General features: G+C 69.4%; 46 protein-coding genes and 1 pseudogene (1 of these 47 only partly in view). 25 read left to right on the plus strand and 22 right to left on the minus strand.

The window, feature by feature from the left end; all coding sequences use genetic code 11:
* Positions 1–144 precede the first annotated feature (144 nt).
* From ACZ6KY_RS17180 to ACZ6KY_RS17200, 5 genes are all read right to left on the minus strand, one after another.
* Complete coding sequence (locus ACZ6KY_RS17180; RefSeq protein ID WP_469311099.1) at positions 145–2,580, minus strand: beta-glucosidase; 2,436 nt, start codon at positions 2,578–2,580, stop codon at positions 145–147.
* A 501-nt stretch (positions 2,581–3,081) separates the two neighbouring features.
* A complete protein-coding gene (locus ACZ6KY_RS17185; RefSeq protein ID WP_469311100.1) occupies positions 3,082–5,679 on the minus strand; it encodes a family 78 glycoside hydrolase catalytic domain in 2,598 nt (865 codons plus the stop codon).
* Between the two features lie 44 nt (positions 5,680–5,723).
* Positions 5,724–6,638 (minus strand): carbohydrate ABC transporter permease, encoded by a 915-nt coding sequence (locus tag ACZ6KY_RS17190; RefSeq protein WP_469311101.1) that lies wholly within the window; start codon positions 6,636–6,638, stop codon positions 5,724–5,726.
* 5 nt (positions 6,639–6,643) lie between these two features.
* Positions 6,644–7,528, minus strand: coding sequence for a carbohydrate ABC transporter permease (locus ACZ6KY_RS17195; RefSeq protein ID WP_266755484.1), 885 nt, complete (start codon positions 7,526–7,528; stop codon positions 6,644–6,646).
* 101 nt (positions 7,529–7,629) lie between these two features.
* Positions 7,630–8,946 carry an ABC transporter substrate-binding protein gene (locus ACZ6KY_RS17200; protein WP_328455765.1) on the minus strand — a complete coding sequence of 439 codons (1,317 nt, stop codon included), beginning with the start codon at positions 8,944–8,946 and terminating at the stop codon, positions 7,630–7,632.
* A 289-nt stretch (positions 8,947–9,235) separates the two neighbouring features.
* Here ACZ6KY_RS17200 and ACZ6KY_RS17205 point away from each other — a divergent pair, with 289 nt between their 5' ends.
* Together ACZ6KY_RS17205 and ACZ6KY_RS17210 are read left to right on the plus strand one after the other, a co-directional pair.
* A complete protein-coding gene (locus tag ACZ6KY_RS17205; protein ID WP_469311102.1) occupies positions 9,236–10,249 on the plus strand; it encodes a LacI family DNA-binding transcriptional regulator in 1,014 nt (337 codons plus the stop codon).
* A gap of 15 nt (positions 10,250–10,264) precedes the next feature.
* Positions 10,265–11,356 carry a LacI family DNA-binding transcriptional regulator gene (locus tag ACZ6KY_RS17210; RefSeq protein WP_469311103.1) on the plus strand — a complete coding sequence of 364 codons (1,092 nt, stop codon included), beginning with the start codon at positions 10,265–10,267 and terminating at the stop codon, positions 11,354–11,356.
* A gap of 10 nt (positions 11,357–11,366) precedes the next feature.
* Here ACZ6KY_RS17210 and ACZ6KY_RS17215 read toward each other — a convergent pair whose 3' ends face one another.
* On the minus strand, positions 11,367–12,593 hold the full coding sequence (locus ACZ6KY_RS17215) for an MFS transporter (RefSeq protein ID WP_443048658.1): 1,227 nt from the start codon (positions 12,591–12,593) through the stop codon (positions 11,367–11,369).
* A 258-nt stretch (positions 12,594–12,851) separates the two neighbouring features.
* Entirely contained in the window at positions 12,852–13,763 is a 912-nt protein-coding gene (locus tag ACZ6KY_RS17220) for a LysR family transcriptional regulator (RefSeq protein WP_469311104.1), read from the minus strand.
* Positions 13,764–13,889: 126 nt separating this feature from the next.
* Between ACZ6KY_RS17220 and ACZ6KY_RS17225 the strand changes: the two genes are divergently transcribed.
* The 10 genes from ACZ6KY_RS17225 to ACZ6KY_RS17270 all read left to right on the plus strand — a co-directional run bounded on the left by ACZ6KY_RS17225 (position 13,890) and on the right by ACZ6KY_RS17270 (position 22,538).
* A complete protein-coding gene (locus tag ACZ6KY_RS17225) occupies positions 13,890–14,891 on the plus strand; it encodes a fumarylacetoacetate hydrolase family protein (RefSeq protein ID WP_469311105.1) in 1,002 nt (333 codons plus the stop codon).
* Positions 14,888–15,853, plus strand: a complete 966-nt coding sequence (locus ACZ6KY_RS17230; RefSeq protein ID WP_326789530.1) for a cyclase family protein — start codon at positions 14,888–14,890, stop codon at positions 15,851–15,853. The genes ACZ6KY_RS17225 and ACZ6KY_RS17230 overlap by 4 nt, the downstream gene beginning before the upstream one ends.
* Before the next feature lie 23 nt (positions 15,854–15,876).
* A complete protein-coding gene (locus tag ACZ6KY_RS17235) occupies positions 15,877–17,007 on the plus strand; it encodes an FAD-dependent oxidoreductase (RefSeq protein WP_328455752.1) in 1,131 nt (376 codons plus the stop codon).
* Positions 17,004–18,008, plus strand: coding sequence for an amidohydrolase family protein (locus ACZ6KY_RS17240; protein WP_328455750.1), 1,005 nt, complete (start codon positions 17,004–17,006; stop codon positions 18,006–18,008). The genes ACZ6KY_RS17235 and ACZ6KY_RS17240 overlap by 4 nt, the downstream gene beginning before the upstream one ends.
* 12 nt (positions 18,009–18,020) lie before the next feature.
* Positions 18,021–18,959, plus strand: coding sequence for a VOC family protein (locus ACZ6KY_RS17245; protein WP_328664952.1), 939 nt, complete (start codon positions 18,021–18,023; stop codon positions 18,957–18,959).
* 91 nt (positions 18,960–19,050) lie between these two features.
* Positions 19,051–20,022: a fumarylacetoacetate hydrolase family protein gene (locus ACZ6KY_RS17250; RefSeq protein WP_469311106.1), complete on the plus strand. Its 972-nt coding sequence runs from the start codon at positions 19,051–19,053 to the stop codon at positions 20,020–20,022.
* On the plus strand, positions 20,019–20,774 hold the full coding sequence (locus ACZ6KY_RS17255) for an SDR family NAD(P)-dependent oxidoreductase (RefSeq protein WP_469311107.1): 756 nt from the start codon (positions 20,019–20,021) through the stop codon (positions 20,772–20,774). Before ACZ6KY_RS17250 ends, ACZ6KY_RS17255 begins: the two co-directional genes overlap by 4 nt.
* A complete protein-coding gene (locus tag ACZ6KY_RS17260) occupies positions 20,771–21,118 on the plus strand; it encodes an SDR family NAD(P)-dependent oxidoreductase (protein WP_469311108.1) in 348 nt (115 codons plus the stop codon). The genes ACZ6KY_RS17255 and ACZ6KY_RS17260 overlap by 4 nt, the downstream gene beginning before the upstream one ends.
* A gap of 14 nt (positions 21,119–21,132) precedes the next feature.
* On the plus strand, positions 21,133–21,888 hold the full coding sequence (locus tag ACZ6KY_RS17265) for a CoA transferase subunit A (protein ID WP_469311109.1): 756 nt from the start codon (positions 21,133–21,135) through the stop codon (positions 21,886–21,888).
* A complete protein-coding gene (locus tag ACZ6KY_RS17270) occupies positions 21,888–22,538 on the plus strand; it encodes a CoA transferase subunit B (protein WP_326789523.1) in 651 nt (216 codons plus the stop codon). The genes ACZ6KY_RS17265 and ACZ6KY_RS17270 overlap by 1 nt, the downstream gene beginning before the upstream one ends.
* A gap of 181 nt (positions 22,539–22,719) precedes the next feature.
* Here the strand turns inward: ACZ6KY_RS17270 and ACZ6KY_RS17275 are convergent, their stop codons facing one another.
* The gene (locus ACZ6KY_RS17275) at positions 22,720–23,304 is read right to left on the minus strand and encodes a TetR/AcrR family transcriptional regulator (protein WP_266755509.1); all 585 of its coding nucleotides are present in this window, start codon (positions 23,302–23,304) and stop codon (positions 22,720–22,722) included.
* Between the two features lie 78 nt (positions 23,305–23,382).
* Between ACZ6KY_RS17275 and ACZ6KY_RS17280 the strand changes: the two genes are divergently transcribed.
* The 3 genes from ACZ6KY_RS17280 to ACZ6KY_RS17290 all read left to right on the plus strand — a co-directional run bounded on the left by ACZ6KY_RS17280 (position 23,383) and on the right by ACZ6KY_RS17290 (position 25,548).
* The gene (locus ACZ6KY_RS17280) at positions 23,383–23,820 is read left to right on the plus strand and encodes a tautomerase family protein (protein ID WP_469311110.1); all 438 of its coding nucleotides are present in this window, start codon (positions 23,383–23,385) and stop codon (positions 23,818–23,820) included.
* A complete protein-coding gene (locus ACZ6KY_RS17285) occupies positions 23,813–24,841 on the plus strand; it encodes a zinc-dependent alcohol dehydrogenase (protein ID WP_469311111.1) in 1,029 nt (342 codons plus the stop codon). Before ACZ6KY_RS17280 ends, ACZ6KY_RS17285 begins: the two co-directional genes overlap by 8 nt.
* A gap of 203 nt (positions 24,842–25,044) precedes the next feature.
* A complete protein-coding gene (locus tag ACZ6KY_RS17290; protein WP_469311112.1) occupies positions 25,045–25,548 on the plus strand; it encodes a hypothetical protein in 504 nt (167 codons plus the stop codon).
* 303 nt (positions 25,549–25,851) lie between these two features.
* On the opposite strand, the gene ACZ6KY_RS17295 is transcribed toward ACZ6KY_RS17290, so the two are convergent.
* Together ACZ6KY_RS17295 and ACZ6KY_RS17300 are read right to left on the minus strand one after the other, a co-directional pair.
* Positions 25,852–27,042 (minus strand): acyl-CoA dehydrogenase family protein, encoded by a 1,191-nt coding sequence (locus ACZ6KY_RS17295; RefSeq protein ID WP_469311113.1) that lies wholly within the window; start codon positions 27,040–27,042, stop codon positions 25,852–25,854.
* A 399-nt stretch (positions 27,043–27,441) separates the two neighbouring features.
* Positions 27,442–27,663: a CbtB domain-containing protein gene (locus ACZ6KY_RS17300; RefSeq protein ID WP_469311114.1), complete on the minus strand. Its 222-nt coding sequence runs from the start codon at positions 27,661–27,663 to the stop codon at positions 27,442–27,444.
* A gap of 381 nt (positions 27,664–28,044) precedes the next feature.
* Between ACZ6KY_RS17300 and ACZ6KY_RS17305 the strand changes: the two genes are divergently transcribed.
* Entirely contained in the window at positions 28,045–28,629 is a 585-nt protein-coding gene (locus tag ACZ6KY_RS17305) for a histidine phosphatase family protein (RefSeq protein WP_469311115.1), read from the plus strand.
* 152 nt (positions 28,630–28,781) lie between these two features.
* Here ACZ6KY_RS17305 and ACZ6KY_RS17310 read toward each other — a convergent pair whose 3' ends face one another.
* Together ACZ6KY_RS17310 and ACZ6KY_RS17315 are read right to left on the minus strand one after the other, a co-directional pair.
* Positions 28,782–29,156, minus strand: a complete 375-nt coding sequence (locus tag ACZ6KY_RS17310) for a four-helix bundle copper-binding protein (RefSeq protein ID WP_469311116.1) — start codon at positions 29,154–29,156, stop codon at positions 28,782–28,784.
* A 51-nt stretch (positions 29,157–29,207) separates the two neighbouring features.
* On the minus strand, positions 29,208–29,600 hold the full coding sequence (locus ACZ6KY_RS17315; protein ID WP_469311117.1) for a nuclear transport factor 2 family protein: 393 nt from the start codon (positions 29,598–29,600) through the stop codon (positions 29,208–29,210).
* A gap of 82 nt (positions 29,601–29,682) precedes the next feature.
* On the opposite strand from ACZ6KY_RS17315, the gene ACZ6KY_RS17320 reads away from it, so the two are divergent.
* The 3 genes from ACZ6KY_RS17320 (at position 29,683) to ACZ6KY_RS17330 (ending at position 32,471) form a co-directional block, all read left to right on the plus strand.
* Positions 29,683–30,246, plus strand: coding sequence for a PadR family transcriptional regulator (locus ACZ6KY_RS17320; RefSeq protein ID WP_469311118.1), 564 nt, complete (start codon positions 29,683–29,685; stop codon positions 30,244–30,246).
* A 225-nt stretch (positions 30,247–30,471) separates the two neighbouring features.
* Positions 30,472–31,167, plus strand: coding sequence for a type 1 glutamine amidotransferase domain-containing protein (locus tag ACZ6KY_RS17325; protein WP_469311119.1), 696 nt, complete (start codon positions 30,472–30,474; stop codon positions 31,165–31,167).
* Between the two features lie 143 nt (positions 31,168–31,310).
* Positions 31,311–32,471 (plus strand): Gfo/Idh/MocA family protein, encoded by a 1,161-nt coding sequence (locus tag ACZ6KY_RS17330; protein ID WP_469311120.1) that lies wholly within the window; start codon positions 31,311–31,313, stop codon positions 32,469–32,471.
* A gap of 57 nt (positions 32,472–32,528) precedes the next feature.
* Here the strand turns inward: ACZ6KY_RS17330 and ACZ6KY_RS17335 are convergent, their stop codons facing one another.
* The gene (locus ACZ6KY_RS17335) at positions 32,529–33,413 is read right to left on the minus strand and encodes a Cgl0159 family (beta/alpha)8-fold protein (protein ID WP_469311121.1); all 885 of its coding nucleotides are present in this window, start codon (positions 33,411–33,413) and stop codon (positions 32,529–32,531) included.
* Between the two features lie 409 nt (positions 33,414–33,822).
* Between ACZ6KY_RS17335 and ACZ6KY_RS17340 the strand changes: the two genes are divergently transcribed.
* From ACZ6KY_RS17340 to ACZ6KY_RS17365, 6 genes and pseudogenes are all read left to right on the plus strand, one after another.
* The gene (locus ACZ6KY_RS17340) at positions 33,823–34,842 is read left to right on the plus strand and encodes a sugar ABC transporter substrate-binding protein (protein WP_469311122.1); all 1,020 of its coding nucleotides are present in this window, start codon (positions 33,823–33,825) and stop codon (positions 34,840–34,842) included.
* On the plus strand, positions 34,842–35,918 hold the full coding sequence (locus ACZ6KY_RS17345; protein ID WP_469311123.1) for an ABC transporter permease: 1,077 nt from the start codon (positions 34,842–34,844) through the stop codon (positions 35,916–35,918). The genes ACZ6KY_RS17340 and ACZ6KY_RS17345 overlap by 1 nt, the downstream gene beginning before the upstream one ends.
* 8 nt (positions 35,919–35,926) lie before the next feature.
* Positions 35,927–36,841, plus strand: coding sequence for an ATP-binding cassette domain-containing protein (locus ACZ6KY_RS17350; protein WP_469311124.1), 915 nt, complete (start codon positions 35,927–35,929; stop codon positions 36,839–36,841).
* Positions 36,842–36,891: 50 nt separating this feature from the next.
* Positions 36,892–37,577: pseudogene (locus tag ACZ6KY_RS17355) on the plus strand (Gfo/Idh/MocA family protein); the annotation flags it as partial.
* 540 nt (positions 37,578–38,117) lie between these two features.
* A complete protein-coding gene (locus tag ACZ6KY_RS17360) occupies positions 38,118–38,690 on the plus strand; it encodes a TetR/AcrR family transcriptional regulator (protein ID WP_469311125.1) in 573 nt (190 codons plus the stop codon).
* A 566-nt stretch (positions 38,691–39,256) separates the two neighbouring features.
* The gene (locus ACZ6KY_RS17365) at positions 39,257–40,438 is read left to right on the plus strand and encodes an acyl-CoA dehydrogenase family protein (RefSeq protein ID WP_469311126.1); all 1,182 of its coding nucleotides are present in this window, start codon (positions 39,257–39,259) and stop codon (positions 40,436–40,438) included.
* A 304-nt stretch (positions 40,439–40,742) separates the two neighbouring features.
* Here the strand turns inward: ACZ6KY_RS17365 and ACZ6KY_RS17370 are convergent, their stop codons facing one another.
* The 9 genes from ACZ6KY_RS17370 to ACZ6KY_RS17410 form a co-directional block, all read right to left on the minus strand.
* Complete coding sequence (locus tag ACZ6KY_RS17370; protein WP_469311127.1) at positions 40,743–42,074, minus strand: ATP-grasp domain-containing protein; 1,332 nt, start codon at positions 42,072–42,074, stop codon at positions 40,743–40,745.
* The gene (locus ACZ6KY_RS17375) at positions 42,071–43,249 is read right to left on the minus strand and encodes a hypothetical protein (RefSeq protein ID WP_469311128.1); all 1,179 of its coding nucleotides are present in this window, start codon (positions 43,247–43,249) and stop codon (positions 42,071–42,073) included. Before ACZ6KY_RS17375 ends, ACZ6KY_RS17370 begins: the two co-directional genes overlap by 4 nt.
* A 45-nt stretch (positions 43,250–43,294) precedes the next feature.
* On the minus strand, positions 43,295–45,553 hold the full coding sequence (locus ACZ6KY_RS17380) for a pyridoxal-phosphate dependent enzyme (protein WP_469311129.1): 2,259 nt from the start codon (positions 45,551–45,553) through the stop codon (positions 43,295–43,297).
* 24 nt (positions 45,554–45,577) lie between these two features.
* The gene (locus ACZ6KY_RS17385; RefSeq protein ID WP_469311130.1) at positions 45,578–46,498 is read right to left on the minus strand and encodes a GHMP family kinase ATP-binding protein; all 921 of its coding nucleotides are present in this window, start codon (positions 46,496–46,498) and stop codon (positions 45,578–45,580) included.
* A complete protein-coding gene (locus ACZ6KY_RS17390; RefSeq protein WP_469311131.1) occupies positions 46,495–48,042 on the minus strand; it encodes a lyase family protein in 1,548 nt (515 codons plus the stop codon). The genes ACZ6KY_RS17385 and ACZ6KY_RS17390 overlap by 4 nt, the downstream gene beginning before the upstream one ends.
* Positions 48,043–48,153: 111 nt before the next feature.
* Complete coding sequence (locus ACZ6KY_RS17395; RefSeq protein WP_469311132.1) at positions 48,154–54,651, minus strand: amino acid adenylation domain-containing protein; 6,498 nt, start codon at positions 54,649–54,651, stop codon at positions 48,154–48,156.
* 107 nt (positions 54,652–54,758) lie between these two features.
* The gene (locus tag ACZ6KY_RS17400; protein ID WP_469311133.1) at positions 54,759–55,541 is read right to left on the minus strand and encodes an AzlC family ABC transporter permease; all 783 of its coding nucleotides are present in this window, start codon (positions 55,539–55,541) and stop codon (positions 54,759–54,761) included.
* A 37-nt stretch (positions 55,542–55,578) separates the two neighbouring features.
* Positions 55,579–55,893, minus strand: a complete 315-nt coding sequence (locus ACZ6KY_RS17405) for an AzlD domain-containing protein (RefSeq protein ID WP_469311134.1) — start codon at positions 55,891–55,893, stop codon at positions 55,579–55,581.
* A gap of 25 nt (positions 55,894–55,918) precedes the next feature.
* Positions 55,919–57,671, minus strand: partial view of an amino acid adenylation domain-containing protein gene (locus ACZ6KY_RS17410; RefSeq protein WP_469311135.1) — the 3' portion only. It continues 1,343 nt past the right edge of the window; 1,753 of the gene's 3,096 nt are visible here — the last part of the coding sequence; its start codon lies beyond the right edge, outside the window; its stop codon occupies positions 55,919–55,921.

Below are 57,671 nucleotides of genomic sequence, written 5' to 3' on the forward strand. Positions count from 1 at the left end.
CTTTTTCTTTTTCCTGGTGTTTGGGGGTTTTTTTTTTGTTTTTGTGTTTTTTTCACGCCTTTTTTTTTTTGGGGGGGGGGGGGGGGGGGCCCGCCCGGGGGGGGGGGGGGGGCCCCCCCCCCCCCCCCCCGGCTGGGATTGCGGTCAGCTGATGGGAACGGCTCGCTGCGCGGTCAGGTCACGGGAACTGTGCGCCGTGGCAAAGGTGTACCTGCCGGGGACAAGTGCCCAGGCGCCTGCCTTCCAGATGGTGAGGTTGTCCATGGGAATGGTGACCGTGAGCCGCTGGGAGCCCGCGGGGGCCAGGGTGAGTTTGCGGAACGCGACGAGCCGCTGCGGCTCGGCGGCGGCGGCGCTCGGCAGGGTGGCGTAGAACTGCACGAGTTCCGTGCCCTTGCGTGAGCTGGTGTTGGTGACGGTCACGCCCACCGTCACTGTCTTGGCGCTCTTGTCGTATGCGGCTTCGAGAGAGCCGTGGGCGAAGGTGGCGTACGACAGGCCGTGGCCGAAGGGGAAGCGCGGCTGCTGCCCCTTGCTGTCGTAGTAGCGGTAGCCGATGGAGATGCCCTCGTCGTAGGAGACGGCTCCGTTGCTGCCGGGGTAGGTCGCGGGTGTGGTGCCCGGCCCCTGGGTGGCGTCGGCGGGGAAGGTGACGGGCAGGCGGCCGGAAGGGTCGCTGTCTCCGAAGAGGACAGCGGCCAGCGCCGTGCCCATGCCGCGACCCCCGTACCAGGCTTGGAGCACGGCCTCGACGTCGCCGAGCCAGGGCATCGTTACGGGACCGTCGGTGTTGAGGACGACGGTGGTGCGTGGGTTGACCGCTGCCACGGCGGCGATGAGCTGTTCCTGATCACCAGGCAGACCGAGTGCCAGGTGATCCATGTCCTCGCCGGCGACCCGGTTGACGAAGACGATGGCGGCGTCCGCGGCACGCGCCGCGTCGACAGCGGCGGGGATCAGGGATTCGGGCTGCCATCCGAGGGTGAGCCCGCAGGTTCCGGGGTCGGTGGTCGCGTTGGTGTAGGTCACCTCGATGGTGACGGCCTTTCCGGCGGTCAGCGCGGTGGCGCCCTGGAGGGGGTAGTCGTAGGGGCCGAGGAAGAATCGGCGACTGTGCCGGGTGCCGGTGGCGACCGTGGTGCCGTTGACCTTCAAGGTGGCGGTTCCGGCGGCGAGCAGGGAGAACCGGTGCAGGCCCGTGGTCGTCGGCACCAGGGTGCCGGTCCATTTCGCCGACCACACGTCGGGCAGGTTGTCCACGGGAGCAGCGGTGAAGTCGACGGTGGCGTCGGTGCGAGTGGTGAGCGGGGTGCCGGAGGCCTCTGCGCCTGAGTAGTAGGTGGCGGACAGGCCTGGGGTCCCGGCGCCGCTGCGCAGCACGGTGGAGGGAACCGCAGTCAGGGGAAGATCTCCCTTGGTGCCCTGTGCGTGCGTGACCGTGACGCCGCTGCCGGCGCGGGCGCGGATGGCGTTCAGGGGCGTCGTCCATGTACCCGGGTCGACGTAGGTGGAGCCGCCCACGCCGGTGAGGACGTCGGTGCCGGCCGGGCCGATGACGGCCAGGGATTTCAGGGTGGCCGGCAGAGGGAGTGCTGCGGAGCGGTTGGCCAGAAGCACCAGGGAGGCGACGGCGGTCTCATGGGCGAGGTCCTGGTGGGCCTGGGTGCTGACGTCGGCCGCCGGAGTGGGTACAGGATGGTCGAAGAGACCGTTCGCGTACATCGTGACGAGGATGCGTCGGGCTGCGTCGTCGAGCCGGGTGCTCGGTATCGCACCGCCCGTGAGTGCTCCGGCGGGGATCTTGACTGCGTAGGGTCCGAGCCCGGCGAGGTCCATGCCGGCTCGCGCGGCGGCGACCTGGTCGTCACCCGCCCAGAAGTCCGGCACGGTGTAGCCCTGCAGTCCGATGGTCTTCTTCACGTCGTCGAAGAAGGCGGGGCTCTGTGTCGCGAAGGTCCCGTTGATCTTGGGGTAGGCCATCATGACCGAAGTGGTCGGGACGGCTGTGACAACGCGGCGGAACGGCGCTTCGTACAGTTCGTGCAGCGCACGGTCGGAGACCTTGGTGTCTGTGGAGAAGCGGTTGGTCTCCTGCGTGTAGGCGGCAAAGTGCTTGACCGTGGCTGCGACGTTCTGGCTCTGTATGCCGGTGGTGAGAGCCGCGCCCAACTGGCCGGCGAGCAACGGGTCCTCGCCCATGCCTTCGGACTGTCGGCCGGAATGCCAGGTCCGGGTGAGATCGACGGTGGGGCCGAGGAGGTTGTTGTAACCCTTGGCACGGCCCTCCGCGCCGATCGCGCGGCCTATACGTGCCGCCAGGTTCTCGTCGAACGTCGCCGCCTGCGCGACCGGAACCGGGAATGCGGTCACGCCTTGCTCGCCGCGCAGACCGGCCGAGGCGTCCACCATGGTCAGAGCCGGTATACCCAGGTGAGCGACGGTCGCGAAGTCGCACCGGACGAGCGCTTCCTTCTCAGCCGCTGTCATACGGCCGAGCATCGCGTCCGCCTGATCCTGCGGTGCCTCGGACCGTGCGGCGGCTGCCGCTTCGGTCATCAGGGGAGCCATGCTCAGGCTCATTGCGGTGAGGGTGGCGGCAGACAGAAATGATCTTCTTTTCACGGCGGCTCTCCGAAAGGGGGGCGGATCTACGCTTATGGAAAAAGGGGCCGGCCGAGGGGTCAGGTTCACGGCCGGCCCCGACTCGGGGAGGGAAACGGATCCCTGCGGTGTTCCCGGACTCACCTGCTTGCCTACCGAGTCCCGCGGCAGCAGAAGCAGTGAGGGAATGGAGATTTCCATGCGGCGTACGCTTGTTGAACGGAAAAACTAGAGGACCCACCCAGCAGGGTCAACCCTTTCGGCAGCCATGCAACAAAAGGCCGTTGACCAGCCAGTTTGATACTCACATTGAAAAGTGTGCGTGAAATTTCAATTGAAACCAGCAGGCAGCGTGACTGACTATAAACCGTATCGATAGGCGTCATCGACAGGACGAATGGCAAAGCCGCAGAGGATGCCGAAAACAAACAGTCCGGCGCCGTGATCAGCGCCGGACTGTTTGGAATCGGTGAATGTTTCTCAGGCTGATTTCTCCAGGAGTTCCCAGGAGTCGAGCTCATGCTCCCCCGGCTCCACATGGACCGGCGGACACCCTGGGAGCCGCACGACGCCGGAGCAGCCGTCGGGCACGACGACATGGATGCGCATCCGGCCGTCGGCGGTTGTCTCCCACGACGACTCGGCTGCGCCGTAGGGCGTTTCGTGGCGTGTCCGTGCCCAGGTGATGCCGCCGCCGGGCCGGGGCTGGAAGACAAGCTGCCGATAGCCGGGCATGGACTCGGCCATGCCTCCGACGACGCGGTGCAGCCAGTCGGCGACGGCTCCGAGAGCGTAGTGGTTGAAGGAGGTCATACCGCCGGGATTGAGGGTGCCGTCGGGGCGAAGGCTGTCCCACCGCTCCCAGATGGTGGTTGCCCCTTGCGTGACCGGATAGAGCCAGGAAGGACATTCGGTCTGGGTCAGCAGGCGGTAGGCGACGTCCAGGTGGCCGGTGTCGGTGAGGGCGTCACAGATCACCGGAGTCCCGACGAATCCTGTGGCGATACGGGCTTCGTCGGCGAGGACCAATTCGGCCAACCGGTCGCCGGCTGCGCGTCGTTGCGGCTCGGTGAGGAGGTCGAAGGCGATACCGAGTGCGTAGGCGGTGGGGCTGTCGCTGGTCATGCGGCCGACGGGCAGTACGTACCGGCGGCGGAAGGCGGCCGCCACCTCTGCGGCCAGTGCGGCGTACTGCGCGGCGTCCTGTTCCATGCCCAGTTCGGCCGCGGCCAGGGACAGGTGACGGGCGGAATACGCGAAGTAGCCCGTGGCCACCAGGTAGCGGTCGGTGCAGCCGGCAGCCGGGTCATCCGGCGGGGCGGCGGGGTCGAGCCAGTCACCCAGCTGGAATCCGGTGTCCCAGAGGCGATCGGGGCCGGCGAGCCGTTCGACGAGGTCCACCCACGCCTTGGCCATGGCGTAGTTGCGGCGCAGGATCTGCAGGTCGCCGAAGCGCCGGTACAGGGTCCAGGGGGTGAGCGTGGCGACGTCTCCCCAGGCGGCACCGGGCTGGATCGGCGTCCACATCGGTTTGCCGGGGATGACGGGCACGTACCAGGGGATGGTGCCGTCGGGAAGCTGCTCGAGCCCGACATCGGTGAGCCAGGAGTCCAGCATGCCGGCGCAGTCGTAGAGGAAGCTCGCGGTCGGGGCGAAGACCTGAAGGTCGCCCGTCCAGCCGAGGCGTTCGTCGCGCTGGGGACAGTCGGTGGGGATGTCGACGAAGTTGCCGCGCATGCTCCATACGACATTTTCGTGGAGCCGGTTGATCAGCGGGTCGCTGCACTCGAACCAGCCCGTACGTCGCATGTCTGTGTGATAGACACGGGCCGTCACCGACTCCTGCGTCAACTCCCCTGGCCAGCCGCTGATTTCGGCGTAGCGGAAGCCGTGCAGGGTGAACCGGGGCTCCCACGTGTACGGACCACGTCCGGACAGAATCAGGGTGTCGGTGGAGTACGCCTCGCGCAGGGGTTGGGTGGCCAGTTCTCCGTCCTGGAGCACTTCGGCGTGTCGGACGGTGATGGTGGTGCCGACGGGGCCGTCTGCGGTGAGGCGGAGCCGGCCGACGAGGTTCTGGCCGAAGTCGAGGAGGTGACGGCCGTCGGCCGTTCGCGTGATGGCGACAGGGGCCATCTCCTGGGTGCAGCGCACGGGCGGGCCCTGGGGGGCGACGAGTGTGCGCGGGTTCCGGTTGCCGAGCCGAACGGGGGTCCATTCTGTGTGCTGCTCAGGCGTGCGGGTCGCCCAATAGGGGTCGTCGAGTCGGGCGTCGAAGTGCTCGCCTTCGTAGAGGCCACTACTGGCGATGGGCCCCGTGGCCGCCGTCCAGGTGGCGTCCGTGGCGATGACCGCGGTGGTGCCGTCGTCGTAGGTCACTTCCAGCTGGGCGATGAGGGCTTGGTCGGTGCCGTAGATGTTGCGGGTGCCGCCGTCGAATCCGTACTTGCCGCGGTACCAGCCGTCGCCGAGCCAGGCACCGATGACGTTGGTGCCTGTGGCAAGGTGGGCGGTGACGTCATGGGTGCGGTAGCGCAGGCGGTGGGGGTAGACCGTCCAGCCCGGGGCGAGAATCTCGCTGCCCACGCGGAGTCCGTTGATCTCCACCTCGTACAGGCCGTGAGCGGTGACGTAGAGGCGGGCTCGGGTGATCGGGCGATCCAGGTCGAAGTCTTTGCGTACCCGGGCCGGTTGGCGTTCGGCGGCCGGATCCTCGGTCCATCCGCCGCCGACCGGTATCGCACTCCAGTCCGCCGGGTCGAGCAGCCCGGCTTCCACCACGCTGGGCTCGCTCCATGCGGAAGGAGCCGCGGCTCCGGCTGTCCAGACCCGGACTCGGACGGTCACGCTCTCGCGTGAGGCCAGCGGTTCACCGGGCCAGGGCACCAGTAGCTGGTCGCTTCCTTCGATCCGGCCGGTGCTGTGCTCACGGCCGGAACGTTCGAGCCGGACCTCGTAGGCCTGCTGGCTGCCGGTGCCGGGGGGAAGCTTCCAGGTCAGCCGTGGGGTGGCCGTACCGATACCGAGGCCGTCCGGGAGGTGTTCGAAGGAGACCGGGACGGGTTGGGGGGTCGACAAGGGGAACCTTTCTTCACGTGCGGGAGCGGTTGGGCTTCGGAGGTTCAGCCCTTGAGCGCTCCGGAAGTGAGGCCCTTCATGACCTTCTGGTTGAGGAAGAGGTAGATCAGGAGGGTGCCGAAGACGTTGAGGCAGACGGCGGCGAACAGGGGGCCGTACTGGGTGGCGCCGAAGTCGCCGGTGAAGTTGAGCAGGCCGACCTGGACGGTGCGCAGGTCCTGGCTGTTGGTGAAGGTGAGGGCGATCAGCAGGTCGTTCCAGATGAAGAAGAACTCGACCAGGCCGACCGTCAGGAGCGCGTTGCGGACCATCGGGACACTGATGGTCCAGAAGGAGCGCAGGATCCCGGCGCCGTCGATCGTGGCGGCCTCGAAGAGTTCACGGGGGACGGACTTGTAGTAGGTGGCCATCATGAAGACGGTCAGCGGCAGGCCTGTGCCGGTATAGGTGAGGATCAGCGGCCACAGCGTGCCGGACAGACCGGTCTGGAAGTACACCGTGAACAGGGGAAGCAGGATCATCTGCGGCGGCACCATCATGCCGGCCAGAAAGACCAGCAAGGTCAGGTTGCGGCCCTTCCACACCATGACCTGGAGCGCGAAACCGGCTGCCGCTCCCAGCAGCAGGATCAGGGCAAGCGCCGGGACGACGGCGAGCAGGCTGTTGCGGACGTACAAGCCGATGTGGCCGGTGGTCCACGCTTCGGTGTAGTTGCCCCACTCCCACGTGGTGGGCAGGCTCCAGGTCGAGTGGCTGAGGTAGTCGCTGTTGGACTTCAGTGAGGTCAGGAACATCCAGACGAGCGGGTAGATCTCGACGACCAGCAGCAGGGTGACGACGATCTTCACCCACACCTTGCTGACCCGGACGCGCCGCCGGGAACGGGACCGTCCGGAAGCAGCGGACGATCCGCGGCTCGCCTGATGGGCGGTGGCCTTCACAGGGGTGTCGATGGCCATGGTTGTCAGCCTTCCGTGAGGTCGCGCCGTGAGACGCGGAAGACGACCAGGCTCACCAGCAGGCACACCACGGTGAGCAGCACGGCGATGGTGCTGCCGTAGCCGTAGTCGCCGTAGGTGAACGACGTCTGGAACATGTACAGGGTCAGTGGTGTGGTGTCGTTGCCCGGGCCGCCGTTGGTGAGCGCGACGATGGAGTCGAAGGCCTTCAGCGTGCCGTTGATACTGAAGATCAGAGAGGACATGAGCACGGGCAGGGACAGCGGCAGCACGATGTGGCGCACCAGTCGCAGGCCTGTCGCTCCGTCGAGGCGCGCGGACTCCAGGACTTCCTCAGGGATGTCGACGAGACCGGCGAAGAGCAGGACGGCGTAGAAGCCCATGGAGCGCCAGATGTCCATGACGACGAGGACCCAGAAGGCGCTCGAAGAGCTGCCGAAGAAGTCGATGGAGTCGATGCCCACCGCGTTCAGCAGTGAGTTGACTGGGCCGGTCTGCGGGGCGACCTGGAAGAACTTCTGGAAGAGCAGGCCGACGGCGACCGTGGGCAGTACTACGGGGAAGAACACGAGGGTTCGCACGAGCGCGGAGGCGCGCTTGAGGAAGAAGACGTAGAGCAGGGCCAGGAGGTAGCCCGCGACCACCTGGCCGGCGGTGACGACGACGGCGTACTTGAGGGTGAACCACAGGGCGTGGCGGACGGCCGGATCATCGAGAAGGCGGGAGAAGTTGGCGACGCCGTTGCCGGTGAAGCCGTCGATGGAGTTGCCCTTGGTGAAGGAGTAGCCGAGCGACCACACCATCGGGACGAGCATGATCAGGGAATAGACGACGAGTGCGGGACCGAGCAGGATCGCGATGGCCCTGCGGTCACCGAGTACGCGGTGCATGAGTGGTATCCACTTCGATGACGATGAGGAGTTGTGCCGAGCAGGCGCCGGGGCGGCGCGGGGAAGGCGCGTGCGGCGTCAGGCACGCCGCCCCGGTCGGCTCACTGAGCGGACAGCGCGTCCTGGACGGTCTGCATGAACTGCTCGGGGCTCACGCTTCCGCTGACCAGGCCCGCGGCGTTGGTCTGGCTGATCGTGGTGGCCTTGGTGCCGAACAGGGCCTCGAACCACAGGACGTTCTGCTTGGAGGCACTGATGGTGTCGCGCACCTGGGTAGTGACCTCGTTGGCGTCGGTGACCGGGGTGTTGACCTTGAAACCGGAGATCGAGCCGTGGTCCTTGAGCGCCTTGCTGCCGTAGTTCTTGGCGATGCAGGAGACCCAGGCGCCGGTGTTCTTGTCGAAGGACTTGGCGCCCAGGGTGATGCCGAGGCCGACGTTGGACGGGTACTGGTCGATGGAGCCCTTGCCGCCGGAGACGGCCGGGAAGGGCATGAAGCCGACGTTGTCCGCGCCGATCTTGTCCTGCTTGGCGTCCGAGATGTTCGCCAGTGCCCAGCTGCCCATGTAGAGCATGGCGGCCTTGCCGGTGAGGAACTGGTTCATGGCGGTGTCGTAGTCGATGGAGCCGACGCCCTTGCCGAAGTAGCCCTTCTTGCCGAGGGCGGCGATCTCGGTGGCGGCCTTGACGTACTGCGGGTCGGTCAGCTTCGCCTTGCCGTCGGCGACGTCCTTGAGCGCGTCCGGGCCGAGGCTGCGGTAGAGGTAGCCGCTGAGGAGACGGGTGAGCGGCCAGCCCTGCTGACCGGAGGCGGAGAAGGGCTGGATGCCCTTGGCCTGGAGCTTGGCCGCTGAAGCGACCAGCTCGTCCCAAGTGCCGGGGACCTTCAGGCCGTTGGCCTCGAAGATCTTCTTGTTGTAGAAGACGCCCTCGATGTTGTACTCGTACGGCAGGACCTCCAGCTTGCCGCCGTACAGTGCCTTGATCGTCGACACGGCGGCCGGCTCCAGCTGGTCGTCGACTCCCAGCTCCTTCAGCTTGGCTTCCAGGTCGGCGATCTTCCCCGACTTGGCGAGCTTCTGGGTGAGCGCGGGGGCGTTGCCCGCGGCGAACTGCACCGGCAGGGCGCCCTGCCCGGCGAGCAGTTGCAGCTTCTGGTCGAGGCTCGCCTGGGGAACGGTCTCCACCTTCAGGGGCAGCGCGTCGTTCGCGGACTTGCACGAGCCCTCGGAGAGGCTGGTCAGGGCCGTCTTGACGGTGGTGTTCTCGGTGACGCTGAGGTAGCTGAAGTTCTTCGGCGCCGCCGCGGTACCGCTCCCGCTGCCGCCGCAGGCGGTGGCGAGCAGGGCCATTGAGGCCGCGCCGGCCGTGAACAGACCCAGACGTGTGCGCCGAGCGCGGAACGTGCGAAGGGACACGGGTGACTCCCAGGGGTTGGAGAAGAAGCGAGATGTGAGGCGGAAGGACGGCGCCGAGAGCGACAGGCGGCCGCGCCACGCTGGAGTTCGTAAAACGTTCTCCATGTCGAGTGGGCAACACCCTGCACCCGTCGCCCTACTCCGTCAAGACACGGAGCTGTAACACCAGGGATTTCAACCAGAGACTTGACGCTGGGCGTGTGACATCCTGTAAACCGTTACACCAACGACCACGAGAACCGGAGTGCGGGCGATGGACGGCGCTGCAGAACCCAGGCAGAACAAGCGCGTGACGATCACCGATGTCGCCCGGCACGCAGGCGTGTCCATTGCGGCCGTGTCCAAGGTGCTCAACAACGCCTACGGGGTGAGCCCTGCCATGCACGAGAAGGTGCAGGCCGCGATCACCGCACTCGACTACCGCCCGCACGCCGCCGCCCGTGGCATGCGCGGGCGGACCTACACCATCGGCGTCCTGCTGGACAACGTCCGCAACGCCTTCTTCGCCGACATCCTGGACGGCATCCGGGACGAGCTGCGCAGCTCCGATTACACCGTGCTGATCGGAGCGGCCGGGTTCGACGCGCAGGACCAGGCCCGCACCATCCGTTCCATGGTGGACCGCCAGATGGACGGCCTGGTCCTCATCGCGCCGAGCACGCCCCGCCCGGAGGTCCTCGCCACCGCTGCGTCGACGCCCACGGTCGTGATCGGCCACGACGACGCCGCGGACAGCCATGATTCGGTCGTCGACGCCGACGATGTCGGCGCCGGCCTGGTGGTGGACCACCTGGTCTCCCTCGGCCACCGCGACATCGCCCTTGTCTCGGCGCCTGGAGCCAGGACGGGCCGGTGGAAGAGAACACCCGAGATCGTGCTCGCCTCCGGCTACATGGAGGCCATGCAACGGCACGGCCTCGCTGACCACGCCCAGGTGCACCATGGCGCGTACTCCGACGATGGTGGTTTCAAAGCCGGTATGACCTTGTTGACCGCGGAACGCGCACCCACGGCCATCATGACCGGCGCTGATGTCGCGGCCCTGGGCATCTACCGCGCCGCCCACGAACTCGGCCTGCGCATCCCCGACGATCTCTCCCTCGTCGGCTACAACAACACGGCCCTCGCGGCCCTGGCCCCGGTCCAGCTGACCAGCGTCGACCAGGCCGGACACACCATGGGCTCGACAGCCGCGCGCCTTCTCATCGAGAGAGTCGAAGGCCGCCGCGACCGGGCGATCCGCACCACCATGACTCCGCGCCTGGTCGTGCGGAAGAGCACGGCAACGCCAGGAGGCCGGTAGACCGTGGAACGGACGATGCCCACCGTGCCCGTGGTCCGGCGCGAGCCACCGCGCCACCACACAGCAGCCGCCCGGGAAGCCAGAGCCCGGCGCAGAGTGGGCATCAAGGACGTGGCGCGGGAAGCCAGCGTCTCGCTCGGCACGGTGTCCAACGTCCTCAACCGCCCCGACATCGTCGCCGCGCCGACCCGGCAGCGGGTCCTGGACGTCATCGACGCCCTGGGATACGTACGTTCGGACGGCGCGCGCCAGTTGCGCGGCTTCGCTTCCCGGCTCGTGGCCGTCTTGGTCCTCGACCTGGCCAATCCCTTCTTCACCGCGCTGGCCGCCGGCGTGGAACAGGCCGCGCTCGAGGCCGACCTCGGGGTCATGGTGTGCACGGCCGGCCGAGGACCGGCCGACGAGGCCCGCCACCTTTCGCTGATCACCTCGCACCAGGTCCGCGGCGCCGTCCTGGCCTCCGGAGACGGCACGGGGCGCAGGGTGGCGGGCTTCCGCCGCAACGGGGTGCCGTTCGTCATCGCGGACCAGAACGCCCCTCAGCCGGGGGCCTGTTCGGTCGGCATCGACGACGTCGCGGGAGGACAGGCCGCCGTGCGCCACCTGATCCAGCAGGGACACCGGTCGATCGGCTACGTCAGCGGACCCGACTGTCTCCAGCAGGTTCGGGACCGGCGCCGGGGAGCGGCCATCGCGGTCAACCTGGCCGGACTTCCGGCGGAGTCGCTTCGGGACCTGCCGTGCCCGGCGCTCACCGTGGGCGCCGGCAGGGACGCCGGGCACAGGATCCTCGGCCTCAGAAAGCGCCCCACCGCCGTCTTCTGCGCCAACGACCTGCTTGCACTCGGCGTGATGCAGGCGCTGTACGAGGCCGGCCTGCGAGTGCCGGAAGACATCGGAGTGGTGGGATACGACGACATCGAATTCGCCGCGTCCGCCGTCGTTCCGCTCACTTCGGTACGACGCCCCGCTCTCACATTGGGCCGCGAGGCAGGCCGACTGCTCCTCGAAGACACGGCCGAAGCCGCCACGCACGAACACACCCACGTGGTGCTGCAGCCGGAACTGGTCGTGCGCCGGTCGACCATGCGGACGCCGGCGCGGTGACCCAAGTGAGTCAGATGCTTTCGGGAACATGCTGGGGCAGCGTCTTCGGTGATCGGCGGGTCAGGGGAAGCAGCGCGGCCGAGACCAGCATCGTGAGCAGGCCGAGCAGCACGACGGCCGAGGCCAGCGTGCCCAGCATGCCCTTGGCGGCCAGCAGGGCGAGCGGGCAGGCGAATTCACCCAGGAAGAAGGCCGCCGTCCACAGCCCGGTGCCACGCCCGCGGTCGGCGAAATCGAGCCGGGACAGCGCCAGCGTCAGCAGGGAGGGAAGAAGCAGCCCCGTACCGACGCAGTTGACGACGGCGCCGACGATGACAAGGGCGACGTGGTCCGTCGCCCCCATCAGCAGAAAGCCCACGGCGCACAGGAGGAAGAGGGCCGGCATTCGGCGGCGTGGCCGATCGGTGAGCCTGGTGAAGAGTACAGAGCCCAGGACGGTGGCCGCGCTGGCCAGCGCCGTGACCGCACCCACCACTCCGGTGGACCGCACGCCCAGGTCGTCCATGAGATACGCCATCTCCACGGGCACGGTGTAGAAGACCATCGCGCCGAAGACGGTCAGCAGACAGATCCCCGCCATGCGCCGCAGCGGGAAGGGGTGTTGGCCGGCTGTTGCCGGCTCAGCCGTCGGATTCGGAGTGGGCAGCACCCTGGCCATGGCCGGAGCGAGCAGCAGGCCGACGGCGTACAGCCAGAAGGGCGCCCTCCAGCCGATCGAGCCGAGGGCCCCGCCAAGGACGAAGAAGAGTGTGGCGGACGCCGATGCGCACATGGTCTGCAGGGCGAGGTACCGGTCACGGGTCCGTCCGCTGTAGTAGTCGCCGATCAGCGTGGTGCAGCACGTCATGATGGCCGCTTCGGCGACGCCCACCAGGACACGGCTGAGCAGGATGCCCACGAGCGAGCCCAGCCACAGTGGGGCGGTGCCGAACAGCGCGTACAGCACGGTGGCTACGACCAGCAGGCGCTTGCGGCCGAGCCGGTCGACGAGAACACCGGCGAACGGGGCGAGCACGGCCAGGGAGAGGGCCGGGACGGTGAGCACGAGCGGGACGAGAGCGGCGCTGCCCGGGACGTGCTGGAATTCGTCCTGCATGCGTGGCAGGACCGGAGCGATGAGGACAGCTCCCAGGATCGGCAGGCAGCTGCCGGCCATCAGCAGCACGGCGGGCAGCCTGCCCCAGACGGCCGGGTCCCCCGTATGTTCGTGGGCGGGCAGGGCGGCGGAAGCGGGCATGGCGGCACTCCGTGGGACGTGAGGAAGGGAGGAGCGCCGTGTAGCGGACCGGGCCGAATCGGCTGTGCAGGCGGCCCCCGCAGTCGGCTCACGGGCGCGGTGGTGTCCCACGACTATGCGTTCCGGGTCTCGGCCTGCCCACCCCTCACGTCATCCAAGTTGCCGATGCCTTCGATCCATCGTGTGGATAGTGATGTCGTTGGCTGCGTCGGGCTTCAGCGACTTCCCGCCCCGTGGCCGCTACAGCCGGCTCGCCGCTCAGCCCCGGGGGCCTAGACGGGCTCCGACGCGCGCGGCGGTCTCACGCAGCCAGATGTGTGCCGCGTCATGCGTGTGCACCGGGTGCCACCACAGTGCCTCTCTCAGCGGTACGGCTTCGTAGGGCGGCTCCACCACCTTGACGGCGGCGATGGGTTCCATCAACTGGGCCATACGCGCCTGAACCAGCGCGATGCGCCGGGTGCCTGCGACCAGCAGCGGCAGCGACTGGAAGCTGTCGACGGAGACTTCGACCCGCGGTTCGATCCCCAGCATGCCGAGCTGGCGTACCGCCGGGGCGTCGTACGTTCGCTGGTACGTCACCCAGGGAAGCCGGGCAAGGTCCTGGCGGGTGAGCCGGTCGTCGACGCTCGGGTGGTCCCGCGCGACGAGAAAGACCCAGCGGTCGTCATAGAGGTCGGTGGCGGGGAAGTCGCTGATGACGCCGTGCGGCATGAACAGACCGTCGCTGGCGCTCAGCAGGGTGGCGGTGTCGTCCACCACGGTCGTCGGGGTCTGGGAGAAGCGCAGCCGGATCCCGGGAGCCTCCTCATGGATCACGCGAGCCAGCTCGGTGCCGAAGATCGCCACGGCGTAGTCGGACGCCACCAGCTTGAATTCCCGGTTCTCCTTGACCGGGTCGAAGTAGGCCTGGCTGGCGAAGAGGCGTTCCAGCACGTCATAGGCGGTCGAGGTCCGGTCCAGAAGGACCTGCCCCAGCGCGGTCAGCTCGTAGTGGCCGCCGACGCGGGCGAGCAGGTCGTCGTCGAAGTGCCGGCGCAGCCGGGAGAGGGCAGCGCTCATCGCCGGCTGGCTGAGGCCGACACGCTGCCCGGCACGGGTGACGTTGCGCTCCTCCAGCAGGGCGCGCAGAGCGACGACGAGGTTGAGATCCAAGCGGGCCAGGTTCATGAAAGTCCCTCTACAAAGCGATGCCGACCCGGAGTAATCCATGACATGGATGCAGGTCATCCACAGAATCGATTTCCCTGATCGGTGGTGCGGGGTCCAGATTAGTCCCACCGCAATCAGGAGGACATGTCCGTGAAACCTGAATCCGCGTCCGCACTCTTCGCCGGACCTTTCGCCCTCGCGACTCTCTCGGCCCCCGACGGGCCCCGCTTCCCCGCTCTCGTCATGCCGGACGGCAACGCTCTCGACCTTCGGGCCGCACTGGGTGACGAACAGCTGACCGTGCTGAGCCTGCTGGATCGCTGGGACAAGGCCCTGCCACAGCTGCGTGCCCTGGCCGCCGACACCGGCGTCAGCCGCACGCCGATCACGGACTATCACGTCCATGCCCCGGTCGAACCGCGCCAGGTCTTCCAGTCGGGTGCGAACTACCGGCAGCACGTGATCGACCTGCACGTCGCCCACCGTGCCCCCGGCGATGACCGGTCCGAGGCCGAACGGCGAGCGGAAGCGGCCGAGATCATGGACCGGCGAGCTACCGAGGACCTGCCGTATGTGTTCATCGGCCTGCCCAGTGCGATCACGGGTCCCTACGACGACGTCGTGCTGCCCGCCTGGGCCGAGAAGCCGGACTGGGAACTGGAACTGGCGGTCGTGATCGGCCGCCCCGCGTACCAGGTGTCCGTCGCGGAGGCATCCGCGCACATCGCGGGCTACACGATCGCCAACGATCTGACCGACCGGTCGACCGTCTTCCGCAGGGACATGCCGCAGATCGGCACCGACTGGCTGCGCAGCAAGAACGCGCCCGGCTTCACGCCGCTCGGCCCGTGGATCGTGCCCGCCGAGTCCATCGCCGACCCTGACGACCTGCGGGTGACGCTGAAGCTCAACGGCGAAACCATGCAGGACGAGTCCACCAAGGACATGATCTTCAAGGTCGCGCGGATGGTGTCGTACGCCTCGCAGACGGCGCATCTCCTCCCGGGTGATCTTGTGCTCACGGGCAGCCCGGCCGGCAACGGCATGCACCGGGGCCGCCTCCTGCGTGACGGTGATGTGATGGAGGGCTCGGTCACCGGGCTCGGCGTCCAGAGCACCCGGTGTGTGGCGGAGGCGAAGGCATGACGGCCGTCGATCCCCGTGATCCGGAAGGCGCGATCGCGCTGGCGGCCAAGACGTACTCCAACTGGGGCCGCTGGGGCGAGGACGACCGGCTCGGCACACTGAACTTCCTGGACGAGGGGAAGCGCCGCGAAGGTGCCGGTCTCGTCCGGCGCGGGGCCAGCTTCTCCCTGTCGCAGTCCTTCGACATGAACGGCCCGCAGAAGGGCTGGCGGCGGCGCACCAACCCGGTGCACACCATGCTGGACACCGGCACCGACGCCGCGCTCGGCCACCAGGGCTTCCCGCACGGCATCGGCGGCGCCGACGACGTGATCGCCATGCCGCTCCAGTGCTCCACGCAATGGGACGGGCTCGGGCACATCTTCGATCACGGCAAGGCATGGAACGGTCGTGCGGCCGAGAAGGTCGTCACCTCCGACGGTGACCTGGTCACCGGCATCGAGCACATGGCTCCCCATGTCGCCGGACGCGGCGTGCTCCTGGACGTGGGACGGGTCGTGGGCACCGCCGGCGAGCTGCCCGACGGATTCGCCATCACCGAGGAGCACCTGGCCGCCACCGCGGAAGCTCACGGCGTGAGCGTGGGACGCGGTGACATCGTGCTGATACGCACCGGTCAACTGACCCGCGTACGCCGAGACGGGTGGGGCGACTACGCCGGCGGACCCGCGCCGGGGCTTTCCTTCACCACGGCCGGCTGGCTCCACGGCACCGAGATCGCGGCGATCGCCACGGACACCTGGGGCTTCGAGGTCCGTCCCAACGAGTTCGAGAACGCCTTCCAGCCCCTGCACCAGGTCGCGATACCCAATATCGGCCTCCTCATCGGTGAGATGTGGGACCTGGAAGCCCTGGCCGAGGACTGCGCGGCAGACGGGGTGTACGAGTTCCTGCTCGCCGCCGCGCCCCTGCGCATCACCGGCGCTGTCGGTTCCCCCGTCAACCCGATCGCGATCAAGTGACGCGCTCAGCAAGGGAGTCCTCCATGAGCACAGCCCGCACGGTCCTGGTGATCGGTGGTGGCGCTGCCGGAAACGCCATGACCATTCTGCTGCGCCGGGCCGGTCTGACCGTTGACCTGATCGAGGCGAGGGACGACTGGAACGCCACCGCCGGTTCAGGCATCACCCTGCAGGGCAACGCCTTGCGTGTGCTGCGCGAACTGGGCGTGTGGGAGGAGGTCAGCGCGTCCGGTTTCGGTTTCGGATCCGTCGGCATCACCGCTCCCGACGGAACGGTCCTGCATGTCGCACGCGACATTCGAACCGGCGGCGACGACCTGCCCGCCACCGTCGGCATGCAGCGCCCCCGGCTGCAGCGCATCCTGATCGACGCCGTCCGTGCCAGCGGCGCATCGGTGCGCCTCGGCACCCGGGTCGAGCAGTTGGAGCAGGACGGCACAGGGGTGAACGCGCGCTTCACCGACGGCAGCGAGGGCCGCTACGACCTGGTGATCGCCGCCGACGGACTGGGTTCCACCACCCGCGCGGCCATCGGGATCACCGCCAAGCCGGAACCCACCGGCATGGCCATCTGGCGCGTCGCCGTCCCCCGGCCGGCCGGCGTCACCCGCACGGATCTCGCCTACGGCGGTCCGGCCTACATCGCCGGTTACTGTCCGACGAGCGACACCACGATCTACGCCTACGTGGTCGAGGCCAATCGCGACCGGGCGTCGATCCCGCCGGAGTCCTACGCCGACGAGATGCGCGGCCTCGCCGCCGCCTACGGGGGATTCTGGCCGGAGATCACCGAGCACATCACCGATCCGGCGAAGGTCAACTACACCTGGTTCGACCGGATGCTGGTCGAGGGCTCCTGGCACCGGGGCCGTGTGGTCCTGGTCGGTGACGCCGCCCACTGCTGTCCGCCCACTCTCGCGCAGGGCGCCGCCCTGTCCCTGGAAGACGCGTGGGTGCTCTCGCGTCTGCTGACCAGCGCCGAGGTCTGGGACGACGCGCTCTTCCAGGCGTACTACGACCGGCGTATCACCCGCGTCCGTCCGGTGGTCGAGGCGTCCGTGCAGATCGGACAGTGGCAGCTCGACGGCGTACGCGACGCGGACGTACCCGGTCTGATGGGCCGCACGATGACGATGCTCCGGGAGCTGCCATGACCTCACCGACCGTCGACGTCCACGCTCACGTGCTGCTGCCCGAAGTCGAGTCCCTCGTCGACGGCCTGCCCGGACTGGCGATGGCGAGAGCGCTGGATGCCCGGCGCAACGGCCCCGCGGCCCTCGCGGTCAGCGGCCCCATGGTGCGCGAGCGCATTCCGCAGCTCACCGACCCGGCCGCACGGCTGGCCGCGATGGACGCACAGGGCGTGGACGTCCAACTCGTCAGCCCCTCACCCTCGCACTACCACTACTGGACGGACGAGGAGACAGCCGAGAAGCTGTACCGGCTGGCCAACGAGGCAACAGCCAGGCACTGTTCAGCCGCTCCGCACAGGCTGCGCGGCCTCGGGTTGGTACCGCTCCAGCACCCGGACCACACAGTGGGGGCGCTCGATCACGCGCTGGAGCAGGGTCTGGCCGGGGTGGAGATCTCGAGCCACGCTCCGGGCCTGGAACTGTCCGACCCGGCCTACGAGCCGTTCTGGTCGCGAGCGGAGGAGACCGGCGCCGTCATCTTCCTGCACCCCTTCGGATGCACGCTGGACGAGCGCCTGGACCAGTGGTACCTGTCCAACACCGTGGGCCAGCCCACGGAGAACGCCGTGGCACTGTCGCACCTGATCTTCTCGGGAGTGCTCGACCGTCACCCGGGGCTGAAGGTGATCGCCGCCCACGGCGGTGGCTATCTGCCGACTCACATCGGCCGCTCCGACCACGCCTGGTCCGCCCGCACCGACGCGGCTGCCGGCTGCGCTCATCCGCCCAGCAGCTATCTGAAGCGCCTGTACTTCGACTCGCTCGTCCACGACCCGTCCGTCCTGCGGGAGCTGATCCGGGTCGCCGGGCCCGACCGTGTCCTGCTCGGCTCCGACTTCCCCTTCGACATGGGCACGAAGGACCCCGTGGGCGCTCTGCGCGCCGCACGTGTCTCCGAGGCCGACTTCGAGGCCATCCGGGGCGGTACCGCCTCCGCCCTGCTCAACCTGACCCTGTCCTGAGGAGGAACCCTCATGAGCGCACGACTGCTCACCCATCTGCGGCACGTCGACCTGGCCGTGCCCGACTACGACAAGCAGCTCGACTTCTACGCGGGTGTCTGGGGTCTGACCAAGGTCGCCGAGGACTCCGGGATCTCCTTCCTCGCCGCCGAGGGCTCCCCCGAGCAGTACGTCATCAGGCTGCGCAAGGCCGAGGAGAAGCGCCTCGACCTCGTCTCCTATGGTGCCGCTTCGCCGGCTGACGTGGACACTCTCGCCGAACAACTCCTCTCCGGTGGCGTGCGGTTGATCACGCACCCGGGCAAGGTGGACACACCCGGCGGGGGTTACGGCTTCCGCTTCTTCGACGTGGACGGCCGGACCATCGAGGTCTCTGCCGACGTGGCGGTACGGCAGCACCGCAAGATCGAGGAGAAGGAGTCGATCCCGGTCAAGCTGTCCCACGTCGTGCTCAACTCCCCGGATCTGGACCGGACGAAGGAGTGGTACGAGCAGCACCTCGGCTTCCGGCTCTCCGACACCCTGAGCTCGCCGCACATGGGCGAGGTCATGCACTTCATGCGGATCTCCAACCAGCACCACTCGATGGCACTGGCGAAGGGACCGCACGCCTCCCTGCACCACGTGTCGTTCGAAATGCGCGGCATCGACGAGTACATGCGTGGCTCCGGCCGTGTGATCCGGGCCGGCTTCAAGAAGATCTGGGGCCCCGGCCGCCACATGGCCGGCGACAACACCTTCACGTACTTCCTCGACCCGCACGGCAACACCGTCGAGTACACGACCGAGCTGGAATGCCTGGACGAGGACACCTGGCACCCGCACGTCTACGACTTCTCCCAGCCCGAGGTCACCGACCAGTGGGGCACCGCCAACCCGATGAACGAGCTCGTCGCCAAGGAGTCCTTCAACGACCCCGACCGCGGCTGCTTCGTCGCCCCGCCGGTCTGATCCCTCTCCGAACTCCCGGGGCGCGGCAGCCTGTCACCTGCCCTGACACACGGCGCCGCGCCTCGGGCTCAGTCCCAGCCAGGAGCTGCTCATGCGCTTCGCCGCCTACGAACACCAGCATCAACCCCGCGTTGCCGTGGTCGACGCCGATGGCGTGCTGTATCCCGTGCCCGGCCTCCGCTCGTTGACCGAGGTCATCAGCGCCGGGGACGGTCTCCCCGCACTCCTCGATCTCGGTGCCGCCACCCTCGACGTCCCGGCCGGACCGCACGTCTCCCAGGTACGCCTGCTGCCACCCCTTCAGCCCGCCTCCGTGCGGGACTTCGTCACGTTCGAGGAGCATGTCGAGGGCGTACGCCGCTCGGTGGAGGGAACAGGCGGCGTGCCCGAACAGTGGTACACCGCGCCCACCTTCTACTTCACCAACCCGCACGCGATCTACGCGCCCGGCGACGACATTCCGATGCCGCCGGGCTCCGCAGTCCTGGACTTCGAGCTGGAGGTTGCCGCGGTCATCGGCCGCGAAGGCCGCGACCTCACTCCCGACCAGGCACGCGAGCACATCATCGGCTACACGGTCTTCAACGACTGGTCCGCACGGGACCTTCAGTCCGCCGAGATGAAGGTGGGTCTCGGCCCGTGCAAGGGAAAGGACACCGCCACCACCCTCGGCCCGTACCTGGTCACCGCCGACGAGCTCGAGCGGCATCGGGACGACGACGGCTTCCTCAGGCTGGCCCTCACTGCTGAAGTCAACGGCGAGGTCGTCGGCAGGGACCTGCTGTCCAACATGAGCTGGACGTTCGAGGAAATGGTCGCGTACGCCTCCCGCGGCACCCGGGTCGTCCCGGGCGACGTACTCGGCTCCGGCACCTGCGGAAACGGCGGCTGCCTGGCCGAACTGTGGGGCGTACGCGGAGAACAGACCCCGCCCCCGCTCAAACCGGGCGACACCGTCACGCTCACGGTCGAGGGCATCGGCACCGTGTCCAACACCGTCGCCCCCGGCCCTGAACTCATCGCCCTTCCCTTCGGCCGGCGCCGCTCCCGGGAGAGGCCGTGAGCGACCTGCACCCCAAAAGGCTGCTCGGCAAGGTCGTCGTGGTCACCGGAGCGGCCCGGGGCCAGGGGGCCGCCGAGGCCGAGGCACTGGTGCGGGAGGGAGCCCGCGTCATCGCCACCGACGTCGCATCCGCCGCGGGCTGTCGTCGCCTCGATGTCACCAGCGAGAAGGACTGGGCGGAACTGGCCGCCGAGCTCAAGGAGGCGTACGGGCAGGTACACGGCCTGGTGAACAACGCCGGCATCACCTGGCGGGCCCGCGTCGGCGACGTGCGCCCCAAAGACCTGGCACGTGTCCACACGGTCAACGTGGGCGGCCCGCTGCTCGGCATTCAGCACCTCGCCCCGCTCATGCCGCCCGGCTCATCGATCGTGAACGTCGGTTCCTCGGCGGCCCTCACCGCTCATTATCCGGTCGCCTACACGACCAGCAAATGGGCCCTGCGCGGCCTGTCGAAGACCGCGGCCACGGAACTCGGCCCGCGCGGCATCCGCGTCAACACGATCCACCCCGGCTACATCGAGACCGAGATGACCGCCTCCGCCGCGCCGGCCTTCCGTGAAGCCAACATCCGCGAGACCCCGCTCGGGCGCACGGGCACCGCGGCCGAGGTGGCCCCGCTGGTCGTCTTCCTCCTGTCGAACGAATCCTCCTTCATCACCGGCGCGGAGATCGCCGTCGACGGCGGCCTGACCGCGCACGGCGGCGTGAAGTCCGTGTCGGACGCCCTCCTTGGGGAGGCCGGCGCGTGAGGCGACTCGACGGCAAGGTGGCCTTGATCTCCGGGACCGCCAGCGGTCAGAGCCGGGCCGCAGCACTGCGTTTCGCGGCCGAGGGCGCGCTCGTCGTGGGAGGCGACCTGCTGCACGAGCAGGCACTCGAGACACAGCAGCTCATCGCCCGCGAAGGCGGGACCGTCCTGACCCCCGGCCCCCTGAACGTCACCGACGAGCAGTCCGTCTCCTCCTGGGTCCACGAAGCCGTGGACGCCTTCGGCGGCATCGACATCATCTACGCCGGAGCCGCCCGCATCACGGGAGCCAACCTCGTCGTCGACGGCGACTGCTCCGCCGTCCTGCCCGGCACGAGCCCCTGAAAGGACTCCTTCGCATGAACAAGGTCCGAGCGAGCGCCACTGAAGCGGTCGCCGACATACCCGACGGCGCCTCGCTGGCCGTCGGCGGCTTCGGACTCAGTGGCGTACCCGAAGCCCTCATCCGCGCCCTGCACGCGCACGGCACGAGCGGTCTGAAGGTCATCTCCAACAACTGCGGCGTCGACGACCGCGGCCTCGGCGTTCTCCTCGCCGCGAGCCGCATCAGCCGAGTCACCGGTTCCTATGTGGGTGAGAACAAGGAGTTCGCCCGGCAATACCTGTCCGGAGAACTCGAGGTCGAACTGGTGCCCCAGGGCACTCTGGCCGAGCGCCTGCGGGCCGGCGGCGCCGGTATTCCGGCCTTCTACACCCCAGCAGGTGTCGGTACGCAGGTCGCCCAGGGCGGACTGCCCTGGCGGTATGGGCCCGATGGCTCGGTCGCCGTGGCCTCCCCGCCCAAGGAGACCCGCGACTTCGGGGGCCGCACACACGTCCTGGAACACGGCATCATCACCGACTTCGCCCTCGTACGGGCCTGGCGCGGCGACCGCCACGGCAACCTCGTCTTCCGGAAAGCCTCAGCCAACTTCAACCCTCTGGCCGCAATGGCCGGCCGCATCACGATCGCCGAGGTCGAGGAACTCACCGAGCCGGGCGAGCTGCGCCCCGACGAAATCCACCTGCCCGGCATCTACGTCCAGCGGATCGTGGCGCTCACTGCCGAGGAAGCCGCCGACAAGAAGATCGAGAAGAGGACGGTACGTTCCTGATGGCCTGGACCCGCGACCAGATGGCCGCCCGCGCCGCCGCCGAACTCACCGACGGCTCCTACGTCAACCTGGGCATCGGCCTGCCGACGCTGATCCCCGGTCACCTGCCGGCCGGCGTGCATGTTGTCCTGCACTCCGAGAACGGCATCCTCGGTACGGGCCCCTACCCCACGGAAACGGAGGTCGATCCCGACCTCATCAACGCGGGCAAGGAGACCGTCACCGTCCTGCCCGGCGCAAGCTTCTTCGACTCCGCCCTCTCCTTCGGCATGATCCGAGGCGGCCACATCGACACAGCCGTGCTGGGTGCCATGCAGATCTCGGCGCGGGGCGACCTCGCCAACTGGATGATCCCCGGCAAGATGGTCAAGGGCATGGGCGGAGCCATGGACCTCGTCCACGGCGCCCGCCGGGTCATCGTCCTCATGGAACACACCGCCAAGGACGGCAGCCCCAAGATCCTCAAAGAATGCACCCTCCCGCTCACAGGAGAACAGTGCGTGCACCGCGTCATCACCGACCTCGGTGTCCTCGACATCACCCCAGACGGCCTCGCCCTCGTCGAAACCGCCCCCGGTGTCACGATCGAGGACATCACTGCCCGCACGAATGCTCCCCTCCGCGTGGACAGCACCACCGCTGTCTGCTGACCCGCGCCGCGTCGTCTCCATCGTCTCCTGGCTCCTGGCTCCTGGCTCCTGGCTCCTGGACGACGTCACGCCGTGAAATCACGGCGTTGTCAAAGTCCCCCACTCCTTCGTTCCTCCCGCCCGCCTTCCTGGTAGCGAGGGCCGACCCGGCGAAAGACCGGTCGGCCGGGCCCGGCTCGGCTCAGTCCCTGGTTGCGGTGGCGATGAGGGCCTGAAGCTGTTCGGCGGCCTGATCGAGGGGCTGAGTGCTGCGCTTGGCGCGGCACATCGCCACCGTCCCCTCGACGGCGGCGACGATGAGCGTGGCGAGCTGCGCAGCCTGCTCGGCCCCGGCGCCGTGCTCCCGCAGCGATGCGGCCAGCAAGCTCTCCCACTGCTCGAACACCTCAGCGGCGGCCACCAGGGCGGGCGGCACCTCGTCGGCCGGGGGCTCCTCGATGGCTACGGCCAGAACGGGGCAGCCGGCATGGAAGTCGCTCTCGACGACGATCCTCCGCCACAGGTCCAGAAACGCCCGCAGCCCCGCCGCCGGCCCGGGTTCCAGCTCCTTGCGCAGCCTCCGCGCGACCCACTCGCCCGTGAAGCGGACCGCCTCGGCGGCCAGTTGCTGCTTGCCCTCGGGGAAGTAGTGGTACGTCGAGCCGAGCGGCGCCTCGGCGTGCTTGGCCATCTCCCGGATGCTCGTCGCACTCAGGCCGCGCCGACTGATCATGTCCGCGGCACCGGCCACGATCCGCTCACGGGACGGCGTACCGCCTTTGGCCATCTCGCACTCCCCTCTCGCTATAACGACCGTCATAGCCTACCGTGACCCAGGTCTATAACGATCGTCATAGGAGCTGCCATGCCCATGATCCGGTTGACCGTGCCTGCCGGAGCCCTCACCAAAGAGGGCCGCACCACCGTTCAGCGCGACCTTGCGGCCGTGCTGCTGCGCTGGGAGGGCGCGCCCGACACCGCCTTCTTCCGCGCCCAGGCGTGGAGCTACCTCGTCGAGCTGCCCGAACGCACCCAAGGGACCGCCGAGGACGACGCTCCCCGCTTCCTGGTGGAGGTGACGGTGCCGCGGGGGGCGTTGTCCGAGCGGCGCAAAGCCAGCCTGGTCCAGGACGCGACGAAGACCGTTCTGTCAGCCGCCGGCCTCTCCCCCGACGACGCGCTGCGAGTGTGGGTGCTCGTGCATGAGCAGCAGGACGGAACCTGGGGAGCGGGCGGCTCCGTCATCCGCTACGCCGACTTGGTCGCTCTGGCGCGGCAGAACAAGGAGCAGGCGGATGCGTGAGCTGACATACGTCGCCCGCCGCACGGTCGAATGGCGCGAGGCCCCGGACCCCGAGCTCCAGTCCGACCAGGAGGCGATCGTCGCGCCGATCGCCGCGACCTCCTGCGACGTGGACTCGGCAATCTTGGCCGGGCACGGCTTCATCGATCCGCCGTTCGCCCTCGGCCACGAGTGCATCGCCCGCGTCACCGACATCGGCGACGCGGTGACCACCGTGGCCCCCGGCGACCTCGTCGTCGTACCCTGGTCCATCAGCTGCGGCACCTGCGACCACTGCCGCAACGGACTCACCGCCCACTGCACCTCGGTCCCGCACATGGCCATGTACGGCGCGCCGATCGGCGGCAACTGGGGCGGCCTCTTCTCCGACCTGGTCCGCGTCCCGTACGCGGACGCCATGCTGGTGCCCCTGCCCGTCGGTCTCGACCCGGTCGCGATGGCCTCGGCGAGCGACAACTGGTCGCTGTCCTGGCGCCTGGTCGCGCCCCACCTCAAGGCCCGCCCCGGCGCCCGGGTCCTGGTCGTCGCCCGTGGGAGCATCGGCCTGTACGTCTGCGACATCGCCCGCGCCCTCGGCGCCTCCGACGTTCTCTACGTCGACCCCGACGCGGAGCACCGCAAGCTCGCCGAGGGCTTCGGCGCCCGCACCGCCGAATCGATCGAAGCGATCCGCCACGGCTTCGACCTCGCGGTCGAGGCAACCGGGCGCGTCGACCAGCTCACCCTCGCCGTCAAGTCACTCGCGCCCGAAGGCATCTGCGAATCAGCCGGCAACCACTTCCGCCCCGGTGAACTGCCACTCCTCGACATGTACCTCACCGGCGTCACCCTGCGCATCGCCCGCGACAACGTTCGCGCCCACATCCCCGACGCCCTCGACCTCGCCGCCTCCGGCACCGTCGACCCCGCCCGAGTCGTCTCCCACGTCCTCGACTGGGAACAACTCCCCGACGCCCTGCCCGAGAAGCACCTCAAGCCCGTCTTCGTCCGCCACTCCACCCCGCCCCAGGCTGCACCCTGACCACGGCACGGCGGCCCGCAACCACACATACAGAGACACCTGATGAACTCGTCCCTCACCGTCACAAGCGGCACCCCGCGAGGGGAGTTCAAAGCCAGGGTCGAACGTTTTACAGTCCCCCGCGCCGCCTCTATCCGGCTCGTGAGACTCATCATCGGCGCCTCCTGGCCCCGATGCGCCGAGGTCCTCGACCTGATCCTAAGATGGCCGCCAAGCTCCTATCCGGCCTCGCCAAGCGCTTCGACCCTATTAACCTGTGGCCTGAGTTCGACCGACGAGTCGACCAGATCGCAGACCACCTTGATGTCACCGAGGACCGGATCAATTATGCGAACCGCCGCCAGCGCCTGGCCGAGTGCCGCATGGCGAGTGAAGAGTGGCGCCTCCTGACTGCTGGCATCCCGCGCCTTCGCAGACTTCACGAGCGGGGCGACTCTGGGATTGGATCCGCCCTCGCATGGAGCAGAGCCACTCAGGGCGAACCTGTCCACAGCCCCGTCATCTGCGAATCCGAGCGCAACGGCGATGACGTCACCTCGCTCACCAGGGAACTCTCCGTTCTCCAGAGAGACGACTTGCGCGGTGCCCGGCTCCATCTCCGTAGACGTCTCGACGTCTACGCGGCGCATCTGGCGAGCACCTGCGACCGTGAGGCCAGCCTCCAAGTCCGCATCGACGACATCCTGTCCAGGTCGACCTCAGCATGAGGATCACAGGCCTCACGCTGGGGGACGAAGCAGCGCGCAGCTCTGCTGGCGCGGACGCCTGAGACTCAACACGACTCGGGACAACCTGCGACCAGAATCTGCACCTCCGCGTCTCCATACGTACGGTCATCGAGTAGGAGACATGGACGCACAGCACGCCCGACCCTCACCAGCCGTGAGAAAGCGGCAGGTCAGCCGCCTGAAATAGTCTGCAAGCCAGGCCCGCCACCCTCCGGTCCGCGCCCTCGGTCCGGTGCCAACTATCCCTCTTTTGTGCCAACTATAAATCTTTGTCACATCGCGCTAGCGCCGCACCCGGGGCATCCCCAGTCCGATCCACGAGATGATCTCCCGCTGGATCTCGTTGTTGCCGCCGCCGAAGGTGAAGATCACGGCCGATCGGTAGCCGCGTTCGAGTTCGCCGCGCAGGACCGCGCCGGCGGAGCCTTCCTTGAGGACACCGGGGGCCGCGACGATCTCCATCAGCCAGGCGTACGCGTCCCGGCGCGCCTCGGAGCCGTACACCTTGACGGCGGAGGCGTCCTGCGGGGTGAGCGTGCCCTCCTGGACGGCGTTCACCATCCGCCAGTTGAGGAGCTTCATGGCGTCCAGCTTGGTGTGTGTGCGGGCGAGGAGGCGGCGCACCCAGGGGAGGTCGACGACGCGGCGGCCGTCGGCGAGTTTGGTCTCCATCGCCCAGCGCTGGACGTCGTGCAGGGCGCGGATGGCCATGGTGCCGTGCGCCGCGAGGGTGACGCGCTCGTGGTTGAGCTGGTTGGTGATCAGCCGCCAGCCCTTGTTCTCCTCGCCGACCCTGCGCGTGGCGGGGACGCGGATGTTCTCGTAGTAGCTCGCGGTGGTGTCGTGCGAGGCGAGCGTGTTGATGATGGTGCACGAATAGCCGGGATCGGAGGTCGGCACGAGGAGCATGGTGATGCCCTTGTGGGGCGGGGCGTCCGGATCGGTACGGACCGCGAGCCACACCCAGTCGGCCGTGTCGCCGTTGGTCGTCCAGATCTTCTGGCCGTTGACCGTGTAGTGGCCGGTCTCCTCGTCGCCTTCCCGTACGGCCTTGGTCCTGAGCGCGGCGAGGTCCGTCCCGGCGTCGGGCTCGCTGTAGCCGATCGCGAAGTCGAGTTCGCCGGAGAGGACCTTCGGCAGGAAGTACGACTTCTGCTCCTCCGTACCGAACCGCATGATCGTCGGTCCGACGGTGTTGAGGGCCATCAGCGGCAGCGGTACCCCCGCCTGGGCCGCCTCGTCGAAGAAGACGAACTGCTCCATCGGGCTCAGGCCCCGGCCGCCGTACTCCTCGGGCCAGCCGACCCCGAGCCAGCCGTCCGCGCCGAGCCGCCGGATCGTCTCGCGGTAGAAGCGCTTCTGCGCCGCCGGATCGCCGTAGCGCGCGTAGGCGTTGTCCGGTACCAACTCGGCGAAGTAGACCCGCAGTTCGGTCCGCAACCGCTGCTGCTCCGGCGTGTATTCGAGATGCACGGCGCCTCCTGCCCTCCCGAGCCCGACCTGACGGCGCACACCGTAGAACGTGTTCCAGAAATTGGGAATGCCGATGACGTGGGCGCCGGGTCCCCGATGTGGGCGAGGGCGCCTGCCTACGCACAGTGGGGGGGGGGGGGGGGGGGGGGGGGGGGGGGGGGGGGGGGGGGGGGGGGGGGGGGGGGGGGGGGGGGTGAGGGGGGGGGGGGGGACGCCCTCCCCCCCGCCTTTCTCCCCCACCCCCCACACCAGCCCTTGTTGGCTGCACAGACACCAACCCCCCCCCCCCCCCCCCCCTCTCCCCCCCCCCCCCCCCCCCCCCCCCCCCCCCCCCCCCTGTGCCCGGGCCGGGTTTCCGGCCGTCGCGGAATATCGTGGCTCGTACGTTCCCCGTCGCCGTCAGTGGCAGGGGAAACCGAGCAGATGGCGGGCGTCGTGGACCCATTCGTGGACGTTCTCGCCGGACACGACGGAGGTGGCGCCCTGTTCGGCGCCGACGAAGTAGAGCAGGACCAGCATCAGGATGCCGAAGAAGACCGCCCAGGGGACGATCGCGCCGATCGGCAGCTTGGCGGGAACGGCGGTGGGGGTGACGGTCGGCTGGACGACGGACTGCGCCATGCGGCAGAACCTCCTGGGGAACTCGCGTCCCATCTCGGTGGTGCACAGGACGACAGCCACGGGTCTGACTTGGCCCGACTCCACCGCCCCTGGCCGGAGCGACAAGTGCTGGGCTTACAGTGGCGCGACCGTGCCGGATTTCCACCGGGCTTCCGCCGAACCGTCGTCAATATCCACGTGACCGTACCGCGAAGCCGGTTCCCGGCCAAGGGCGCACATCCCTCACCATGTGCGCCCCACGCGCCGGGAAGCACGGCAACCGCCCTGCCGGACCAGGGGTTTGGCTCCGGACACGGTCCGCAACACGCGGTCCCCAACACACGAGCCCGGCGTATGAGCCCGGCCCCCGACGCGTAAGAGTGAACGCATGAGAGTGATGGCATGACCAGCCGAGTGATCTTGATCTCCGCGGCGATCAGTGAGGCGCTGCGCGAGGCCCGCTTCGACGACGGCAGCCCAGTCGACGCCGCGGGCCTGCGGGCCGCCCGGACGGCGGTCGACGCGGGTGCGGTTCCGGCCGGTGGCCGGCTGTGGGTCTCCCCCACCGTGAGATGCCGGCAGACCGCGGAGGCGCTCGGGCTCGACGGCGCCCTTGAGGCACCGGAGTTGGCCGGTCTGGACGTGGGCCGCTGGCGCGGGGCGACATTGGCCGAGGTGAGCGCGAAGGAGCCGGAGGCGGTGGCGCGTTGGCTCGCCGATCCCGGGTCGGCGCCGCACGACGGGGAGTCGGTGCGGGCGTTCTGCGACCGGGTGACGGAACGCCTCGACGCGGCGGGCGAGTTCGACGGCCGTACCGTCGCGGTGGTGGAGCCCGAGGTCGTACGGGCCCTGGTGGTACGGGTGCTGGGGGCGCCGGAGTCGGCGTTCTGGCGCGTGGACGTGCCGCCGCTCACCGTCACGGAGTTGAGCGGGCGCGCGGGGCGCTGGAACCTCCGCGCAGGACGCCCACTCGCCGAACCGGCCTGATCGGGGCGGCCGTTGCCATCACAACGGACTCCGACCCGGGCGGCCTGCGCCCTCATCCCGGCGTCCTGCCGCGGGCTGCCCTCGCCCTCACCGCAGGCCTTGACCGGTATGCCTTCGAACTCACCCCGGGCTGAACCGGATTGCCCTCGGACTCACCTCAGCGTGGCGATGAAGTCCGCGCACGCCTGGGCGCATTCACGGCAGGTCTTCGCGGCGGCCTCCGCGCCGGGGCATTCGTCGAAGGCGCCGGCGCACTCCAGGCAGACGTCACGGCACCACTCCAGCTGGACGCGGATACCCCTCTCGTCCTGCCCCAGTTGGCGGGACAGCACAAGGCAAGTCGCCTCGCACGCCTCGGCGCACAGGACGCCGGCGCGCCGTGCGGCTTCCTGGTTCTTCGGCCCGTCGGGATCCAGGAGGCTCGCGCGCAGCGCACAGGTCCGGGCACACTCGGTGCAGGCCTGGGCGCAGGCGAAGCGGTCCTCCAGGAACCGGAAGAGCTCCTGCTGCGATGTCGTCGTCGTCACAACAGGCGGGTAGCCGGAGGAAGTCGGTTCAAACAGCGCGGGGCAGGAACCTCACGCGCCGGCCGCCTCCTTGGAGATCTGCGCGAACTGCGCGCCCATCGCCTCGGAGAGCGCCTGCGCCGCCGTCAACGGACGCACCATCACGGTGAATTCGTCGATGCGTCCGTTCTCGTCGAAGTGCAGGAAGTCGCAGCCGTTGATCTCCTTGTCCCCCACCTTGGCCGTGAAGACCAGCGCGTGGTCACGGCCGTCGGCACCGGCGATCTCACGGACGTAGCGGAAGTCGCTGAAGACACGCCAGACACCGCGCAGGATGGCCGCGGTGATCGCCTTGCCCGGGTAGGGCTTGAAGGCGACGGGGCTGGTGAACACGACGTCGTCGGCCAGCAGCTCCTCGACCGCGCCGAGGTCTCCGGCCTCCACGGCCTTGCGGAAGGAGTTCATTGCGCCCGCCCTTCTTACTCAACTAATTGATTAGGTGCGGATGAGATTAGTCCGGAGACCGCATGCCGTCTAGCCTTGCAGGATGGCATTGCGCAACGCGGTACTGGCCGCGCTCCTGGAGGGCGAGGCGTCGGGCTACGACCTGGCCAAGGGGTTCGACGCCTCGGTGGCCAACTTCTGGATGGCGACCCCGCAGCAGCTCTACCGGGAACTCGACCGGATGGAGTCCGAGGGGCTCATCGAGGCCCGGCTCGTGCGGCAGGAACGCCGGCCCAACAAACGGGTGTTCTCGCTGACCGCGGCGGGTCTCGGCGCCCTGTCCGCCTTCACCGCCGGGCCCGCCAGGCCCACGGCGATCCGCGACGAGCTGATGGTCAAGGTGTACGCCCTCGACGAGGGGGACGCCGACGCCGTCCGGACGGCGATCGCCGAGCGGCTGGAGGGCGCTCGCGCCAAACTGGCGCACTACGACCGGATCGGGGCCCGCCTGCTCGACGGGCGCACCGAGGACGAGTACCTCGCCGGCGCCGAGCGCGTCGGACCGTATCTCACTCTCCTGGGGGGACGCGCCTTCGAGCGGGCGATCATCGAGTGGGCGGAGCGGGCACTGCTTGTCCTGGAACAGCGCGCGTCCGTCGCCCGCTAGGCGGTCGGGGCTTCCGGGGCTTCCGGGCATCGTCCCGGTCGACGGGTGTGCGCGTGGTCCCACCGGGTACCCCAGGACCGCGCGGGTTCCCTGTTGGTCACCCGCGTCCCGCCCGCATACGGTCGAGTACATCGCCGCCCTGCCGGTCCACGTACGGAACGTCAGCGGCGTACGACCGGAATCCGCTCCAGGCCGTCAGGGCCCGCACCCTCGGAGAATCACACCATGTCGAAGATCCTTTTCGTGTTGACCGGCGCCGACCACTGGACGCTCGCCGACGGCACGCAGCATCCGACCGGCTTCTGGGCCGAGGAGGCCGCCGCCCCGTACGAGGTCTTCAAGGAGGCCGGGCACGATGTCGTCGTCGCCACTCCGGGCGGGGTCGTGCCGACCGTGGACCAGGGGAGCCTGGCGCCCGAGTTCAACGGTGGCCAGGAAGGCGCCGACGAGGTCGAGCGCACCCTCGCGTCCATGGCGGAGCTGCGGCAGCCGCTCAAGCTGGCCGAGGTGAACCTCGACGACTACGCCGCCGTCTTCTACCCGGGCGGGCACGGCCCGATGGAGGACCTCTCGGCCGACACCGAGTCCGGCCGGCTGCTCACCCGCACGCTGGAGTCGGGCAAGCCGCTCGGCGTGGTGTGCCACGGTCCGGCGGCGCTGCTGGCCGCCACCCGGGAGGACGGCACCAACTCCTTCGCGGGCTACCGGGTCTCGGCGTTCACGAACGTCGAGGAGACCCAGGCCGGTTTCGCCGACAAGGCCGAGTGGCTGCTCCAGGACCGGCTCGTCGCGGCGGGAGTCGACTTCCAGGAGGGCGAGCCGTGGGTCCCGAAGGTGGTCGTCGACCGCAACCTCGTCACCGGCCAGAACCCGGCCTCCGCGGCCCCGCTCGCGGCGGAGCTGCTGAAGAAACTGGCCTGAGCGGCGGCGCGCGCCCCGCTTGCGCACAGGCCTGGAGCGCGCCCGACGGCGGCCGGGCTCTCGGCGGACTGCTGGGCACGTGGACGGGATTGGGCTTCACTGAGAGGCGGGAGTTCGTCGGACCGGTCCGAGGAAGGACAGTCATGGTGCGTGCGCTCGGTGTCGCCGTCGTGGGGTTCGGCTGGATGGGGCGGGTGCACACCCAGGCGTACGCCCGCGTGCTCCACCACTTCCCGCACCTCGCCCTGCGTCCCGAACCGGTCGCCGTCGCCGACGAGGTACCGGGCCGGGCCGAGGAGGCCGCCGCGCGGTACGGCTTCGCCACGGCCCTGCGCGACTGGCGGGACATCACCGCCGATCCGCGCGTCGAGGCCGTGAGCATCACCGCGCCGAACTTCCTGCACCGTGAGATCGGTGTGGCCATGGCCGAGGCCGGCAAGCACATCTGGATCGAGAAGCCGGTTGGCCTGACCGTCGACGACGCCCGAGCCGTGTCGGACGCGGTGGCCAAGGCCGGAGTCCGGGGCACTGTCGGCTTCAACTACCGCAACGCTCCCGCCGTCGTGGCCGCGCGCGAACTGGTCGCCTCCGGTGGCATCGGTGACGTCACCCACGTACGCATCCGCCTCTTCAGCGACTACGCGGCCCATCCGGAGGGCGCGCTGACCTGGCGCTACGAGCGGGAGCGGGGCGGCAGCGGGGTCCTCGGCGACCTGGCCTCGCACGGCGTCGACCTGGCCCGTTTCCTGCTGGGCGAGATCGAGGCGCTGGCGGCGGACACCGCGGTCTTCGTGCCGCTGCGGGCCCGGCCGGACGGCGCGACCGCGGGTCACACACGCGCGACGGGCGGCGAGCCGGCGCCCGTGGAGAACGAGGACTACGTCAACTGCCTGCTGCGCTTCACCTCCGGTGCGCGCGGCGTCCTGGAGGCGTGCCGGGTCTCGGTGGGCGAGCAGAACAACTACGGGTTCGAGATCCACGGCACCAAGGGCGCGGTGTTCTGGGACTTCCGCCGGATGGGCGAACTCGGGGTCAGCCGGGGCACGGCGTACCAGGACCAGCCGGTCAGCACCGTGTACGTCGGTCCGGGGGCCGGGGACTACGCCGCCTTCCAGCCGGGCGCGGCGAACAGCATGGGCTACGACGACCTCAAGGTCGTCGAGGCGCACACCTTCCTTCGGTCCATCGCCGACAACAGGCCGTACGGCGCGACGCCGGTCGACGCGGTCCGCAGCGCGACCGCCCTGGACGCGATGGCGCGCTCCGCGGAGTCGGGCGCGTGGGTGACGATCGGCGCGGAGTGATCCCCGGGACCCTTCCCGGGATCGCCGCCGCCGTGCGGGGCGTGTCCGGATACGAGGTCAGAGGAGGGCGACGGCCGTGTCCACCGCCGTCTCCACCGTGCCGTCGGCCGGGTAGAGAAGCGAGCGGCCGACGACCATGCCCTGGACGGTGGGCAGCCGGAGGGCCTTGCGCCATCTCTCGTACGTGACCTCCTGGTCCGTGCCCACCTCTCCGCCGAGCAGTACGGCGGGCAGGGTGGAGGTCTCGAGGACCTCGGTCATGTCGTCGGGGTCACTGGTGACGGGCAGTTTGAGCCAGGTGTACGCGGAGGTTCCGCCGAGACCCGAGGCGATGGCGATGGACCGGGTGACCGCGTCGGCGCTCAGGTCGTTGCGGACCGCGCCGGTGCTTTTCTCCCGGTGGGATATGAACGGCTCGACGAACAGGGGCAGTCGGCGTGCCGCCATGGCGTCGACGGCGCGGGCACCGGCCTCCAGAGTCGTCAGCGAGCCGGGGTCGTCGTAGTCGATACGCAACAGGAGCTTCCCGGCGTCGAAGCGGAACCGCTCGATGTCCTCGGCGCGGTGGCCGGTGAAGCGGTCGTCCATCTCGAAGGAGGCGCCCGCGAGTCCGCCGCGGTTCATGGAGCCCATCACGACCTTCTCCTCCAGGACGCCGAGCAGCAGCAGGTCCTCCAGGATGTCGGCGGTCGCGAGCACCCCGTCGACGCCGGGCCGGGACAGCGCCACGCAGAGGCGTTCGAGGAGGTCGGCGCGGTTGGCCATGGCGAGCCGGTGGCCGCCGACGCCGAGCGCGCCGCGTGCCGGGTGGTCGGCGGCCACGATCATCAGACGGCCGCTGTCGCCGATCAGCGGGCGGCGGACCCGGCGGGCGGCCGCCTCGGCGATGGCCTCCGGGTGCCGGGCGCGCACGGTGACCAGATCGGGGATGCTGATGCTCAAGTCGGGCTCCGTTCGGGGGTGTTGTCGGTCGGCCCGGTCAAGTGCGCGGAGGTACGGCGGACTCGGACATGCGTGAGGCTCCTGATGTGGGGGATGCATGGGATGCGGCGAGGGGGCGAGGAGGCGCCCTGCGCCTCTCAGGTGTAGGACGCTCCACTCTCCCCTGTCAACAGTTTGTACGGACATTCGAACCTACTCCTGAAATGATGTCTTAACAAAGTATTGACAGGTGGGTGCGACAGGGACTTGTATCCGGTCCCAACGCAACCGCCGCTCCACCGGATCGACCCCGGACTCACCGTCCGGGGACCCGCCGTCCGGACCCGCCGCCGCGGACCCCGCACGGGGGCCCCGCGCCCCGTACCGTCCCGTTCCCTCTCCCCCGGTCGCACAGTGAGGTGCTGGAAAGATGGATCGCACGTTCCACTCCCGTTCCCGGAGAATCGCCCCCCTCGTGGCCCTGGCCGCGGCGTCCGCACTGCTCGCCGCGGGCTGCTCCAGCAGCTCGGGCGGCAAGAAGTCCGAGGAGAGCGGGGGCGGTGGCGCCGCGGGAAAGGCGGACACACCCCGGATGACGGTCGCCCTGGTCACTCATCAGGCGCCCGGCGACACGTTCTGGGACATCGTCCGCAAGGGCGCCGAGGCCGCCGCCGCCAAGGACAACATCAAGCTCGTCTACTCCGCCGACTCGAACGCGGGCGGTCAGGCCAACCTGGTGCAGAACGCGATCGACCAGAAGGTCGACGGCATCGCCATCACGCTGGCCAAGCCTGACGCCATGAAGGACGTGGTGGGCAAGGCGACTTCGGCCGGTATACCCGTCGTGGGGCTCAACTCGGGTCTCAGCGACTGGAAGAAGCTGGGCCTGACGGAGTTCTTCGGCCAGGACGAGACCGTCGCGGGCGAGGCGCTCGGCAAGAAGCTGAACGCGGAAGGTGCCAAGAAGACCGTCTGCGTGGTCCAGGAGCAGGGCAACATCGGCCTCACCCAGCGCTGCGACGGTGTGAAGAAGACATTCGGCGGCACCACGGAGAACCTGTACGTCAACGGCACCGACATGCCCTCCGTGAAGTCCACGATCACCGCCAAGCTCAAGCAGGACCCCGCGATCGACTACGTCGTGACGCTCGGCGCCCCGTACGCCCTGACCTCGGTGCAGTCGGTGGCCGACGCCGGCAGCAAGGCGAAGATCGCCACCTTCGACCTCAACAAAGACCTCACCGGCGCCATCAGCAAGGGCACCATCCAGTTCGCCGTCGACCAGCAGCCCTACCTCCAGGGCTACTTGGCGATCGACTCGCTGTGGCTCTACAAGAACAACGGCAACTACAGCGGCGGCGGCGAGCAGCCGGTACTGACCGGTCCGGCGTTCGTCGACAAGGGCAATGTCGACGCCGTCGCCAAGTTCGCCGCGAACGGCACCCGGTGATGAGCACGGCCGGGCAGGCCGGGCCGACGGTGACCGCGCCGCCGGTTCCCGGCCCCCGGACGCCCGACGGGCGGACGGTCCGGCGCCCCCTGGCGCTGCGGCTGCTCGCCCGGCCCGAGGTCGGGGTGTTCCTCGGCGCCGTCGCCGTGTTCGTGTTCTTCCTGATCGCGGCACCCTCGGTGCGCTCCGGCAGCTCGATGGCGACGGTGCTCTACCAGTCGTCGACGATCGGTCTCATGGCACTGCCCGTGGCGCTGCTGATGATCGGCGGGGAGTTCGACCTGTCCGCCGGTGTCGCGGTGATCACCTCGGCTCTGACGGCGAGCATGCTCAGCTACCAACTGACCATGAACGTCTGGGCGGGTGTCGTCGTCGCGCTCGTCGTCTCCCTCGGGATCGGGGCGTTCAACGGCTGGATGATGGTCCGCACCGGGCTCCCGAGCTTCCTGGTGACGCTCGGGACCTTCCTGATCCTGCAAGGCGTGAACCTCGCCGTCACCAAGCTGGTCACCGGCAACGTCGCCACGGACGACATCAGCGACATGGACGGTTTCGGCCAGGCGAAGCAGATCTTCGCCTCGTCGTTCGACGTCGGCGGCGTCCAGGTGAAGATCACGATCGTCTGGTGGCTGGTCTTCGCGGCGCTGGCCACCTGGGTGCTGCTGCGCACCAAGTACGGCAACTGGGTCTTCGCGGTCGGCGGCGACCAGGACAGCGCCCGCGCGGTCGGCGTTCCGGTGACCTTCACCAAGATCACGCTGTTCATGACGGTCGGCTTCGGCGCCTGGTTCGTCGGCATGCACGAGCTGTTCTCGTTCAACACCGTGCAGTCGGGCGAGGGCGTCGGCCAGGAACTGATCTACATCGCCGCGGCGGTGATCGGCGGCTGTCTGCTCACCGGCGGCTACGGCTCGGCGATCGGCCCGGTCTTCGGCGCCTTCATGTTCGGCATGGTGAACCAGGGCATCGTCTACGCCGGCTGGAACCCCGACTGGTTCAAGGCCTTCCTCGGCGTGATGCTGCTCGGCGCCACGCTCGTCAATCTGTGGGTCCGCCGCACGGCGACCCGGAGGTGAACCGACCCATGACAAGCAACGGATCCGGAACCGCGGGCGCCGTCCTCCCGGACACCCCGCCCGGGGACGGCAGCGCCGCGATCGTCGAACTGCGCGGCGCGGGCAAGTCGTACGGCAATATCCGCGCCCTGCACGACGTCTCCCTGTCCGTCCACCCCGGCCGGGTGACCTGCGTCCTCGGCGACAACGGCGCCGGCAAGTCCACCCTCATCAAGATCGTCTCCGGACTGCACCAGCACAGCGAGGGCGAGTTCCTCGTGGACGGCAAGGCGGTGCGCTTCAGCACCCCGCGCGAGGCCCTCGCCAAGGGCATCGCCACCGTCTACCAGGACCTCGCGACAGTGCCGCTGATGCCGGTGTGGCGGAACTTCTTCCTCGGCTCCGAGCTCACCAGAGGGCCCTGGCCCGTACGTCGTCTCGACATCGCGCTGATGAAGCGGACCGCCGACAGAGAACTGCGCGACATGGGCATCGCCCTCGACGACCTCGACCAGCCGATCGGCACGCTCTCCGGCGGCCAGCGGCAGTCCGTGGCCATCGCCCGGGCCGTCCACTTCGGGGCCCGTGTCCTCATCCTCGACGAACCGACCGCCGCGCTCGGCGTCAAACAGTCCGGTGTCGTCCTCAAGTACATAGCCGCCGCCCGCGACCGCGGCCTCGGCGTCATCTTCATCACCCACAACCCGCACCACGCCTACATGGTCGGCGACCACTTCAGCGTACTGCGGCTCGGCACGCTCGAACTCAGCGCCGACCGCGGCGAGATAGGCCTGGAGGAGCTCACCGACCACATGGCGGGCGGCGCCGAACTTGCCGCGCTCAAACACGAGTTGGCCCAGGTGCGCGGGGTCGACCTACAGGAGCTCCCGGAAGCGGAGGACCTTCGGGCACCTGCGCCCTCCTCCCCCGAAGGGACCTCCTGAACGGCCTGCGTCTTGCTGCGCCCGACTCACCGAAGGGACCACCGAACCTCATGCCCCAGCACGCGGCACTCGGGGTCGCCGTCATCGGTACCGGCCGGATGGGGCCGACCAGGTCCGGCGGATCACCCAGGTCATCAGCGGGGCGCGGGTGAGCGCGGTCGCGGACATCGACGCCTAGCGGGCCAAAGGACTCGCCGACGGCATCGCCGGCTGCACCGCGTACACGGACCCGGCCACGGCCCTCGCGGCCCACGACGTCGACGCCGCGATCATCGCCTCCCCCGACCCCCCTCACGAGGCGGCACCGCTCACCGCCTTCGAGCACGACCTGCCGGCACTGTGCGAGAAACCGCTCACCCCGGACGCGGCCTCCGCGCCGCGCGCGCTGGAGGCCGAGCTCCGGCTCGGGCACCGGCGGGTCCAGGTGGGCTTCACGCGGCGCTACGACGCCGAGCCGTCTGCGAGAACGGCACGGACCGGCGAGGACCACGGGATGCTGGTCAACTCGGCCGGACGGTGGGGAGGTTCGATCGCCCGCGACTTCGTGGAGCGGTTCGCGGAGCCGTACGACCGCGAGGTGCAGGCCTGGGTCGACGCCGCACCGCGGGGCGAGGTCACCGGGGCGAGCTGCTGGGACGGGTACGCGGCGGCGGCCGTCTGCGAGGCAGGCGTCCGCGCCCAGGCCGAGGACCGCCGTACGGAGGTCGGCCTGGTCGAGCGGGCCGACCTCTATCACCGAGCCGGGCCGTCCCGTACCCGAGGGTGCCGACGAGGACGTCGTCGAGGACGCCCTCGGCCCGCTCGCCCTGACCCGTCCGGCGCCCGGTCGTTCGACCTCCTCCTCCTCCTCCTCCTCCTCCTCCTCCTCCTCCTCCTCCGGTCGGCTGCCCGGGGTGAGCACGGCCGGACTGTCCGGGCTGACCCGCCGAGCTCGCGGTGCAGTGGGCGCGACACCCGATCCGGGTGAACACCGTGAACGCGGTGACCCCCGGCTTCTCCGCAGCGAGATCACCGGTCCGCCGTACGAGGGCGACCGCGCCGCCGCGCATCTGCGCCGCAACACTCCGCTGCGGCGGGAGGGCAGCCCCGAGGACGTCGTCGGCACCGTGCCGTGCCATGGCTCGCCGGCGACTCCGGAAGCCACGTCACCGGTCAGACGGTCGTCGTCGACGGGGGCTGGGCCGCCCGCCGACCCCGGGCCGCGCGCCTCCCGTCAGAAATCACCCTCCTGGAGGGGGGACGGTTACGGTAAAGGAGGAACGGTTACGCTGAGATCATGCCGTCCACACGTCGCACCGCCCGCCAGACCGACCTGCTCGAACGGCTGGTCGCGTTGCTGGTGGCGGAGGGCTTCGCGGCGTTCACCCTCGACGAGCTGACCGAGCGGCTGCACTGCTCGAAGACGACGCTGTACCAACTGGCGGGCAGCAAGCAGGAGTTGGTCCGGGAGGCGGTGAAACACTACTTCCGGGAGGCCGCCCAGGCCGTCGAGAAGCGGGTCGCCGACACCTCCGCGCCCTCCGAGCGCGTGGTGGTCTACCTGAACGCGGTCGCCCAGCAGCTGCGACCGCTGTCCCGGCGGTTCCTCGACGACATGGCCCAGTTCGAGCCGGCGCGCGAGGTGTACGAGGCCAACACGCGCCTGGCCGCGGGCAGGATCAGGCAGTTGATCGCGGACGGCGTGGCCGCCGGCGCGTTCCGGGACGTCCATGCCGCGTTCGTGGGCGAGGTGGTGGCCGCCACGATGCAGGAGATCCAGCGGGGCGAGGTCACTGCCCGCACCGGGCTGAACGACGCCGAGGCCTACGCCGAGCTGGCGTCGCTCATCGTCCACGCCGTCTCACCCTGACGCCCGCCTGACGTCCGCGCGTCCCACGCGTCCACGGCCCCGGTCCCGCGGCGGCACCGTCGGCGTGTCCACTCCCGGCTCGCCCAAGGCGGTCGCCCGCAGACCGGGCGGGCGGGACAACCGCGAGCCAGAGGTACTGGAGAACCGTGGGGCGGGTACGGCCTGAGGGACGCCGTCGATCTCGACGAGGGTGCCCCGGGCCAGCCACCGGATGCGGGTGCCGGCCGGCCGGCCGCGGCGAGCATGAGTACGGGCATGACACACACCTTCGTTCCGGCGGAATACGCAGCCCAGTCGTCTCGGCTCCGGGAAGCGAACCGCTCCCGCGGCACCGGCTGCCCTCCCCGGTCGCCCTGGGCGGGCAGCCGGGCGGGGTCGAGATCGGCCAGTACAAGGGCCGCGTGGGGAGCCGGCCCGAGCCCGGCAAGTTCCAGGACGAGCAGACCGGCCGGCGGCCCGGTGGATCCGTCGAGGGTCGCCGTGGCCGGACGGTACCAAAAACGATACTGTTGTATCGCCTGGCGTATCAAAATCGTCCAGCGAACTGCCACCACCGAGGACATGCCATGCCCGCGACCCGCACGCTCCCCACGCCGGAAGCCGTCGACCTGATCGCCCTGACCCGCGAGCTCGCCGAGAAGGAGCTCGCCCCGCGCGTCGCCGAGGCGGAGGCCGAGGGGCGTTTCCCCCGCGAGGTCTTCCGCACGCTCGGAAGGGCCGGGCTGCTGAGCCTGCCCTACCCCGAGGAGTTCGGCGGCGGTGACCAGCCCTACGAGGTCTACCTCCAGGCTCTCGAGGAGATCGCCGCCGTGTGGGCGAGCGTGGCGGTCGGTGTCTCGGTGCACGCGCTGTCCTGCTTCGCCCTCGCCTCGTTCGGCACCGAGGAACAGAAGAAGGAGTGGCTGCCTGACATGCTCGGCGGCGAGCTGCTCGGCGCCTACTGCCTGTCCGAGGCCCACGCCGGTTCCGACCCGGGCGCGATGCGCACCCGGGCGGTCCGGGACGGCGACGACTATGTGCTCAACGGCGCGAAGGCCTGGACGACGCACGGTGGGTACGCGGACTTCTACACGGTCATGGCGCGTACGTCCGACGAGGGCTCACGCGCCATCTCCTGCTTCCTCGTCCCGGCCGACACTCCGGGCGTGGTGGCCGATCCCCCGGAGCAGAAGATGGGCCTGACCGGGTCCGCCACCGCCACCGTGCGCCTGGAGAACGTACGTGTCCCGGCCCGCCGCCGGCTCGGCGAGGAGGGCGAGGGGCTCAGGATCGCCTTCGCCGGGCTGGACTGCGGACGGCTCGGCATCGCGGCGGTGGCCACGGGCCTGTCGCAGGGAGCGCTGGACCACGCGCTGCGCTACTCGCGGGAGCGGGAGACGTTCGGCCGGCCCATCATCGAGCACCAGGGGCTGGCCTTCGTCCTCGCCGACATGGCCGCGGCGGTGCAGGTCTCCCGGGCCACCACGCTGGCCGCCGCCCGTCTCAAGGACGAGGGGCTCCCGTTCCAGTCCGAGGCGTCGATCGCCAAGCTGATCTCCACCGACAACGCCATGAAGGTCACCACCGACGCGGTCCAGGTGCTGGGCGGCGCCGGCTACACCCGCGACTTCCCCGTCGAGCGCTATATGCGCGAGGCCAAGGTCATGCAGATCTTCGAGGGCACCAACCAGATCCAGCGCCTGATCATCGGCCGCGCGCTCAAGGAGAACGAGCGCGGCGGCCTGCGGGTGCGGAACGCGGGGAAGTAGGCGGGGAGGCAGTACGCCCTCAGTCGTAGGGAAACAGGCGGGGAGGTAGTACGCCCTCGGTCGCGGGGAAGACGTACGCCCGCGACCGAAGGGGAGGGAGTAGGTCCAGGGCGCGTGGAACCGGTGGGTGCGCCACGCGCGGCGCACCCACCGGGAGAACGTCCGCGCACGCGATCTTCGCCGTCCGAGCGCCGACACTCTCAGTGTCAGCTCCCCGCACAGCCGATACGCTCGCCGACCGGGCAGGCGGCGCTCGGCCGCGTTCACGATGACCGGACCCCCTCCTGACGTGGTGCGTGCCGTCTCATGCGAAGCGGATGGTGGAGGCGACCCAGGCGCGCCTCTCGGCCTCCTGCTCCGCCGAGTCCGCGGTGAAGACGACGTGTCCGAGCCGACAACGCAGGTCGCGAGCGGCCGGGATGGGACTTCCAGGCTGAAGGTACATGCGCAGCTCGGTCACCTGGGGATGCTGCTCCACGGTGTCCAGGCCCTCTATCCGGTCGAGGACGTCGAGGCCGGGTGCGGTGAAGAAGTGCACCGCGGCGTACTTCGCGGCGGGCTGGGCGTGCGCCGTGGCGGCCTCGGGGTCCAGACCGGTGTGCGCGGCGACCATGATGTGGCGGAGCGAGACCCCCGTCACCAGGAAGATCAGCTCGGCGATGCGGTCCCCGGCGAGGCGCGCGCCGACCTCGATCAGCACAGGACCGTCCTCGGTGAGGCGCAGTTCGGCGTGGAAGGGGCCCAGACTGATGCCGAGGCAGGACACGGCCTCCGAGGTGTACTCGATGACCTGCGCCTGCACCTTCGGGGGCAGGTCCGCCTGCACCACGTGGCCGAGCTCGACGAAGTAGGGTTCGGCGCCCAGCAGTTTGCGGGTGACGGAGACGATGGTCACCCGGCCCTGGCTGACGTAGCCCTCGACGGAGTACTCGGGGCCCTCCAAGTACCGCTCCAGCAAGGCCCGGCCGTCTTCCGGCTGGTCGAACACGAAGTCCGCCTCGTCGGCCAGAGCCCGGTACGCGGCGCGCAGTTGGCCCGCGTCCTCCACGCGGCTGACCTGGATGGACCCGGACCCGGCGGCCGGCTTCAACACGCAAGGGAACCCCACCTCACAGGCGGCCTCGTCGAGATCGTCCGAGGTGGAGATGGGCGCGTACCTCGGTACGCGGACACCCGCCTTCGACAGCATCGAACGCATCCGCGTCTTGTCCCGGACGGCCTCGGCCGTGTCGAGCGGCAGGCCGGGCAGTCCGAGCTGGTGGGCGATGCGGGCGGCGGCGTCCACGTAGAACTCCGATCCTGACACCACCCCGCTCAGGGGCAGCCGCGCGTGCACCCGGGCAGCCGCCTCGGCCAACGCGGCAGGGTCGTTGGTGTCGACGACCACGAAGGTGTCGATCTCACCGCGGGCGGCCTCGGGCACCACTCGGTCGGCGTCGTCGTGGGAGAAGACCACGGTGGCGAGGCCGAGGTCGCGAGCGGCGCCGAGCAGGGTCAGTCCCGAGGACATCGGCTCGATGATCAGCAGCTGCTTCCGGGGGGCGGGCGCTGAGGTGGCCATGGGTGTCTCCTTGTAGGGGTCGTGCCGTAGTGCGATGAGGCGTTGGAAGCTCATGCTCAGGTACAGGAAGCTCATCGTGCGGGCTCCGCCGGGGACGGAGGCGATGCCAGCGGCGAGAGGCTGATCCCGCCGAGGACGTGGTCGATGGCACGGGTGATGGTCAGTTCACGCTGGTCCATGCGGCTCTCATGGGCGTCGTCGATGTGGCCCTGCCGGTGCCAGAACGCGAAGTGCCAGGCGTGGTCGGCCGGGACGACGTGGTGCAGGTCGTGGGCCGGAAGGTCCGAGACGAGGACTCCGAATCGGGCCGGCGTCTGGATGAACACCATCCGCAGCAGCCAGCGGCCCCAGGCGGCGGCGCGCCGGGCGGCCGGGGCGTCCGGGGCGGGCAGCGGCTCCAGGCAGAAGCGGGCCCAGCAGCGCGAGACGTAGTCGGCACGCGTGACCGGGGCGCCGTCGTACGCCATCCAGGGGTGTTCGGAAATGGTCTGGAACAGCGCCGCCCAGTGGAACAGCAGCAGCCAGGGCACGAGAAAGGCAAGGCTGTACTCGACGCCGTCCATCAGGACACCCAGCAGGACGAGGAAGCCCACCCAGACGGTGGAGGCGATCCGCCGGGTCCAGGTGGCGGTGATGAAGTTGGTGCGGAAGCGGAAAGTGACGAAGGGCAGGTGCAGCCGCGGAGAGAACGGAGCGCGGTGGAGCGTCTTGCGCAGCTGGTCCATGGGCATGCCGGGCCGGAACCCGAGGTACATCAGGAAGCCCGAGTCGGGGTCCTTGATGGTGGTGAAGACCTTTCGGTTGTGGTGGCTGCGGATATGGTCCTCGAAGATGTCCTCGTAGTTCGAGGTCAGGCTGATCGCGCTGGACACCACCTGGACCGCTTTGTCCATGTGCTTGTTGCCCGAAATCTCTTTGTGGACGGCGTGATGGCTCCAGGTGACCTGTAGCTTGCGGACGGCGTTGACGGTCACGAGCCAGGTCACCGGCAGGACGGCTGCCGCGTACCAGCCGAGGAAACGCACCGCGTACACGCTGCCGAGCACGGCGGCAGCCAGCTGGACGAGGGTCAGGAACCAGTTGACGAGGGGCGGTGCGATCCATTTCGGGGCGCGCTGTCCGGGCGCCGCCTTGCCGGAGAAGATCGTGACGAACTGCTGCGTCCAGCCCGGGAACCGCTCGAGGTATTCGAGACGCAGCTGTTCCATGGAGGACGACATTCCGATGGGTGAAGGGGCTTCCTGAGGCATGAGGACTCCTTGCGAATCGGTGGATTCCCGGAACTGCCTCATGCCTCACGCACCTTCGAGGCGCACGGTCAGCAGTCGGGCCGCCTCGTCCAGGCTCTTGACGACGTTCTCCGCCGAGGCTCCCTCGGCGATCACGTATCCCAGCCGGTCATAGGCGTTCCGCGGAGGCCGGACCGGTCGGCCTGCCGCCGCGGTGAGATGAACACGCTGGACACCCGGTACGTCCCGGGCCCCGTCCGTGCCGTCGACGGAGGCAAGTACTCCGTCCCGGCCGGCGGCCAGGAAGCGGATGCCGGCCGTCGCCTCCCGGGTCCGCTCCAGCGTGACATCGCGCCCGCAGGCTGCTCGCAGCTGCTGTTCCAGGAGCTCGACACCGGTCGCCAGGCGGATCAGCTCCGGGATCATGCCGCCGGCCAGCCGGGGGTTGACCTCGACGATCAGAGGGCCCCGGTCGGACAGCCTGACCTCGGAGTGCGTGGGTCCGGTCCGAATGCCCAGCGCGTCCAGCGCGGCGGCCACGGCGGCACGCAGGGCGGTGGCGTCCCGCTCTGCCAACGGGGCCGGGAAGACGTGCTGTTGCTCGACGAAGTACGGCCCGGCCGAGACCGTCTTGGCGGTGATGCCGGCACACTTGGCGACACCGCCCGTGCTGAACATCTCCACGCTGAACTCGGGTCCCTCGACGTACTCCTCGAAGAGCGCGGTGCGTGCGGTAGGCAGTCCGCGGACGTTCACCTCGACGGCCAGGACGCGCTCCGCGTGTGCGAGGGCCTCCGCGCGCGAGTGGCAAAGGAGGACATCGTTGGAGCCCGAGTCGTCGGCGGGCTTGACGACGCACGGCAGGCCGACCCGGTCCACGGCCTCGTCGGCTTCCGCGGCGGAGCGTACGGGGGCGAAGCGGGGCTGGGGCACACCCGCGGCGTCCAGCAGTTCACGGACCTTGGCCTTGTTGCGGCTGTCGGCCATGGCCTGCGGAGGGTTGCCGTGCAGGCCCAGCCAGTCGGTCAGGGCGGCGACGACGGGAACGTAGAAGTCGCTGGTGGTGGTGATGCCGGCGATGTCGCGGCGGGGGAACCGCTCGCTGATCGCCCCCCTGAGGCCGCGTTCCGTCGAGGTGTCGCACACGACGAGTTCGCACCCGGACTCCGCTGCCCCCGCGTACCTCTCTGGCGCGTTGGTCAGCAGGACAGGGTCCAGGCCCATCCGCGACGCCAGCTCCAGGGCCAGCACTCCCGTTCCCGAGGTGTTGGCCTCCACGAACAGGAGCTTGCGCGGGGCAGGGGCCGACTGGTCCTGGGCCGCGTATGACCAGGTGCCGACCTCGGTACCCGCGGCCACCTCAGCCGGCGTACGCGACAGAGGGAGTGCGGCCACGGAGCGCTCGGTCCAGTACGCGTCGCTGTAGACGTTGTCGGAGTAGCGGTCGCCCCGGTCGGGGAAGATGCCGACGATCTTGGAGCCGTGAGCGGCCCGGCGGGCCACGTCCTGCAGTACGCGGTACACGGAGCCGGAGGTGTTCCCGGCGAAGATCTGCTGCTCCAGGGCGAGGGCGCGGGTCGCGTCGAACGCCTCGTGGTCGTTGAGCCAGTGAATCTCGTCGATGAGGGTGCGGTCGAGGTTCACCGGTACGAGGCTGTTCCCCAGGCCGCTCTGCAGCCGCTTGGGGTTGTCGGGCTGGTCGAAGACCACGCTCCCCACACAGTCGACAGCGACCACGCGCAGGTCGGGAAGGAACCGGCGCAGGGCCCTGGCGGTTCCGGACAGCGAGCCGCCGCTGCCGACGCAGGCCACGAGGACGTCGATCCGGTCCAGGTCGGAGACCAGTTCCTCGGCGAGGAAGCGGTAGGCGCCGGGGTTATCGGGGTTGCTGTACTGGCGGGGCCAGAAGGCGTCCGGCAGGTCTCGTATGAGTTCGGCGAGCAGTTCCAGCCGGGCGCTCTGCCAGCCGGCGGCGGACATGGTCTCGACCATGTGCACGGTGCAGCCCAGCGCGTGGAGCTTGGCGTGGGTGATCGGGTCGATCCGGGGGTCGGTGACGATGTGCACGGGATGGCCGAGGTGGGCGCCGACGAGTGCGACGCCGAGGGCCATGGTGCCCGAGGAGCTTTCGATGATGGGCGCGCCTTCGGCGAGCTCGCCGGTCCTGCGGGCCTGGAGGATGGTCTGCCGCGCGACGCGGTCCTTCATCCCGTAGAGGTTCTGCAACTCCATTTTGGCGTAGACCTCGACCGAGTTGGGGAGGTCCAGCGCGAGCTTGATCAGCGGGGTGTGGCCGATTGCGTCGACGATGCTCTGGTAGGGCATGTTCCCGTCCGAAGTGAGAGGTGGTCAGGAGGCCGGCTGGCGGCAGGAGTGGAAGAGCGTGGCGTTGCCGGCCAGTGCGGTGGCGCGGGTGTCGGCCTCGACGATCTTGTGCTGGTAGTCGGGGTCCGACCGGGAGACCAACACGCCGAGGGCGGTGCCGCTGTGCGCGACGGCGACACCCAGCGCGTCGATCTCCCGGGACAGGTCGATCATCTGCTGGAGCAGGCGTTTGGGCCGCAGCCGCTGGTTCATCAGGGCGCTCCGGGTGGCCACTTGGCCGACCGACTCCAGGTCGCTGGTGCGCACGGCGTGGGTGATCCGCGCGAGCAGGCCGTCGTACGCGAGTCGTTCGGCCCTGGAGAAGTTCTTGGGCTGCTGGTTGAACGCGATGGTGTCGACGACGCCGCCCTCGTCGATGCCGACGATGGAGAGGGGCGGCAGCGCGCCGAGGCGCTCCCGCAGCCGCACCTCGCGGTGGTAGAAGGAGACGACCCCGGGGTACATCACACCGTCGGTGGGTTCGATCTGGTGCAGGAAGTACTCGATGGTCTCGCCGCCCGCCACGAGTCCGAGGGCCTCGGCCACCGCGCGGGCGGCCGCGACCAGGTCCGCGGAGGAGCTGGCCAGGCCCTTGCCTTCCGGCAGGTCTCCGCGCAGGTCCAGATGGCCCCCGCCCGCGAAGCCGTACTCCCGCAGCATCACCTGGACGAGCCGGCGGGAGCGGTGCTTGTGCGGAGGGAATACCGTGACGTCGGGACGGGCCGGATCGGCGGTGAAGATCGCTGTCGCGCCCCGGTCGATCGGCAGCGTCACCAGGAAGTCGAGCCGCTCCTGCGAGGTGGCGCCCTGCAGCAGCTCACCGAACGTGCCCGGGGCGCTGCCGGTGCCGACCATGGGCGCGTCGACGGCCTGGATGGTAGCGGCCACGTTGTCGCCACCGGTCATCTCAGGTCTCCCTCGCCCACGAACTCGCCGGTCAGCCCGAGAAGGGCATCGACGCGCCGCACGCCGGCGTCGGCGGTCTCCTGCCGCGAGGACCACACCGCGTCGAGATGCTGGAGCTGGGTGTTCTGCGCGTCGAGGAGCTTGCGCACCTGATCGGGATGGGCCGATCCGGGGGTGGTCTTCCGGTAGAGCTCGCCCTCGCCCTGGAAGGCCGTCGCGAGGAGGGCCTCGGGCGCGTCCAGGGTGAAGCCCAGCTCGGCCGCCGCGGTGCGCAGCAGCTCCGGTGCGCAGTCGCGGGGGCGGATACCCGCGGTGTGCGCCGCGACGACGTACCGGCCTGCGATGACCTGGGCTTTGCGCCAGGGCACCGATTCCTGGAGGGTCAGCTGGTTGGCGAGGGTGAAGCCGCCGAGGAATTCCCGCTCGACCGCCTGGAGCATCCGCGCCCGGTCGAAGCGGAGGTTCTCCACCACCGAGGTGAACAGCCGCATCGTGGTGCCCAGCGTGGTGAACATCGGCAGCAGGTTCGCTCCGGCCTCCTTCGACACCTCCACCATGTTGCTGAAGGGCGTGGCTCGTTGGGCCAGCAGCATGTCGAAGTAGTAGGCGCTCAGGTGCGCCGACTTGCCCCGGATCCGTTCGAGCACCGGGTAGTTCTTCTTCTGCGGCATGGCCGAGGAGATGCCCGACAGCTCATCGGGCAGCTCGATGAACCCGTACAGGCCGCTGCCCCAGGTCATCAGGTCGCTGATGAACCGGCTCAGGGAGGATCCGAGGAGCGAGAGTTCGGCGGCGGTCTCCAGCACCCAGGCCCGCGAGGCCACGCCGGTGAGCGCATGGGGCTGAGGAGCCGAGCAACCGAGCAGCTCGGCCATCGCGGCGCGGTCCCAGGGCAGGTCCTGTCCCGTCATGGCCCCGGAGCCGAGCGGGCTGAGGTTGAGTCCGTCGTATGTCGACAGGAGCCGGCGCAGGGTGTGCAGCATCTGCTCGGAGACGGCCGTGAAGTAGAAGCCGGGCGTGATCGTCTGGGCCGCCTGCAGGTGCGTCTGGCCCACCATCGGCAGGTCGGCGGTGCGCGCGGCCAGCCCGTGGACGGCCCGGGTGAAGGCGAGGAGAACCTGGGCGCCTTCGAGCAGCAACCGGCGTCCGAAGAGCAGTTGGGCGGTCGACTGCATGTCGTTGCGGCTGCGGTCGACGTGCCAGGCCGTGACCGGCTCGCTCAGGCCCTGCTCGACATGCAGTTCCAGAGCGAAGGCGATGTCGGACATGTTGGTCTGCGCGTCCGCTGTGATGCGGTCCCGCGTCGCGTGGTGCAGCAGCCGGCCGATCTCCGCAGCCTGATGCTCCGTGATCAGCCCCATACGCCGGTACTCGATCGCGAACACCTTCTCGACGACCCTGTACCAGGGCAGCAGATGTTCGGCCTCGTAGCGAAACTGTGGCTCCAGGACCTCCTCGTCCAGGAGACGGCTGGGGGTGCTGCGGATTCTTCCCGTGAGGCCGGCGGCCTCGACCACCCGTGCCGGGTCGTGGGAAGGAGTCATGTCGTTGCTCCGGTTTCTCAGCTGTGAGTTCCCGTTCGGGCGGTCGGACAGGAATCCCTGCCGTTGGGCTGAGGAGGGGGTGGCGGCCGGCCCTGGCGCCACCCCGGGCGTTCAGCCGGTGCTCTTCATCGACGCGAGGTCCTGCCGCACCGTCTCGGCCAGGAGTTCGGGGCGGCTGGTGTTGAGGTAGTGGCCACCGTGGTCGGTGACGACCACGCGACACCGCGGCACGAACCCCTCCCAGTTGCCGACGACCGCCTCGTGGTCGCCCATCAGCGAGTCGTCGGTGGCGAGCAGCACGGTCGCGGGGGCCGCGAGCGCGGCGCGGCCGGGATCCGAGAGCGCGAGGTGGAACCCGTGGGTGGCCTCGACCGTGTCGTAGCGGAACGACTTGGCGAGGTCCGTACGCTCGGTCGCGGACAGCCGGTGAACCTCGTCCAGGCCCGTGTTGTCCGCCATCCAGTCCATGATCTGCTGCTCGCTCATGTGCACCACCTCGTTGGCGGCGTGGTCCGCGGGGTCCATGGAGCGCAGCAGCTTGGCCACGATGAGCAGCCGGCCGACGGTGCGGCCCTGCCGTTCCAGGGCGCGGACCGTGTGCATCGCGAGCGAGGCACCGGCGCAGTGGCCGAGTACCAGCACGGGTCGCCCGTCGGCTTCCCGGGCCACTTCGTCGGCGAGTTGCTGTGCCAGGACGTCCACGGAGACCATCGGACGGACGTCACCCGCGGTACGGCCCGGCAGCTCGGTTCCCATGACCCGGACGGGAATGCCGTCGTCGGTGAGCTGCCTGGCCAGCGGTACGTAGCTGACCGCGCTACCGCCCGCGAACGGGATGCAGACGAGCAGGGCCTCGGCGTTGTCGAGGCGGGCTCCGGAGGCTGCGGTCAGGTCGACGAGCAGGCCGCGCCGGGAGCGGCCGTTGTCGGCGAAGCTCACGGCCATCAGTCTCGCGGTGGGTCTGACCAGCAGGTCGCGCAGCATGATGCGGCCCTGTGAGGAGGCCGCGACCTTCATCGCCGCGATCGAATGTCCGCCGATCTCGAAGAAGTTGTCGGTGACTCCGACTTCCGAGGGGTGCGCTCCGAGCACCGAGGCGAACAGATCGCGGACGAACTCCTCGTCCGGGGTCGCAGGTTGCTCGCGTTCCACGTCCCGGTCCGTGCTCAGGGGCTGGGCTGCCAGCACCCGGCGGTCGATCTTCCCGTTGGAGTTGAGCGGGAAGGCGTCGAGGCGTACGAGGATCTCCGGCTGCATGTAATCCGGGATGATCTCGGCGAGCTGCCGTCTGAACTCGGTGCGGTCGGGCTCGGCCGGGCCGGTGTAAAAGGTCACCAGCCGCTTCTCCCCCACCACGTCGCGGGCCAGGGTCACCGAGGTCTCCACGCCTGGCAGGCGGTTGACCGCCCCGTCCACCTCCGACAGTTCGATGCGGTATCCGCGGATCTTGACCTGCCCGTCGCGGCGGCCTGCGCAGTCGAGCAGGCCGCCGGGGAGCCACCGGCCGATGTCACCCGTGCGGTACATCCGCGCGGACCGCCCGTCGAGCGTGTTCGGCTCGAACGCGGCGGCGGTGCGTTCGGCGTCGTTGATGTAGCCCAGTCCGACGCCGGCGCCGGTGACGCAGATCTCGCCGTAGCTGCCGATGGGGCGCGGCAGCCCGTCCGCGCCGACGACGTGCAGGTTCGTGTTGATGATCGGCCGGCCGATCGGGACCCGGACGCCGTCGAAGCCGGCGGACATGAAGTGGTGGGTCACGTCGTCGGAGCACTCGGTGGGGCCGTACGCGTTGATCACGGGGATCTTGTAGCTGGCGAACCAGCGTCGCGTCAGTGCCGGAGGCAGCGGCTCCCCGTTGATGATGTTGAAGCGGAGGGCCGGCAGCGGGGTGGGACGCTGCTCGACCTCGGTGAGCAGGGCGTCGGTGTAGGACGGCACCGTCTCCAGGATGGTGATGCCGTCATCGGCCAGCGCGGTGAGGAAGACCGGCAGATCCACAACCGTGTCGTGGTCGTAGATGACGGTCCGCCCGCCGACCAGCCACACGACGAGCAGCTGCCAGACGGAGATGTCGAAGCACTGGGTGCTGATCTGGGCGACCCGGTCCTCTGCCGTCAGCTTGAGATCGACGACCTTGGACAGCAGGTGGTTGAGCATCCCGGAGTGGCGCACCGTGGCGCCCTTCGGGTCGCCGGTGGATCCCGAGGTGAAGATGATGTAGGCGGTGTCCTCCGGCGCAGGCGGGGCGGGAACCTCGACCGCGGTACCCGGCCCGGGGTCCGTGAGCGTCACCACGGTGAGCCCGTCCACCCGTTCGCGCAGGGCCGCGCCGCACCGCGCCGCGTCGTCGGCCTCAGCGACCAGGAAGCGGGAGCCGCTGCGCCTGAGCACGGCGGCGATACGCTCGACCGGGAAGCTCCGGTCCTGCGGCAGGTAGACCGCGCCGATCTTCAGCAGGGCGAGCATGGTCAGCGACCAGAGGATCCCCCGCGGCAGCACCGTGGTGACCACATCGCCGGGTACCACACCCGCCGCGAGGAGCTGCGCTGCGCACCGGTCGGAGGCGGAGTCGAGGGCGGCGTAGTCGAGCCGTTCGGAGCCGTGCTCCAGGGCGATCGCCTCCGGGGTCCGGCGGACCTGCTCGGCGAAGACGTCGAGGAAGGTCCCCTCCGGCAGCGGGAACCCGGGGCCCTCGGACATCGATCGCAGGGCGTCCTGTTCCTGGGCGCGGGTCAGTGACGTGCCGACCCGCTGTGCGGCCGGATCGGTCACCAGCGCGTTCAGTGCGGCGAGGTAGTAGCCGCCGAGCCGTTTCACCTGCTCGATCTCGTACACGGCGTTGTGGAAGTGCAGGCTGAGCATGACCTCGTCGCTGACCGCGTCCTGGGAGAACTCGGCGCGGAAGGGGAACTCGCTCTGCACGTTGACGATCGAGCGGACCAACTCGAAACCGTCCCGGGCGGTGAGGTCCTTGAGCACGTGGAAGTGGGTGAAGTTGAAGACCGTCTCGAACAGGGTCTCGCGGCTGCCCACCGCCCGCTTGATCTCGGCCATCGGGAAGCGGCGGTTCGGCAGCAGCTCGGACTCGGCCGCGTATACAGCGTGAACCAGGTCCTCCCAGCGGTCGCCGAGATCGCGGACCCGGAACGGCAGGGTGTTGAGGAAGAGGCCAGCGATGTCCTGGCCGCCTTCGATCTCAGGACGCCCCGAGTGCTCGTAGCCGGTGATGACGTCCGAGGTTCCCGCCACGAAGGCCAGGACGCCGACGTGGGCCGCCAGCAGCACCGCCTTGACCGGGACCCGCATCTGCCTGGCGGTCGCCCGGACGGCGTCCGACAGGCCTCGCGGGAACGTCACGTCGTGGATGCCCACGCCGCCTCGCTCGGGTTCGGGCTCGGTGCAGGGGGCGATCCTGGTGCTCTCCGCACCGTCCATGACCTCAAGCCAGAACGCGCGCTGCTCGGGCGAGGCGACGGCCGCCTGCTCCAGGGCCACGTACTGGCGGTGCGACATCTTCTCCGCCTGGAATCCGACCTGCGGTTCGTCGCCGTCCAGCAGCGCGAAGTAGGCGGAGAAGATGTCGCGGTGGACGGTGTTGACGCTCCAGCCGTCCAGCGCCGCGTCGTGGTAGCTCAGGGAGTACTGGTACTCGTCGTCGGACAGCAGGTGCAGGTGGACACGGACCAGGTCGGTACTGCCGTAGCGGAAGCCGCCGCGGAGTTCCAGCTCGGCGAACTGACGCAGCTCCTCCTGCTGGTCGTCGGCGGACCGGCCTCGCAGGTCGAAGACCCGCAGGGGCGACGGAGCGCTCTCGTGCACCAGTTGCAGAGGAACGCTGAAGCCGTTCAGGTGGAAGGAGGTGCGCAGCAGCGGGTGCCGCCGCACCACCGAGTCCACCGCCCGGTCGAAGAGGCCGGTGTCCACCGTCCCGTTGATGCGGTAGCTGAGGATGTCGTGGTACATCCCCTCGGTGCCACCGCGTACGGCCTCGTAGATCAGGCCGACCTGCAGTTGCGACATCGGATAGGCGTCGACGACCCCGACGGGGAGCAGCGCTCGGTCCGGCTCACCGACCAGCGCGAAGGGTTCGTCGTCGGCCTCCGGTACGCCGGTTCCGGCGGCGACGACGCGAGTGGCCAGCGCGGCGATGGTGGGGTGGTCGAACAGCTCCTGGAAGGTGAAGTCCACTCCGGCGGCCCTGGAGCGGGCGAGCACGGTGATGAACTTGATGGAGTCCCCGCCCAGGGAGAAGAAGTTGTCGTCCACGCCGATGGAGTCGAGGCCGAGCACGTCCGTCCAGATCTCGGCGAGCCGCCGCTCGACCGGCGTCCGCGGCGCCCGGTGGGCGATGACGGGGGCGGCGTCCCGCAGCGGCGCGGGCAGAGCGGAGACGTCGCGCTTGCCGTTGTGGCTGGTGGGGATCGCGGGGACCTCGATGATGTGCCGCGGCACCATGTAGGAGGGGAGTTCGGCTTCCAGGGCGGCACGCAGGGTCGGTTCGTCGTAGCCGTCGCCGGTCACCACGTAGGCGACCAGCAGGCTGTCACCGGATTCGGTGCTCCGTGCGACGACGGCGTTCTGGTGGACCCCCGGCGTCTGCTGGACCACATGCTCGATCTCGCCGGGTTCGATACGGTAGCCGCGGATCTTCACCTGGGTGTCCAGTCGCCCCAGGTACTCGACCGTGCCGTTGGGCAGCCAGCGCGCGAGGTCTCCGGTGCGGTAGCGGTGCTCGCCGTTCTCACCGGTGATGAACCGCTCGTCGGTGAGTTCGGGGGCGTGCAGGTAGCCGCGGGCCAGTCCGATGCCGACAATGCACAGTTCACCGGGGGTGCCGATCGGCGCGAGGTCCCCGGACCTCGTCCGCACGGTCAGCCGGATGTTGCTGATCGGGCGGCCGATCGGCACGGACCGGGTGCCGTCCAGGTCGTTGCAGGGCTGGTGCGTGACGTCGACGGCGGCCTCGGTGGGGCCGTAGAGGTTGACCAGGTCGCGCTGCGCGCCGAGGAGCTCCTCGAACTGCCGGACCTGGTCGATGGCGAGAGCCTCACCGCTCGCGAAGACCCGGCGGACACTGGAGAGCCGTTCCTGTTCACCCGTGGCACCGACGAAGCCGAGGAAGGCGTGCAGCATCGAGGGGACGAAGTGCAGGGTGGTGGCTCCGCTCTCCTCGATCCTCCGGATGATCCGCTCGGGGTCGCGCTCGTCGCCGTTGGGCAGGATGGCCACGGACGCACCGGCGAGGGACCACCAGAAGATCTCCCAGACGGACACGTCGAAGGTGAACGGTGTCTTGTGGAGGATCACGTCGTGGCCGTCGAGCGGGTAGGCGCTCTGCATCCACCACAGGCGGTTGACGATGGCCCGGTGCTCGACCATCACCCCTTTGGGTCGGCCCGTCGATCCCGAGGTGTAGATGATGTACGCGACGTCCCCGGGCCCGGTGACGGGGTCCAGGTCGGTGTCCGGCCGACCCGTCACGGAGGGGTCGTCGAGCAGCAGGACCCGCCGGCGCCCGGCAACGGCCGCCGTGGCCCCGGTCGCCACCACGATGCCCGCCCGGCTGTGCTCCAGCAGGTAGTCGATGCGGTTGCGCGGCAGTGTCGGGTCGACCGGCAGGTAGGCGCCGCCCGCCTTCAGTACGGCGTAGATCGCCACGAGCAGGTCGGTTGAGCGGGGAACGCACACGGCGACGGGGGCGCCCGCCCCCACCCCGGACTCGCGCAGGGCGCGTGCCAGACGGTTCGCCGCGGCGTTCAGCGCCCCGTAGGTGGTGCCGTCGTCGACGACGGCGACGCGGTCCGGTTCGGCGGCGGCCCGCTCCTCCAGGAAGCCGTGCAGCAGCCGGTCCTCGGGGAAGGGTGCCTCGGTCCGGTTGAACTCGCCTTCGAGCAGCGCGAGTTCCTCGTCCCCCGGGAGCAGTAGCGGGCCGACCGGGAGCGACGGATCGTCGACCAGACCGCTGAGGACCCGCGCGTACGCGGCGGCCAGACGCTCGGCGGTCGCAGCGGTGAAGAGGGCGGAGTCGTAGTCGAGCTCGACGCGGGCCGGTCCGTCCGCGGGAAGGCAGAGGTCGAAGAGGAGCGGGCTCCCTGCCGCCCGGGCGTCCTCGGCGGTGAGCCGGCCGTCGAGCGAGAGCATGAGGTCGCTGGGCCGTACGTCGAGCTTGTCGAGCAACCGCCGGACCGGAATGTCCAGGTTCGCCGATGCCGCGAGGTAGCTCGTGCGCACGCTGGTCAGCAACGCGCGGCCCGAATCGGCACCGGACACCGCGACGCTCACCGGGACGGCCCGGTTGAGGCCCTGGTCGTCCGGAACGGGAACGAACAGCGTGACCGCGGCCCGGTCGGTGCTGCGGACCGCCAGCAGCGCGAGACCGGTCGCGCCGAGGACGGTCTTCAGGACCCCGTCCCCCTGGGAAATCCGGGCGACGGCCTGTGCTGTGGCGGAGTCCAGTCCGACAACGACGCGGTCGGTGACGGGCTCGTGGTGGCGGGCGTGGTCGCGTATGAGCATGGTGGGTTCGGCCCAAGCGCCCTGCTGCGCGTCCCAGAACTCCGCCTGGTCGGGATGGATGCTGCGGGCCTGCTGCAGTTGGAAAATACTCATCTCGTAGTCCCGGTCTCGACGGGGAGGCCATCACGGGCCCGCCCCTCTGCTGCGGATGGGGATGTGTGGAGAAGCCGACGGCTGTGACGGGCGTCGGTGCATGGCGCTCAGCGGGTGGTGATACCGATCTCTCTGTCCGGCCGTTCGTCTTCAGATCGCGGGGAGAACGACTGCTCCGTGTCGGAGACGCGCGCCCTGCTCTCCCAGAAGGCCGCGATCGAGGTGCCGGCGAGCGTGGCGAGGAACAGGCCGCTCTGATACGGCAGATGACTCAGCAGGAGGCCGCCGGCGCCTGCGATGAGCCCGATGACCAACGCACGCCTGGTCGTGAAGGACGAGACGACCAGCCCGATGTACGAGGCGTAGACGGCGAAGTCCAGGCCCCAGGAGCTCAGGTCCGCGAGTGTCTGGCCGAAGACCCAGCCACAGACCGTACTGAGGTTCCAGGCGAGGTAGATCGTGATCGCGTTGCTCAGCACGTACCAGCGCCGGTTGTCCTGCTCGGGGACGGGATCGCTGAACCGCTTGGCCGCCAAGGCGTAGACAGCGTCCGTCATTCCGAAGGCGATGGCCACGCGCCAGAGCAGGGGCATCGGCCGTACGTACGGTGCGAGGGCGGCCGAGTAGAAGACGTGGCGCAGGCTGACCAACAGGACGGTCATGACCGTCAGCGGCCACGCGGCGCCCGACGTGATCATGCCGAGGCCGATCATCTGGGCAGAGCCCGAGTTGACCCACAGACTCATCGACATGGTGTTGACCACGCTCATGCCCTGCGCCTCGGCGAGCGCGCCGAAGAGCAGGCCGAACGGCACCGCGCCGATGATGACGGGGACGGCGGCCAGGGCTCCCTGCAGGGCTTCACCCCCACGACTGTGTCGCGGCAACATCACTTCAACCTCGTTCCAGTGGCGGTCAGGAGGCGGGTCACAGCGCGAACTTGGTGACCATGAAGCCGGCCATGGCGACCGCGAACACCAGGAAGAACGCGTCCTTCTTGAACGCGCCGACCGTGAACCCGCAGGCCGCCCCCACCAGGTAGGGGGCGACCGACGCCGGATCACCGGAGTCACCGGAGTCACCGGCCAGCAGTACCGACGGCACGATGATCGCCATCAGCACAGCGGGCATCACGTAGGGCAGGGTGCCGCGGATGCGCGTGGGCAGGTGCTCGGGACCGATCGGCCCGAAAAGCGCGTAGCGAACGGCGAACGTCACAGCCCCGCAAAGGAGGATGGTCAAGGGGGTCATCAGAATCTCGCCTTGGTCAGAAGGAGAAGTCGGCTGCCTCGAGAACCCGAGCGGGCTGCTCGGCCCGCTCCGGCAGAACCGGAGCGTGCGGGGTGAACGACAGCTCGCGGAGCGTTTCGACGACACGGTCCAGCAGGAAGGCGGCGGAGGCCTTTTCGAACAGGGCCGTGGAGTACTCCAGCTCCAGCGTGAAGCCGCCGGGTTTCCGCCAGGCCTGCAGATTGAGGTCGAAGCGGCAGGTGCCGGGGTGCGGCAGCGACAGGGTCGCCCTCCGCCCGTGCGCGCGGAAGCTGTGGAAATCGATGTCCTGCAGCGCGAAGAAGGCGTCGAAGAGAGCGTTGCGGCTCAAGTCCCGCGGGAGGCAGAGCTGTTGGACGAGCTCGGCGAACGGGTACTCCTGGTGGTCCAGTGCGGCGCCGTGCTCCGCGCTCAGGTCCTTCAGCAGATCACCCAGAGTGGCACCTGGGGACAGCGAGGCCCGCAGGACGACCGTGTTGACGAACATGCCCACCACGTCTTCGAGGTCGGGATGGGGCCGCCCGCCCATGGGACTGCCGACGATGATGTCCCGCTGCCCGCAGAGCCGGGCCAGGGCAGCTGTCCAGGCGGTCAGGAGCACGACGAAGAGAGGGAGGGACTCCCGCGCCGCCACGGCCCGTATGTGCTCCGTGTCCTCGGAGGAGAGGTCCATCGCCACCACGGCACCCGCCGTGGACCGAAGGGCGGGGCGTGGCCGGTCCGTCGGCAGGTCGAGGGCCGGCACCGGCTCGGCGTACCGGGCGAGCCAGTACCGCTTCGCCCGCGCCAGCTCCGTCCCAGAGGTCCTTGCGTCGGCCCATTCGGCCGCGGCGGCATAGTCCACGGCCGGAGCAGCCGGCTCGAAGCCCGCGTAGAGCTCGAACAGTTCGTCCATGACGAGGCGCAGTGACATACCGTCGAAGACGATGTGGTGGACATCGAGGTGGAGGACGTCCGCACCGGACGGATACCGTTCGAGGGCGGCACGCAGCAAGGGCAGTTCGCCGAGGTCGAAGGGCTTGATCCAGTCGGTGGCCGCACCGTCGACCACGGTCAGTTCCACCGGGGCGCTGCTCTCGACCCGCCTCACGACACCGTTGCCGCCGGTGTCGAACCTGGTCCGCAGGGCGTCGTGGCGTTCGGTCAACCGGCCCAGTGCCGTGCGCAGGCGATCGGGGTCGAGTGGGCCGCCGGCCTCCACTCGGATCGGGATGTTGTAGGCCAGGTTCTTCGGGTCGAGCCGCCAGAGCGCGTAGAGCGCCCGCTGCTGTGGATGGAGCACACCACTGCCGGTGGCTGCCGGGATCGGCAGGAACCGGGTGGTGGCGGCGCCGGCGACCGCCCGCGCCATGGAGCCGAGGGTCCGTGCGGCTAAGAGGTCGCCGAAGCCGAGCTCCACCCCGGGGTCCCTGGCCAGCCTGCCGATCAGGGCACCCGTGGTGATGGAGCTGCCGCCCAGCTGGTAGAAGTCGTCCTCCACGCCGAGCCGGTCCGCGTCCAGGCCCAGTACGTCGGCCCAGTGCCGGGCCACAATGTGTTCCTCGGGCGTCCTGGGCGCCGCTCCGGCTCCGCTCCGGCGTGGCGGCGACAGCAGCTGGTCTCGGTCCACCTTGCCATTGGCGTTCAGGGGCAGGCGGTCCATCGGCACCAGGTGCGCAGGGCACATGTATGACGGGAGCCGCTTGCGCAGCTCGTCCAGGACGTCCTGCTCGCTGTGGCCGGGGCTGAGCACCACGTGGCTGATCAGCTGT

The sequence above is a fragment of the Streptomyces sp. NPDC042002 genome, assembly GCF_055588305.1.

Excerpts from the sequence above, each read along its gene's own strand:
- ACZ6KY_RS17180 (WP_469311099.1), bottom strand. The coding sequence starts at position 2,580 with ATGAGCCTGAGCATGGCTCCCCTGATGACCGAAGCGGCAGCCGCCGCA.
- ACZ6KY_RS17190 (WP_469311101.1), bottom strand. The coding sequence starts at position 6,638 with ATGGCCATCGACACCCCTGTGAAGGCCACCGCCCATCAGGCGAGCCGC.
- ACZ6KY_RS17195 (WP_266755484.1), bottom strand. The coding sequence starts at position 7,528 with ATGCACCGCGTACTCGGTGACCGCAGGGCCATCGCGATCCTGCTCGGT.
- ACZ6KY_RS17210 (WP_469311103.1), top strand. The coding sequence starts at position 10,265 with ATGCCCACCGTGCCCGTGGTCCGGCGCGAGCCACCGCGCCACCACACA.
- ACZ6KY_RS17215 (WP_443048658.1), bottom strand. The coding sequence starts at position 12,593 with ATGCCCGCTTCCGCCGCCCTGCCCGCCCACGAACATACGGGGGACCCG.
- ACZ6KY_RS17220 (WP_469311104.1), bottom strand. The coding sequence starts at position 13,763 with ATGAACCTGGCCCGCTTGGATCTCAACCTCGTCGTCGCTCTGCGCGCC.
- ACZ6KY_RS17225 (WP_469311105.1), top strand. The coding sequence starts at position 13,890 with ATGTCCGTGAAACCTGAATCCGCGTCCGCACTCTTCGCCGGACCTTTC.
- ACZ6KY_RS17230 (WP_326789530.1), top strand. The coding sequence starts at position 14,888 with ATGACGGCCGTCGATCCCCGTGATCCGGAAGGCGCGATCGCGCTGGCG.
- ACZ6KY_RS17235 (WP_328455752.1), top strand. The coding sequence starts at position 15,877 with ATGAGCACAGCCCGCACGGTCCTGGTGATCGGTGGTGGCGCTGCCGGA.
- ACZ6KY_RS17240 (WP_328455750.1), top strand. The coding sequence starts at position 17,004 with ATGACCTCACCGACCGTCGACGTCCACGCTCACGTGCTGCTGCCCGAA.
- ACZ6KY_RS17245 (WP_328664952.1), top strand. The coding sequence starts at position 18,021 with ATGAGCGCACGACTGCTCACCCATCTGCGGCACGTCGACCTGGCCGTG.
- ACZ6KY_RS17250 (WP_469311106.1), top strand. The coding sequence starts at position 19,051 with ATGCGCTTCGCCGCCTACGAACACCAGCATCAACCCCGCGTTGCCGTG.
- ACZ6KY_RS17265 (WP_469311109.1), top strand. The coding sequence starts at position 21,133 with ATGAACAAGGTCCGAGCGAGCGCCACTGAAGCGGTCGCCGACATACCC.
- ACZ6KY_RS17270 (WP_326789523.1), top strand. The coding sequence starts at position 21,888 with ATGGCCTGGACCCGCGACCAGATGGCCGCCCGCGCCGCCGCCGAACTC.
- ACZ6KY_RS17275 (WP_266755509.1), bottom strand. The coding sequence starts at position 23,304 with ATGGCCAAAGGCGGTACGCCGTCCCGTGAGCGGATCGTGGCCGGTGCC.
- ACZ6KY_RS17280 (WP_469311110.1), top strand. The coding sequence starts at position 23,383 with ATGCCCATGATCCGGTTGACCGTGCCTGCCGGAGCCCTCACCAAAGAG.
- ACZ6KY_RS17285 (WP_469311111.1), top strand. The coding sequence starts at position 23,813 with ATGCGTGAGCTGACATACGTCGCCCGCCGCACGGTCGAATGGCGCGAG.
- ACZ6KY_RS17290 (WP_469311112.1), top strand. The coding sequence starts at position 25,045 with ATGGCCGCCAAGCTCCTATCCGGCCTCGCCAAGCGCTTCGACCCTATT.
- ACZ6KY_RS17300 (WP_469311114.1), bottom strand. The coding sequence starts at position 27,663 with ATGGCGCAGTCCGTCGTCCAGCCGACCGTCACCCCCACCGCCGTTCCC.
- ACZ6KY_RS17305 (WP_469311115.1), top strand. The coding sequence starts at position 28,045 with ATGACCAGCCGAGTGATCTTGATCTCCGCGGCGATCAGTGAGGCGCTG.
- ACZ6KY_RS17315 (WP_469311117.1), bottom strand. The coding sequence starts at position 29,600 with ATGAACTCCTTCCGCAAGGCCGTGGAGGCCGGAGACCTCGGCGCGGTC.
- ACZ6KY_RS17320 (WP_469311118.1), top strand. The coding sequence starts at position 29,683 with ATGGCATTGCGCAACGCGGTACTGGCCGCGCTCCTGGAGGGCGAGGCG.
- ACZ6KY_RS17325 (WP_469311119.1), top strand. The coding sequence starts at position 30,472 with ATGTCGAAGATCCTTTTCGTGTTGACCGGCGCCGACCACTGGACGCTC.
- ACZ6KY_RS17330 (WP_469311120.1), top strand. The coding sequence starts at position 31,311 with ATGGTGCGTGCGCTCGGTGTCGCCGTCGTGGGGTTCGGCTGGATGGGG.
- ACZ6KY_RS17340 (WP_469311122.1), top strand. The coding sequence starts at position 33,823 with ATGGATCGCACGTTCCACTCCCGTTCCCGGAGAATCGCCCCCCTCGTG.
- ACZ6KY_RS17345 (WP_469311123.1), top strand. The coding sequence starts at position 34,842 with ATGAGCACGGCCGGGCAGGCCGGGCCGACGGTGACCGCGCCGCCGGTT.
- ACZ6KY_RS17350 (WP_469311124.1), top strand. The coding sequence starts at position 35,927 with ATGACAAGCAACGGATCCGGAACCGCGGGCGCCGTCCTCCCGGACACC.
- ACZ6KY_RS17360 (WP_469311125.1), top strand. The coding sequence starts at position 38,118 with ATGCCGTCCACACGTCGCACCGCCCGCCAGACCGACCTGCTCGAACGG.
- ACZ6KY_RS17365 (WP_469311126.1), top strand. The coding sequence starts at position 39,257 with ATGCCCGCGACCCGCACGCTCCCCACGCCGGAAGCCGTCGACCTGATC.
- ACZ6KY_RS17370 (WP_469311127.1), bottom strand. The coding sequence starts at position 42,074 with ATGAGCTTCCTGTACCTGAGCATGAGCTTCCAACGCCTCATCGCACTA.
- ACZ6KY_RS17375 (WP_469311128.1), bottom strand. The coding sequence starts at position 43,249 with ATGCCTCAGGAAGCCCCTTCACCCATCGGAATGTCGTCCTCCATGGAA.
- ACZ6KY_RS17380 (WP_469311129.1), bottom strand. The coding sequence starts at position 45,553 with ATGCCCTACCAGAGCATCGTCGACGCAATCGGCCACACCCCGCTGATC.
- ACZ6KY_RS17385 (WP_469311130.1), bottom strand. The coding sequence starts at position 46,498 with ATGACCGGTGGCGACAACGTGGCCGCTACCATCCAGGCCGTCGACGCG.
- ACZ6KY_RS17390 (WP_469311131.1), bottom strand. The coding sequence starts at position 48,042 with ATGACTCCTTCCCACGACCCGGCACGGGTGGTCGAGGCCGCCGGCCTC.
- ACZ6KY_RS17395 (WP_469311132.1), bottom strand. The coding sequence starts at position 54,651 with ATGAGTATTTTCCAACTGCAGCAGGCCCGCAGCATCCATCCCGACCAG.
- ACZ6KY_RS17400 (WP_469311133.1), bottom strand. The coding sequence starts at position 55,541 with ATGTTGCCGCGACACAGTCGTGGGGGTGAAGCCCTGCAGGGAGCCCTG.